Source organism: Diaphorobacter caeni (assembly GCF_015354245.1).
Taxonomy (GTDB): domain Bacteria; phylum Pseudomonadota; class Gammaproteobacteria; order Burkholderiales; family Burkholderiaceae_C; genus Diaphorobacter_A; species Diaphorobacter_A caeni.
The window spans coordinates 1-57671 of record NZ_JADKYZ010000005.1 but is presented as its reverse complement, the minus strand read 5'-3'; the positions used below and the strand labels follow the sequence as shown (position 1 = coordinate 57671).

Genomic DNA, 57671 nt, shown 5'->3' with positions numbered 1-57671 from the left:
GCCATTCGTAGCGCTGATGGCCAACGCTTGCATACAGCGTCGTGCGCCTGGACAGCGCGTAGTCCGCGCCCAGGGCGATGAACTGGTTGGTATCTTCGTTGTAGCGCTGGCGGCCGTAACCGGCCTTGAGCGTGACGGCGTCGATCTGGTAGGTCGCGCCGAGCGTGGCCGAGCGCGATTTGTCGCCATGCTCGGCCACTCGGCTGTCGTCATAAGCGGCCATCACTGCCGCCTTGCCAAAGCGGTATTTGCCTGCCACGAATACCGCGCGATCACCGCTGCCGTTGCGCTCATAAGCGAGCATTGCGGCGAGCGCGTCCTGCGCGTAGTTGAGCGATGCGGAGTATCCACGCCCGTCCTTGCCCGGAGCCTGCGTGCGCTCGGTCGATCCACTCAGATGCAGCGTGAAACCGGCGATGGTGGGCGAGTCGTAGAAGATGCCATCGTTCATCCGGCCGTATTCGGCGAAGCCGTTGTTGCTTGCGCGATCGGTGGGTGTGAGCGGATGCCAGTAGTACCACGCAGGCGAAGCAACGCGGTTGTTGTTGGCCCATGGATCGAACTGCCAATCCTGCGCCCACAACGCCGAAAGTGCGCGTCCCAGACGCAGTTTGCCGAAGCCGCCTTCCAGCCCCACGGTCGATTCATCGTGCCAGAACGGCTTCTTGCCCGCGTCTTCACTGTGGCCATCGCCCATTTCGAAACGCGTGCTCAGGCGGAACGTGGCCTTGAGGCCGCCGCCGAGATCTTCCACACCGGAGAACGCCAAATTGCTGCGCTGAATGGTGCCGAGCTGGTTCACGCCATCAAAGCCGCGGAACACGCCCGCGTCGAGAAAACCGCTGATCCGCACCTGTGAATCCTGAGCGCTGGCGCTCATCGGCGCGGCGGCCATCAGTGCGGCCGCAAACGTCGCACCGCATGCGGCCATGGTGGCGCGGCAACGGTTGCCTGGAAGGCGACGAAGGGATTGTTGTGTCTGCATCCTGAAAGGACTCCTCTTTCCTGATTTCGCCAATCACGCAAGCCGTCGGCAACGCGCTGCCGTGCCGGGCGCGGCGTCACGTTGGAAGCTTGCATTGACGATGTGTCCGCCAAGCCCATGCGATGAACAACAGGCACGCATGCGCGTGCAACGGAACATCGGGCGAAGCGGAAAAGCTGAAAGGCAGTCAGCGCGTGGACTGCCGCACTGTGCGGCACACGCTGACACGAGAGAACCGGCGGGTGGTGACGCAGCAGACGATCTGCGTCACGCGAACATGGCCGGTTGCGTCGATTCTAGAAGACACGCAGGTGCGGGGACATCGGCAATGACCCGCGATTCAAATTCAGAACAGCAGCGGCTTGACGCGCTCCGCCGCGCGCTTGAGCGCGGGCACCACCGCGAGCGCGCCTTCGAACTTCATGCGTGCGGTCGGGGCGTGCAGGGCCATGGTGGCGCGGCATTCGCCCTTGTCGTCGAGGATGGGAACGGCCATGCCGACGAGGCCGAGCATGAACTCGTCGACCTCGAACGAATAGCCATCGGCGCGGATCTTCTCGCAGGCGGCTTCGAGTTCGTCGCGCTGGGTCAGCGTGTGGGCGGTGAACTTCGTGAAGTTGGCATGGTCGAGCACCGTGGCGCGCTTTTGCGGCGACATCATCGCGATGTACATCTTGCCGCTGGCCGTGGCGTGCAGCGGCACGTACGAGCCCGCCTCGAACTGCGTGCGCAGCGGCCAGTGCGTTTCCACGCGGTCGAGATAGCGCACCTTCAGGCCATCGAGCACAGTGAGGTTGCAGGTCTCGTCGATCTCGTTGACCAGCTCGGAGAGGATGCTGTGCCGCAGCTCGCGGCGCGGATCGGTCTTGAGGGTGGCCAGCGCCATTTTCAGCAGTCGCGGGCCTGGTTGGAAAGTGCGATCGTTGAGATCGCGGGTGAGCCAGTTCTGCGCCTCGAGATTGCTGCACATGCGTGACGCCGTGGCCTTCGGAAGTCCCAGTGCACCCGCCACATCCATCAGACCCGCGCGCCCCGACTGGGCCACGAAATCCAGCACCGACAGTGCCCGCTCCGACACCGATATCGGTTCGCTTGATCCATCGCCGCTCCCCGGATCGGAGGTGGTGGAAGACGGCTTCTGAGCAGTGATTGCGGGCTTTCGAATCGACATGTGTGGCTTTGTAAGGAAGATGAAATCTTCGGGTTTTTTCCCATTGTACGTTCCGCAAATTCCTATAAAGTTTCATTAAAAGGAACCAATAGTTCCATTCAATGGAACAAATAAAAGGAGACATATGACGTCCAACAGCTCCCCCACCTATGACTACATCGTCGTCGGTGCAGGCTCGGCGGGCTGCGTGCTCGCCGCCCGGCTGAGCGAGGATCCACGCAACCAGGTGCTGCTGCTGGAAGCAGGGCCGCCGGATCGCTCGCCATGGATTCACCTGCCCATCGGCTACGGCAAGACGATGTGGAGCCCGGTCTACAACTGGAAGTTCGAGACCGATCCCGACCCCAACATGAACGGCCGCCGCATCTACTGGCCGCGCGGCAAGACGCTGGGCGGCTCGAGCTCGATCAATGGCCTGATCTACATCCGCGGCCAGGCCGAGGACTACGACCACTGGGCCGAGCTGGGCAACGAGGGCTGGTCGTTCAAGGACGTGCTGCCCTACTTCATCAAGTCCGAAGGCAACGAGCGCGGCGACAGCCAGTTCCATGGCGGCAAGGGGCCGCTGCAGGTCTCCGACATCGGCGCCAAGCACGAGCTGATCGAGGCCTTCATCGCCGGTGCGGTGGAGAACGGTGTGCCGCGCACCAATGACTTCAACGGCGCGTCGCAGGAAGGTGCGGGCTACTACCAGCTCACCACCCGCAACGGCCTGCGCTGCAGCACGGCCAAGGGCTATCTCACCGAAGCGAAGAAGCGCCCGAATCTGCGCATCGAAACCAATGCGCAGGCCACGAGCCTCGTTCTGCGCGGCAAGCGCGTGGTCGGCGTGAACTATCTGCACCATGGCCAGGAACGCACGGCCACGGCGGGCGGCGAGGTGATTCTGTCGGCCGGCGCCATCCAGTCGCCACAGCTCCTGCAGCTCTCGGGCATCGGGCCGCGCGACCTGCTCGAGAGCCTGGGCATTCCCGTCGCGCACGATCTGCCCGGCGTCGGCGAGAACCTGCAGGACCACCTGCAGATCCGTCTGAGCTACGAATGCACCAAGCCGATCACCACCAATGACCAGCTCAACACGCTGTTCGGCCAGGCCAAGCTGGGACTGGAGTGGCTGATCCACCGCTCGGGCCCGCTCGCCGTGGGCATCAACCAGGGCGGCTGCTTCATGCATGCGCTGCGCGACGCGAACGGCCAGCCGGTGACGAAGACGCCGGACATTCAGTTCCACGTCTCCACGCTGTCCGCCGACATGGCCGGCGGCAAGGTGCATCCGTATTCGGGCTTCACGATGTCGGTCTGCCAGCTGCGCCCCGAATCGCGCGGGCAAGTGCGCATCCGCTCGCGCGACGCGCTGCAGCCACCGTCCATGCAGCCCAATTATCTGGACACCCAGCTCGACCGCGACACCAATGTCGCGGCCGTGCGCGCGGCGCGCGCGATCGCCGAATCAAGCGCCATGTCGCCCTACGTCAAGCGCGAGGTCAAGCCCGGACGCGACGCACAGAGCTATGACGAGCTGCTCGAGTTCTGCCGCAACAACGGCGCCACCATTTTCCATCCCAGCGGTACCTGCAGCATGGGACACGACGCCATGGCCGTGGTCGATTCGCGACTGCGCGTTCATGGCGTGAAGGGCATCCGCGTCGTGGATTGCTCTGTCATGCCCACACTCGTGTCGGGCAATACGAATGCGCCTGTCGTGATGATGGCCGAAAAGGCGGCCGACATGATTCGCGAAGACGCAAGGCAACTCGCTGCGGCCTGAGAGGGCGCAGCACCCGGATTCCTGCAAAGAGAAATGACAACGGCGGCAGAGGGTCCTGCCGTGGTTCCGAGCAACCCGTCCGGGTCGCCGCGGACCGCCACGCGCAAGGCCGTTCATGCCGCTCCAACCGGAGACAAACTATGGCCAATTCATCGCAGACCACCGACCCGAAAGTCATTCGCAAGGTCGTCACTTCCGCCATCGTCGGCGCCACCATCGAGTGGTACGACTTCTTCCTCTACGGCGTGGTGGCGGGCATCGTTTTCAACAAGCTCTACTTTCCCAGCTCCGACCCGCTGATCTCCACGCTGCTCGCCTACACCACGTTCGCGGTGGGCTTCGTGACACGCCCACTCGGCGGCGTGATCTTCGGGCACTTCGGCGACAAGATCGGACGCAAGAGCATGCTGGTGCTGACGCTCATGATCATGGGCGTGGCCACGTTCCTCATCGGCCTGGTTCCGACCTATGCGCAGATCGGCATCGGCGCGCCGATCCTGCTTTTGCTGCTGCGCGTGGCGCAGGGCATCGGCCTGGGCGGTGAATGGGGCGGTGCGGTGCTGATGGCCTATGAATACGCGCCCAAGGAAAAGCGCGGCTTCTACGCCTCGCTGCCGCAGATCGGTCTGGCGCTGGGCCTGTTCATGGCTTCAGGCGTGGTCGGCGCGCTGTCGTACTTCCTCACGGACGAGCAGTTCATGTCCTGGGGCTGGCGCGTGGCCTTCCTGCTGTCGGGCCTGATGGTCGCGGTCGGCATGTTCATCCGCCTGCACGTGAAGGAAACTCCCGAGTTCACCGCGGTGAAGGAGCGCAACGCGGAAACCGCGATCCCCTTCATGGACATGATGCGCCGCTACCCCGGCAACGTGCTCAAGGGCATGGGCGCGCGCTACATCGACGGCGTGTTCTTCAACATCTTCGGCGTGTTCTCGATCACCTACCTCACCACCACGATCAAGATAACGCGCTCCGAAGCGCTGATCGGCGTGATGGCCGCCGCCATCGTGATGTGCTTCGCGATCCCGGTCTTCGGCAAGCTGTCCGACAAGGTGGGCCGCGCCCGCATGTACATGTGGGGCTCGCTGATCACCGGCGTGGTGTCCTTCCCCGCGTTCTGGCTGATGAGCACCAGCAACGGCAACATGATGATGATCTGGCTCGCCACCATCATCCCCTTCGGCATCCTCTACGCCATGGTCTACGCCCCCGAAGCTGCGCTGTTTTGCGACCTGTTTGACGCCAAGGTGCGCTACACCGGCATCTCCTTCGTCTACCAGTTCTCGGGCATCTTCGCGTCGGGCATCACCCCCATCATCGCCACCGCGCTGCTCAAGCTCAACGACGGCCAGCCATGGCTGATCTGCGCCTACGTGCTGTTCGCCGGTCTGGTGTCCGCCTGGTGCGCCGCCCTGATCCGCCGTGACCAGCAAGCCGCCGCCCTCAACGCTCCCGAAGCCAAGATGCAGATGCGCCCCGCACGCACCTGATCACGCCCTTCGCAGGCAAAAGAAAAACCCCGCAGAGCCCAGGCTCTGCGGGGTTTTTTATCGCCCATTCACAGGCCGAAGGGCGCCCGTCAAGCCCGTCGAATGAGCCGCGCCAGAAAGATCAGGATCACCGCGCCCACAAACGCCACAAGAATGCTGCCGATCAATCCACCACCCGCACCCAGTCCGAGCACCCCGAAGACCCAGCCACCCAGCACCGCACCGATGATGCCGATGACGATGTTGCCCAGAATGCCGTACCCACCACCTTTCATGACCAGCCCCGCCAACCAGCCCGCGATGCCGCCCACGATGATGAACCAGAGAAAAGCTGACATATCGATGTTCTCCCGCTGAAACCAACACATGACAGTCGACCCGCAGAAACGCCAAGGCCGACGGCTTCGCAACCGAAACCTGCAGTGAGCATACGAGGGCACACCCAGACAAAAAGTAGGAAAGCGCCGCCAATCCAAAACACAGCGAGCGAAGCCGCGAGCCCCGGCACAAGCGCAGCGAAGTGCCGAACACCCCTCTTCAAACCTGATTTCCCGCGGTTGTCCGAGCGGAGCGCGCAGCGCGAAGTCGAGTTCCGCCGGAGGACTTCAAAGCGCGTTTTTGATTACTTTTTGCGCGCAAGCAAAAAGTGATTGCCCCGCCGGGGGCAGTCCCGGCCTCCGCCCTTCAACCACCCAGCAGCCGCAAAAAATGAGGAACCCAGCGGAGCGCTTACTCCGCACTCACCCCCGCCGCGCGAATCACCTTCCCCCACCGCGCCACCTCCGCCTCCAGATGCCGCTGCAGACTCTCGGGAGTCGCCTTCTCCGGCGGCACCAGATCAGAACTCAACTCCGCAATCCGCTTCTTCACGTTGTCATCGACAAGCGCCGCATTCAAAGCCTTGTTGAGCTTGTCGATCACGTCCTTGGGCGTGCCCTTGGCCGCGTACATTCCGTGCCAGACCTTCACGTCAAAGCCCTTCAGCCCCTGCTCGTCAAGCGTGGGAACCTGGGGCAGCGAAGACAGCCGCTTCGGCGTGGTCACGCCAAACACCTTGGCCCGCTTGCCGTCCTGAATGACGGGTACCGTCTGCGTGGTCTGATCGCAGAGCAGATCGACCTGCCCGCCCATCAGATCGTTCATCGCCGGGCCCGCTCCCTTGTAGGGCACGGTGGTGAGCTTCACCCCCGTCTGGTGCATGAACAGCATGCTGCACAACTGCGACACCGCACCCGTGCCCGCATGCGCCATGCTCACGGTGTCCTGATGCTTCTTCACATGATCGAGGAGCTCGGGAAAGGTGTTGGCCGGAAACTCCTTGCGCGAAAGCAGCGTCATCGGCACGTCGAGCACCTGGCCGATGTATTCAAAGTCCTTGAGCGGGTCGTAAGGCAGCTTCTTGTACAGCGATGGAGCCGTCGCCATGCCCATGTGGTGGATCAGAATCGTGTAGCCATCGGGCTTGGACCTTGCCACGCGCGCCGGTGCGATCGTGCCGCCCGCGCCCACCGTGTTTTCCACCAGCACGTTCTGCCCGAGCGACGCCCCCATCGGCACGGCCAACAGCCGCGCGACCACGTCGGTCGGTCCGCCTGCGCTGTAGGGCACGACCATGATGATCGGCTTGTCCGGATAGCCCGAGGCCAGCGCAGGCAGCACCGCAGTGCCCAGCAGGGATGCCGCAGCGATGCCGAGCGCCCTGCGGCGCGCCACCCGAGCGTGCGGGCGAAGAACCTGTCCTGAAGAATGGGAATGCATGCGGTGTCTCCTTGCTTGTCATGGGGGTGATGAAGGCGATGTCGATGTCGATGTCGATGACGCTGCTGCTCCTGCTGCTGAGGCGGCGACGAATTCAGTCCAGCAGACGCCCGAGCCGCGGCGTCTTCGCGATGCTCCACAGACTTTGCACCGCAGCGTGCACCTTGTCCTCAGGAATATCACTGCCATAGGTGGCCAGACGCAGCACCTTGCCCTCGATCTCCGCGCGCGAGAGCGTGTTGCCGGGATCCCCCTTGGGCTCGTCAACGCGGCCGTGCAGCGTGCGGCCATCGGCGGTCTGCACGCTGACCTTGCCGATCCAGCGCTGCGGGTAGGCGGCATCCACTTCCGCATCCAGCACCATGCGGACCTTGTCACGCAGCGCCACGGTGTCGGGCGCGAGGAACTGCTCGTCGAATTCGGTGAGCCCCGCGTGGCCGAAGCGCGCGGCGATGGCCAGCACCGTGCCCATCGAGAACTTGCTCTGGTGCACCGTGGCAGGCGACACCACGGGTCCGAGCACGTCGATCGCGCCCTGATGCACATGGCAGGTGACCTGCGCAATGTCGGAAATCTTGAGCTGATGCTGCTGCATCACCTGCAACAGCGCGTCGGCCGCCGGATGCGTGTGACGGCACGAGGCATGCCATTTGAATGAGGTCTCGGGCGTAGCCCAGCGCGCGCCAAGTCCGTCGACAAGGCGCTCCGGATTCGAGTCGGTCGACATGCCCGCCGCCATGCCCTGCGGGCCGGTGAAGATGTCCTGCGCGCCGGTGAATCCATCCTTGGCGAGATAGGCCGCCGTCAGCCCTGCCGAGGCGGCATGCGCGGTGTGCAGCTGCTTGCTGTCGGCGGCGGTGCGCAGAAACTCCCAGAGACCCGCCGCCTGGGTTCCTGCCGAGCCGAAGGCGTGCTGCATCTGCTGTGGCGTCAATTCCAGCAGGTGACCTACGGCGGCGGCGGCGGCAATCGTGCCCGCCGTTCCGGTCGTGTGAAAGATCCTGTAGTGGCTGCGGCCCAGAAACTCGCCCACGCGAATGCCCACCTCATAACCGGCCACGCAGGCCGCCATGAAGCGCTCGCCGCTCGCCCCGATGCTCTGCGCGACCGCAAGCGCCGGCGGAAACACGACGGCCGCCGGATGGAACACCGAGCCGTTGTGCACATCGTCCTGCTCGGCCACATGCGATGCCGCGGCGTTGGCCATCGCGGCCATCATCGGCGAGGTGCGCGCCGATTGGCCGATGACCTCGCACGCGCCCTGCGCAGGCCCCTGCGACAGCGCGAAGCGCGTGATGCTCCTCACCGGTCGCGCGCTCTGCCCCGCGAGCACCGAGCCGAACCAGTCGACCAGCAGGTCCTCCGCCTTGCGCTGCACTCCGGGCGGGATGTCGGACCAGCGCAGCGTGGCGGCGAATTGCGCAAGCGGGTGGATGGTGGCGGCTGCTGTGTCCTGCTGCATGGTGTGAGTCCCCTTTGTCTTTGAATATGGTTTTCCGGCCCGCGCGATGCGTCGTCAGTCCGCGACGTTGTTCGGTGCGTTCAGCGCCTCGATCCGCTCGGCGGACCAGCCCAGCCCCGCGAGAATGCGTGCCGTGTGTTCGCCCACGGCGGGCACCGCGTCCATGCGGTAGTCGAATGCACTGTTCAACCCCGGCGGCAGCAGCGCGGGCACGTCGCCCTTGGGCGTGGGAACGCTGCGCCAACGATGGCGCGCCTCAAGCTGCGGATGCGCCCACAGGCCCGCCATGTCGTTCACATGCGCATTGGCGATGCCGGCGGCGTCCAGCCGTTCGACGATCTGCTGCGCCGTGAGTGCACCGAAGAGCCGCAGAATTTCCGCCTTCAGCGCATCGCGGTTCTCGTTGCGGTGCGCGTTGCTGTCAAAGCGCGCATCCTTGGCGAGCTGCGGCTGCTCCAGAACCTTGTCGCAGAACGCCTGCCATTCGCGTTCGTTCTGCAGGCCAAGCATCACCGTGCCGCCATCACCCGCCACGAACGGACCATAGGGATAGATGCTGGCGTGCGACGCGCCGGTGCGCGGCGGCGGTGGTGCGCCGTCATACGCGTAGTACATCGGATAGCCCATCCACTCGCCCAGCGCCTCCAGCATCGACACGTCGATGTGGCTGCCTTCGCCGGTCTTGGCGCGCAGCAGCAGGGCCGACATGATGTTGGTGTAGGCGTACATGCCCGCAGCAATATCGGCCACCGAAATGCCTGCCTTACTTGGCACTTCTGGCGATCCAGTGATCGAAAGAAAACCGGCCTCGCTTTGAATCAGAAGGTCATAAGCCTTCTTGTCGCGATACGGTCCGTCGGCACCGTATCCGCTGATGTCGCAGACAATGAGCTTGGGAAATTTGGAACGCAGCGCCTCACAAGAAAGTCCCATGCGCGCAGCTGCACCGGGTGCGAGATTCTGTACCAGCACATCCGTATCGCTCAGCAGCTGCATCAGCGCCTCCTGGGCGAGTGGCTGTTTCAGGTCAAGCGCGAGGCTTTCCTTGCTGCGGTTGATCCAGGTGAAATGCGAGGACTGCCCAAGCACGCGCTGGTCATAGCCACGCGCAAAGTCGCCCACACCGGTGCGCTCCACCTTGATCACGCGCGCGCCCAGATCGGCAAGCTGGCGCGTGCAGAATGGCGCGGCCACGGCATGTTCGAGAGAGATGACAGTGATGCCATCGAGCGGACGCGGGCGTTGGGTTGATGCGTTCATTGCGTGCTTTCTCAAAATGAACGGGGTAGACCCAGAATGTGCTCGGCCACGTAGGAGTAAATCAGGTTGGTCGAGATCGGCGCGACCTGATACAGACGCGTTTCACGGAACTTGCGCTCCACGTCGTATTCACACGCAAAGCCAAAGCCACCGTGGAATTGCAGGCAGGCATTCGCCGCTTCCCAGCTCGCCTTGGCCGCCAGATACTTCGCCATGTTGGCCTGCGCACCCATCGGCTCGTGCTTGTCGAACAGCTCGCACGCCTTCCAGCGCATGAGGTTCGCCGCTTCGATCTCGATGAACGCATCGGCGATCGGGAACTGCACGCCCTGGTTCTGGCCGATCGGACGACCGAACACGGTGCGGTCCTTCACGTAGCTGGTGATGCGGTCGATGAACCAGTAGCCATCGCCAATGCATTCGGCGGCGATCAGCGTGCGCTCTGCGTTCAGGCCATCGAGGATGTACTTGAAGCCCTTGCCTTCTTCGCCGATCAGGCTTTCTTCGGGGATTTCAAGGTTCTCGAAGAACAACTCATTGGTCTCGTGGTTCACCATGTTGAGAATCGGGCGCACGCTCATGCCGCTCTTTTCGGCCTCGCGCAGATCGACCATGAAGATCGACATGCCTTCGCTCTTTTTCTTCACTTCGGCCAGCGGCGTGGTGCGCGCCAGCAGAATCATCCAGTCGCTGTGCTGAATGCGGCTGATCCACACCTTCTGGCCGTTGATGACGTAGCGGCCGTCTCTCTTCACTGCGGTGGTCTTGATCTTCGTGGTGTCGGTGCCGGTGGTCGGCTCGGTCACGCCCATGGATTGCAGACGCCATTCGCCCGAGGCGATCTTGGGCAGGTACTTTTGCTTTTGCGCTTCAGAGCCATGGCGCAGCAGCGTGCCCATGTTGTACATCTGGCCGTGGCATGCGCCAGAGTTGCCGCCGCAGCGGTTGATCTCTTCCATGATGACCGACGCTTCGGTCAGGCCGAGGCCCGAGCCGCCGTATTCGGTGGGGATCAGAGCGGCGAGCCAGCCCGCCTTGGTGAGCGCGTCCACAAACTGTTCGGGGTAGGCGCGTGCCTCGTCCACCTTGCGGAAATATTCGTCGGGAAACTCAGCGCACAGTGCGCGGATGGCGTCGCGGATTTCGGGGAAATTGCTGGAAAGCGTCTGTTCGATCATCGTTGTATTCCCCTGTGGTCAGGCCAGTTCCGCGGTGCCCTGCATGGTCAGCCAGCCATCGTGGTCCTCGGCCCACAGCTCCACGGTCTTGCCGTCCGCGGACGGCTTGCCAGATACGCTGAACGGGTTCAGATCAAACGTCGGGCGCACCGCCTTGAACGAGAACCGGCGCACCTTCGCGTCCGGCAGGTTCCTGCGCAGCAGATCCAGCAGCAGCGTCGCGATCAGCGGACCGTGCACGATGAGGCCCGGGTAGCCTTCCACCTCGGTCACGTACTTGCGGTCGTAGTGGATGCGGTGGCCGTTGAAGGTGAGCGCCGAATAGCGGAACAGCAGCACGTCGTCCGGCACGATGGTGCGCGACCATACCGCCTCGCCAGCAAGCGGCGGCTTCTGCGGCGCGGGCTCGGGCGCACCGGGCGCGGAGGCTGCGCGGTAGACGATGTCATGTTCTTCGGTCAGCGCCAGACCCTGGGCATTCAGGAAGCGGTGCTCGACCAGCACGAACAGCAGTTCGCCCGAGCGACCCGCCTTGTGGCTTACGGACTGGATGGTGGAGACGCGCTGCACCTCCTGCCCCACCGCAATCGGATTGCCGGTCTCCCAGGTCAGACGCCCACCCGCCCACATGCGGCGCGGCAGCGGTGCGGGCGGCAGAAACCCGCCGCGCGCTGGATGGCCATCCGCGCCGATCTCGCTCTGGCGCGCATGCGGCAGAAAGTACAGCCAATGCCACAGCGGCGCGAGCGGCGTGCCAGGCACGGGGGCGACGTCGTCGCGATCCAGCGTCGCGCTCATGCTGCGCAGCGGCGCGGCGGTGATCAGATCGAGCTTGGTCTCACTCTTGCCTGTCCAGGTGCGCAGATGCGCGAGCTGGGCTTCGTCAATGATCAGGGCTTGTTTTTCACTCATGTTTGCTGTCAAGGGCTTGCGCGGTAGTCAAAAGGGGAAACGGTGTTCCAAATGTCTGGCATCTTCCCTTGGGACGCAACTCAACACAATCGCAGTGTTTGCAAGCGCCCCTTTGGCATAAGTGAAGTCACGGCGGCAGTTCGGCATCCGGCAATTCCCTCCCGGCTTTTGAATCACATCAAAAGATGCTGCGCCAATACATTCAAATCGCGCACTTCTTCGCCAAAGCGAATTGCAAGCGGCAAAGCCCACGGCGTTAATACAAGGCCGTCCTCTCATCGGTGAACGGTTTTTTGGGACACCCTCATGCTGCATCGCCCATTCGTGCGTGGAATCACCCTGATCGAATCACTGATCGCCATTCTGGTGATGGCCCTCGGCGTATTCAGCGTGCTCGGCATTCAGTTGCGTACCCTGTCCGATGCACAGGCGGGCATTCGCCGCTCGCAGGCCATTCGACTGATTGCGGATTTGAGCGAACGGATCAAATCCAATCCGGCGGCAATCGAATATCTGGACATTTACACGGAGGACTCCCCTCCCCAACCCACGGACGACTGCTCGGCGTCATGCACCGCAGCGTCGCTAGCGAGGCTCGACAGTTATCAATGGCATCAGCAGGTGCATTTCACTCTCGGGAGTGGCCGAGCTGCCATCTTCAGAAGCAATGCTGATGGTGATTCGCAAAACCCCCTGCAACTGGGCGTGATGATCGCGTGGAAAGAAACCGAGCGCCTGGGCCAAGATTCCCAAACGACCGAGGCTCTCAATGCCTTTCTTCAAATATCCGCTGCCGATGCCTCTGGGCAAATATGCCCTGAGCAATATGTCTGCCACCTGCAATACATCAGCATTCCGGGAGGATGCCGGTCATCGGATAAGGCAGGTGAATCATGCGAGTGAAAATGCAGAGCGGAATGTCGCTGGTGGAGCTCTTGATTGGTCTTTCCATTGGATTAGTGATCATCGGCATTGCGCTGACGTCATTGCAGGTTTCGCAATTCGTTTCCACCACGGTGAGTGAATCCACCACTCTGCTGCAGGATGCCAATACGGCCCTGCGAATCATCGGCGCGCAGATTCGTCAGACCGAAAGTGTGGCGTTGAATCTTCAGCCCAGTTTGGGCAGCGATATCGATACGGCGGCGCTGCGTCCTGTCATGTTCGAGCAGGTTCTGAATGTCGACGAGGCTGCTGCTGTGGTCGACAAAACCATTTCCGCCGTGTCTTCCCCTAATATCTCCAAATCGGTGGGGGCCGCCCTGCAAATCCAGTACGAGAATTTCGTGGAGTACCTGCTCTCGGATGCCACAGCTCCCACCTGGGATTCAGCACTTCGGGATTGCCTCGGACAAAACAAAAGCAATCGCTCACTCTCAACCATCATCACCAGCACCTTCTTTCTGCGCGACGGCAATTTGATGTGTACCGGAGTCGCTGGAACCGCACAGCCGCTCATCGCCAACGTGAAGGATTTCACCATCCGGCTGCTGCGCGAGATTCCTGCAGAAATATCCGGCAATGAACCACAGTTCCAATATGCGACACCCGCCAGCCTGAATGCCCATGCCGCGCAATGGCAAAACGTGAGCGCCGTGGAAATTTGCCTAGAACTCGAGGCCCCCGCAATCAAAGCCCCAGACGTCGGTGCTGAATATCAACCATGCAGCGGTCAGCAACGGTTCAAAGGCAGCAAATTGATCGTATTGGCAAGGCAGCTTTTTCATATCCGGGCACATGGGAAATGAAAATGCCTGGAAACGCATCCTTCAAGATCATTGCCAGAGAAAGCGGCGTCGCGCTGTATGTGGTCATCATCATCGTTCTGATGGTCAGCCTGCTTTCCATCTGGGCAGCCCGCAGCGCCTTCTTTCAAGAAATTCTCACGGGCAACGAAGCCGATCATCAGACGACATTCGAGGCCGCCCAGATTCTCATGAACGATGCGGAACTGGATATCCGCCAAATGCAGGCTTCCGGCGATGCATGCCCCGCGGTGAACAGCGATGGGAATATCTGCCGCGCTTCCACGTCGGTTCATTTTCCCGCAGATCGCGGAGAAATGGTGGATCTGATCGCCTTTCTCGACAATATGCCCACCGGCTGCGCCCTCGGCATTTGCAGAAAACGCTCAGGCATTCAGGATTTCTGGTCCGATGCTGCCTTGCTTCGCAATATGACTGCGGCCGACGTCGGCGCGCGCTATGGCCAATTCACTGGTGCTGTTTCCAGTCCCGGCGGCAATCCACTGCTTGCCATTCAAGCGTCTTCAAGCAACACAAAGGACCTGAAAGGCGCTTGGTATTGGATAGAAGTACTGCCATTTATCGATGCACAGACCGGTCTGCTGTCCATTTACGAAAACAACCCGCATTTCAAAACCTATGCACCGGACAGTCGCCGACCGTGGATTTACAGGATCACGGTATTCGCCAAAGGTCGGAAACAAGGCACCGAGGTGGTTCTGCAATCTCTGCTGTCACTGCAGTCCAGTGAATGACGGTGCGATGAAACGATAATCACGAGGAGATATTCACCATGCGGCGATTTGATCTGATGTTCGCGATGATCTGGATGTCGGCGTTGCCCCCCGCCATGGCCGCCGCGAACTTCGCGCAGTTCCCGGCCGAGTCCGCCTTCCGCACGCCCGCGCCCAATGTCATCGTCTCCGTGGACAACGCGCGCAGCATGGACACGAACGACGTGCCCTCCGCAGGGGCCACGCACATCACCCGACTGCAGGCGCTCAGGCAACTGCTGCAGACGCTTTTCGCACCCGACGCCCTGCCCGATGACGCGATCCGCCTCGCCTATCAGTCCACGCATGGGTGCAACCAGTTGCCTGCCGAGGGCAGGACGATCCCCGCCGCCTGCGCGCGCAACCGGCAGACCAACCGCATGGCACCGCTGCACGGGGCGGCCGACACCGCCGAGGCATCGACGCGCGGCGCGTTCTGGCGCTGGCTCGATGACCTCAAGACCGGCGACGGCCTGCCCGCCACCGACCTGCTGGACGGCGCGGGTGCCTACCTGATGCAGACCGACGCCGAAAATCCGTGGAACGACAGCCCCGGCACGTCACAGAACGCCAGCGCCCTGAAAACCTGTCGCCGCGCCTATCACCTGTTTCTGACCGATGGCGCGTTCGCCAGTCAGAACCCCTCGCGTCTGCCTTCACCGGTGGTCATCCCCCGACTGCCGGACGGTACGGCCTTCGACCCCACAACCAACCTGCAATTGCGGATCTTCCAAGGAAAATCTGCCACGGCGTCGCCCTCCGCGCTGGCACTGCGCTACTGGGCGCAGGACCTGCAACCCGCGATCGCCGACCGCATCAGCCCGATCTACGCCCAGCCAGCCAACGAGGTGCACACGGCAGACTCGCGCAGTCTGGTCCTCAGCCCCTACTGGAACCCACAGAACGATCCCGCAACGTGGCAGCACATGGTGAACTTCACGGTGGATCTGGGCAGCGAAACTACCAACGCCAACGCCAACGCCAAGGCAAGCGCTCCGCCGATGTTTTCCACGCTGGACGGCAGTTTCGGCGGCGCGGACTACGACCGGCTGCTGCTCGGCACGCTCGCATGGTCCGATCCGTCATCGAGCGCCGAGGCGATGCGTCAGGACCTGTGGCACGCGGCACTGAACTCGCGCGGTCGGCATTTTCAGATTGGCGGCTCGCTTGCCGCGCTGCAGCAGACGATGACCGGCATCCTCGCGCGCATTGCCCCCAGCGGTGGACAGACCATCAGCGGCTATGCGAGCAACGGCGGCAGCGCGACGTTCATCTCCTCGTATGAGGCGAGCGGTTGGTCCGGCCAGATCGTCTCGAACCTCCAGGCACCGGGATCGGGTGAGGCCACGCCCAACCCCGACTGGGGGCCGCAGCCCACGCGCGGTGCGGCCGACAAGCTGGATGCGATCACCCACACCGACCAGCGCGTCATCCTCACACATGACGGCGAGCGCGGCATGCCGTTTCGCTGGGACTCGCTCGCCAAGGCACAGCAGACACAACTGCAGTCGCATGGCGCGTCAACAAGCTACGGAGCCGACCTCGTGCGCTATCTGCGCGGCGACCGCAGCCAGGAGTCCACCAGTACCAATGCCAGTATTGACACCGGCACTGCCACCCGCTTTCGCGCCCGCGCATCGCGTCTGGGCGACATCGTGCATTCGCGCATGTGGCATGTCGGCAAACCCGCTTCGGGACACGCGGACAGGAGCTACCGCAGCTTCGCTGCGCAACGGGCGACTCGCGAGCCGATGCTCTACGTCGGCGCCAACGACGGCATGCTCCACGGCTTTGGCGCCAGAACCGGCGACGAGCGCATCGCCTACGTGCCGCGCGGCGCGCATGCGAATCTGCACCTGCTCGCCGCACAGGGCTACCGTCATCACTACTATGTCGACGGCTCGCCGTTCACCGCCGATGCGTTGATCGGCAGCGCGTGGAAGACGCTGCTGGTCGGTAGCATGGGCGCGGGCGGGCCGGGCTTTTTTTTGCTCGATGTGACGGCCCCAGACCAGTTCACGGAGTCTGCCGCGGACGCCCTCGTGGTGATGGACCGCACCGACGGCGGTGATCCCGACATCGGCCATGTCTTCGCGGTGCCCACCGTGGACGAGGCCAATCCGCAGCGCAGCCTGCAGGTCACGCGACTGAACAATGGACGCTGGGCGCTGGTTCTGGGCAATGGCTACGGAAGCGCCAAGGGACAACCTGTGCTGCTGATCCAGTATCTCGACGGGGCGCGGGAGCTGGTGAAGATCGCTGCGACCCCATCTGCCAACGGAACCGCGCCCATCTCCAACGGCCTCTCGGCCCCGCAGTTTCTCGACGTGAACAGCGACGGCATTCCCGATGCGGTCTATGCCGGCGATCTGCAGGGCCGTCTCTGGAAGTTCGACATCGCCGCTGCCTCCGATCAGCGCTGGAAGGTGGCCTTCGATGGATCGCCCCTGTTTGCCACAGTCCACAACGGGAAGACGCAGCCCATCACCGTCGCGCCACTGCTGCGCGTCAACACCGACTCCGGCGGGCTGCTCGTCGCCTTCGGCACCGGGCAGGAACTCGGCGAGGCCGACAGCGGCGACGGCTCCGTGCAGACTGTCTACTCGGTGATGGACTACACGCGCTACCGACTGGAGGACAGCGGCGTGGACAAGGGCAAGGTGGCGGTCGACGCCTCGCGCACCGGCCTGCCCAGCCCCGCCGCTTCCCGCGCCGAGCTGATGGCTCAGAGCGTACAGGGCAGCCTGCTGACGGGCGCCAGCGCTGGCGGGCGCTCCTACTGGGCGCTGCAGGGCGCGCCTTTCACCTACTGTCTGCGCACACCTTGCTCAACCGATGAAAAGAAGGGCTGGTATCTCGACCTTCCCGCAGACCGCGAGCGCGTGCTCGATCCGCTGAGCTTTTATGGCGGTGGCCAAGTGCTCGAGATCATCAGTCGCGTGCCCGCGACCACCATCACCACCGGGGCCGGGGCCGCAAGCGGCGCGCCCGTCGAGGCCTGCGAGCAGGATCCGCGCCCCGGGCTGACCTACCGCACGCTGCTCCACATCGCCACCGGCGCTGCACCAAAAACCCGCATTCTCGACACCAACGGCGATGGCCGGGTGACCGGCGAGGACGCGCCAGCCTCGCGCGCCACCGCCGCACGGCATGAGCTGCGCTTGATCGCCAAGGGCGGCGCCCAGATGCGTCAGGGCTCGGACGACAGGACGGATCGGCTCGAAGCCCTGCCCACGCGCGTGCTGCGCCCAAGCTGGCGTCAGCTCAAGTAGGAGGTGTCCATGAAACACCACCACCCGCGCGGCTTCACGCTGATCGAGATGCTGATCGTGCTCCTCGTGATCGCCATCCTCGCCGCCGTGGCCCTTCCGAGCTACCGCCAATTCATCGCGCGCGGCCACCGCGCCGAAGCCAAGGCCGCGCTGCTGAATGTCGTTCAATGGATGGAGAGGGCCCACACCGCCAACGGCGAATACCCCATCGGCCCACCCACGGCGCTCATGCTGCAGGCCCTCAAGCCACCGCACTACACGCTGAGCCTGCAACCCAGCACCGCGAGCGACTTCACCGTGATCGCCACCCGCGCCGACGCGATGCTCGGCGACGCCTGCGGTGACCTCACGCTCACCCATACCGGCACGCGCAGCGCCACCGGTCACAGCGTGAACAACGTGGCCAGACAATGCTGGGGACGATGAAGGCTCAAGTAACATCGCCCTGCCATGACGACCGAACCTTCCGCCCCCGCCACCTTGGCCTCCGCAGCCCCCGATGAACAAGGCCCCATGCAGCGCGCGCTCGCGCTCGCACGCAACGCGCTGTTCCTCTCCAATCCCAATCCGCGCGTAGGCTGCGTGATCATGAGCGCCGACGGCCGCACCGAACTCGGCGCCGGCTTCACCCAACAGGCCGGCGGTCCGCACGCGGAAGTCATGGCCCTGCGCGACGCGGCCGCGCGCGGCTCGGACGTGCGCGGCGCCACCGCCTATGTGACGCTCGAGCCCTGCTCCCACCAGGGCCGCACCGGCCCCTGCTGCGACGCGCTGATCAACGCGGGCATAGGCAAGGTGGTAGGCGCCATCACCGACCCCAATCCCCGCGTCGCAGGCCAGGGCTTCGGCCGTCTGCGCGCGGCAGGCATCGCAGTGTCGATGGACGACGCCGCAGGCCTGCAGTCACGCGACCTCAACATCGGCTTCTTCAGCCGCATGGTCCGCCGCCAGCCCTGGGTGCGCCTGAAAGCGGGCATGTCCCTCGACGGCTCCACGGCGCTCGCCAACGGCCAGAGCCAATGGATCACCAGCGCAGCCGCCCGCACCGACGGCCACCGCTGGCGCGCGCAGGCCTGCGCCATCCTCACCGGCATCGGCACCGTCCTCGGCGACGACCCACTGCTCAACGTGCGCAACATCGACGACACCCCACGCCAACCCAAACTCGTGATCGTCGACAGCCACCTGCGCACCCCACCCACCGCCCGACTCTTCGACGTGCCGCGCGACGTGCTGATCTACTGCACCGCACCCGACGCCGCGCGCCAGGCGGCTCTGGAAGCGCGCGGCGCGGCGGTGATCCCCCTGCCCGCGCCCAACGGCCAGATCGACCTGCAGGCCATGCTCAAAGACCTCGGACAACGCGAAATCAACGAACTCCACGTCGAAGCCGGAGGCATTTTGAACGGCGCATTGATGCAGGCGAATCTGGTGGACGAATGCCTGCTCTACATCGCGCCAAGCATTCTGGGCAAGGCACAAGGCGTATTCGACGGAATGGCGCTGACCGAGCTGAAAGACGCGCCACAACTGGAGTTCAAGCAAGTTGAACCGCTGGGACAGGACCTGCGGATCAGGGCGACGGTGGTGGGGCACTACGCGTTTTGAGCATTCGGTTGCGCGCGAGAAAACACGTCGCCAAACAATGACGTGCGTGTCACCCTCACCCCAGCCCTCCCCCTCAAGCCGGCGAGGCAGCAAGACCGAAGCGCCGCAGGCGCACCAGCATCTCACGAACAGCGAGATGCAGCACGAGCGAAGTGAAGTGCCGAACACACCTCTTCCCATCTGACTTCCGGCGGTTGTCCGAGCGGAGTGACGAAGGAACGCAGCGAGTTCCGCCGGAGGACTCCAAAGCGCGTTTGGGGTTACCTTTTGCGCGCAAGCAAAAGGTAACTCCGCCGCCGGGCGGAACTCCCGGCCTCTGCCCTCAACGCCACGACAAAAGCAAAAAAACGAAGATCAACATTCGACAATGTTGACCGCCAACCCCCCACGCGAAGTCTCCTTGTACTTCGTCATCATGTCCGCCCCCGTCTCCCGCATCGTCTTGATCACCTGATCCAGACTCACATGGTGCGTCCCGTCCCCACGCAACGCCATCCGCGCCGCATTGATCGCCTTCACCGCAGCCAGCGCATTGCGCTCGATGCACGGAATCTGCACCAGCCCACCGACGGGATCACAGGTCAGCCCCAGGTGATGCTCCATGCCGATCTCGGCAGCGTTTTCCACCTGCTCGGGCGTGCCGCCCAGCACCGCGCACAATCCGGCAGCGGCCATCGAACAGGCCACGCCCACCTCCCCCTGACAACCCACCTCCGCGCCCGAGATCGACGCGTTTTCCTTGTAGAGAATGCCGATGGCCCCGGCGGTCAACAGGAAGTCGACCACCCCGCGCTCGTTCGCGCCCTTGATGAAGCGGGTGTAGTAATGCAGCACGGCCGGAACGATGCCCGCCGCGCCATTGGTCGGCGCGGTCACGACGCGGCCGCCCGCCGCGTTTTCCTCGTTCACCGCGAGCGCGAACAGATTGACCCAGTCGATCACCTGCAGCGGATCGTCGCTCACGTCGGGCGCGTTCACCAGCGCCTTTTGCAGCGCGGGCGCACGGCGGCGCACGCGAAAGCCGCCGGGCAGCTCGCCCGCCGTGCCGCAACCGCGCTCCACGCAGGCCTGCATGGCCTGCCAGATGACGAGCAAGCCTGAATCAATCTCCGCATCGCTGCGCCAATGGCGCTCGTTCACGCGCATCACGCTCGCGATGGAGCCCCCACCAGCAAGACCATGCGCACGCGCCTGCAAAAGCAGCTGTTCTCCGCTGTGAAACGGCAGCGGCAGCACGTCGGTATCGGGCGCGATCTCGGCCTGGCGCTGCGTATCCAGCGCGGCTTCCTCGCTCACGATGAAGCCACCGCCGACCGAGTAATACACCTGCGCGTCGAGCACCAGCCCCGCAGCATCCCAAGCCTCGAAACGCATGCCGTTGGCGTGAAAGGGAAGCGTGACCATGGGATCGAGCACCAGATCCTCGCCCTCCTTGAACGGAATCAGCGGGCCGCCTTCGGCAAGCGGCAACCGGTGGTCGCACCGCACCTGCGCAATGAAGCCATCGATCGCGTCGACGTCGACCGTGTCGGGCGCGAAGCCCGCAAGTCCCAGCATCACGGCGCGGTCGCTTGCATGCCCGCGCCCGGTCGCGCCCAGCGATCCATACAGCACGCAGCGCAGGCGCGCGGTCCGCGTCAGCTGATCATGGCGCGCGAGCCGCTGCACGAACTGCCGCGCGGCGCGCATCGGCCCGACAGTGTGCGAGCTCGAGGGACCGATGCCGATTTTGAAGAGATCGAAAACGCTGACCGCCATGCTGCATCCTCGTGTGAGTCCATCGCTGGCATTGTGGCCCGATGGCGCGTCATTGGCACCGGGACTTCCCTCCTTGCGGCGCAAGAGCGGGCAGGTGTGCCCGGCTGCGGCTAGTCGTTCGCGTTCTGTTCAGCGCCCGAGATCAGCGAGCGATCCACCGGTTGCAACGAGATGTCCTCGGCCACCTGCCGCATGCGCTGAAGACGCTCGGGCTCGATGGCGGGCGCGGACTTGAGATACAGGCCGGTGAAATCACCCGCCGTGTTCGTCACGCGCTTGACGTGCAGATTGTCCGAATTGCTGCCGGACCCATTGGGGCCGTAGGCGTAGCCCTCGCCGTCCTTGACGCTCAGCTCGAAGAAGTTGGCGCGCTTGAACGATCCGTCCGGATAGTATTTCAGGCACATCACCAATCCGCCGTTCACGCCGCGCACAATGTGCTCGCACGAGTACTGATAGTCGGATGAATACATCGCACCCGAGCCGTTCGATGTGGCATTGCCGGCCACCTCCATCGAAAAGTAATCCACCGTGTCGTGGTCCGCTCCCGCACGACTGATGCCCGCGAGCAGCCAGATGCCGCGCAGGCTAGCCTGTGTGGTGTGCTCCCCGAACCGGAATCGCGAAATCTCCTTTTCAGGCTCGCCCGGGAACTGGATGAAGCCGTCACGCCCGAAGTGAAGCGCATCCTGACATCGCCGGCATTTCCGTTGTCCAGGCCACTCAGATCGCCGCTGCCGAAGAAGCGACCACCACGGTACTTGTTGAGCTTGCCCGTGTACCGGTTGTCGACCAACTTGCCCGACGTGAGATAGAAAGTGGGAGTGCCGTCGCGCTCGTACGCGTACACCTGCATGACGAGCGTGTCGTCCTGGATGTCGATGTTGAAGCCACGTCCGGGCTTGCCACTGTTTTCGGCAGTGACGCTCCAGATGCCCGTCTGCGGTCCCCAGGCCTGCGCCGTACCCACAAAACCCGCGCCCATTCCCAGCATGGCCACGGCCATCGTCCATTTCTTCAGCATGTTCTTCATTGCTCCGATGCACTCCGAATCCGGAGTCGGTCACCGCCCTGGGCAACCATGTTGTGTATATGTGTGCAATTGTGAGTGATTTACAGACGCTTGCCACCCATTTTCGTCAGCATTCGCTCATCTCTCGGGGGCTTTGCACCAAACGGTCAATCAAGCCGCACGGACCACCACGCGGGCAGCAGCCTGCGCACTTCGGCCCTTGCAAAACGGTCGTCGATCAGATGCACCACGCCCTCGTCCTGCGGCGTGCGGATCACCCGCCCCGCTGCCTGCACCACCTTCTGCAGTCCCGGATAGAGATACGCATAGTCGTACCCCCGCCCTGCGAACAGCCGCTCCATGCGTGCGCTGATCTGCTCGTTCACCGGGTTGAACTGCGGCAGGCCGAGCGTGGCGAGAAACGCGCCGATCAGGCGCTTGCCGGGCAGGTCGATGCCCTCAGCGAACGCGCCGCCCAGCACCGCGAAGCCGATGCCCTGACTGCGCTCGGTGAACTGCTGCAGAAACTCGCGCTGCTGCGCCTCGCCCATGCGGCGCGACTGGCGCCAGAGCGTGATCTCGGGATGCTGGCGCGCGAGCGCTTCGGCCGCCTGTTCGAGATACTCATAGCTACTGAAGAACGCCAGATAGTTGCCAGGCCGTGCGGCGAACTGCGCGGCCATGAGCTGCACCATCGGCGCGATGGACGCGCCGCGGTGCGCATAGCGCGTGGAGATGTGCCGCGCCACCTGCACCGATAGCTGCTCCGCGCGAAACGGCGAGCCCACGTCGAGCGTCGCGTGCGGCTCGGGCAGCCCCAGCAGATCGGCATGGAACTCCATGGGCGTGAGCGTCGCGGAGAACAGCGTGGCCGCGTGCACCCTGGACCAGCGCTCGGCCAAATGGGGCGCGGGCACGATGTTGCGAACGCTGATGTCGGTCTCGCCCGGCTTGGCCTGCCGGGCGCTTGGGCCTCGCGGGCGCTGCGTGTCGATGATCGAATGCTCGCCGAAGGTCTCGAGCAGGCGCAGCACCTGCAGCACCTCCCACTGAAATGCCTGCACATCGGCGTCCAGCGTGTCGGGGTGGTCCGCGAAATGTTCGCCGATGGCCTGCATGCACTGCGTGAGCGCGCCGAGCAGCTTGGCGGGAAAGACTTCGTGCACCGCGTAATCCGCCGACTGCTCCTTGTTCATCGCGCTCCATTGGCGCTTGACGGCCGCGAGCGCCTTCTTCACGCGCGGCGCAGATTCGGCGGTGCCGGACTGCGAGGCAAGCTTGAGCGCCTGCGGCGACAGCGTGGCGCTGTACATGCTGCGCGCGCGGTCGGTCAGGTTGTGCGCCTCGTCGACCAGCAGCGCCACGCGCCAGTCGTTGGCCAGGGTGAGCGCGTGCAGCAGCCCGCCAAAATCGAAGAAATAGTTGTAGTCGCCGACCACCACGTCGACCCAGCGCGCCAGCTCCTGCGACAGGTAGTACGGGCAGATGCCATGCACCAGCGCGACCGAGCGCACGCTCTCCTGATCGAGCAGCTGCGCGGGCTCGGCAAGCGCATCGGCGCGCGCTTCAGGCAGGCGGTCGTAAAAACCGCGCGCGAGCGGGCAGGCATCGCCATGGCAGGCGCTGCCGGGGTTCTCGCAGGCCTTCTCGCGCGCCACCATCTCGAGCACGCGAATGCATGCACCGCCGTGGCCGCGCAACTCGCTCAGCGCATTGAGCGCCAACTGCCGCCCGGACGTCTTGGCCGACAGATAGAACAGCCGGTCGATGGACTGCCCCGGCATCGCCTTCAAGGCTGGAAAAATCGTGCCCGCCGTCTTGCCGATCCCGGTCGGCGCCTGCGCGAGCAGCACGCGTCCCTTGGTCGTCGCGCGGTACACGCCCTCGGCCAGTTCGCGCTGGCCCGCGCGGAATTCCGGGTGCGCGAACGCCAGTGCGCGCAGCGCCGCGTCGCGCCGCACGCGGTGCTCGGCCTCGAGCTGCGCCCAAGCGACGAATTTCCGGCATTGCGCCTCGAAAAAAGCCCGCAGCGCATCACGGCTCCAGCTTTCGGTGAACGCCGTTTCGCGCTCGCTGTCGATGTCGAAATACACCAGCGCGATGTCGAGCGACGCAAAGCCACGCGCCTCGCACATCAGCCAGCCGTAGACGCGTGCCTGCGCCCAGTGCAGCTCGCGCTGCGCGGACGACTGGCGATCGAGACGCCCCTTGAAGGTCTTGATTTCCTCGAGCTGACACGCCTTGGCATCAAAGCCGTCGGCGCGGCCACGCACCAGCAGATTCTCAAACCGGCTGGCGAGCGAGATCTCCGATTCATAGTTCACCGCATCGCGCCTGGCCGTCACCTTGCCATGCCCCGCGATGCCCTCCTGCGCGCTCGGCGCGGGCGTGAAGCGCAGATCCAGATCGCCCGTCTTGGCCGTGAACGCGCACAGCTCGCGCACCGCGACGCTGTAGACGAGCCCCTCGGGCTCAGCCAAGCGCGGCATCGGCGTCATCGCAGGGGGATCCAAGCTGCTCCTGCGCATGGCGCAGTTCCTCGTCGCGCGCCAGCGGCGTGGCCTTGCACAATGCCATCCACACCGTGAACGGCAGACTGCAACGCACATGCCGGGCGGCGCGCAGCTGCTCGAAGCGCGGCGCATCGTCCACGTCGCCGTGCATCACCCAGACGCCGAATTCCTCGGGCAGCTCCTCGGGCTCGGCGATGCCTGCGGGAAAGACGTAGTGGCACTCCTCGCTGAGCCACTGGTACGCAAGCCGTTTGGCCCGATGGCGCAGATCCGAGAGCAGATCGGCACGGCTCGCCTTGACCTCATGCACCTGCGGATGCAGATAGCGCGGCACCGAGGTATTGCGCACCGAAAACAGATCGGGCCGCGCCACCCGCCAGACCCTTCTGGCCGCACGCCTGAGCGGCACCGGCAGCTGCGACTCGTCGGCCCAGAGCATGTCGCTCGCGGGAGCATCGGCCGGCAGCAGCGAAGCGTCCTCGGGTTCGATCGCCGACCCGGCCTCCTCCTCCAGCGCCGCACGCAGCATCAGCTCGCGCCACACGATGCGCCCCTGCGGCAGCAGATGCCGCTGCGCAAACCGGTGCTCGATCCGGTCGTGCAACGTGGCCGAGCGCAGCCCCTTCTGCCGCGCATCGGCCAGCAACGCAATGGCCGCATCGGTCAAACGCAACTGATCATGCCCCTCATGCGAGACCTGCAGCCGCACGAGCCCGGCGGCCAGCAGTTCAATCTCCACCGCGTCCTGACACGGCCAGCCCGCCGAGCGCCAGATCTGCATCAGGCGGGTGCGGTGGTGGCGGGAGAGGGCCCGCTGAGGCGGCAAAGCAGACATCGAATACTGATTTTATATACAGTCATTGATTCTGCCAAGCAGGATGCGCGGACGAAAAAAAGCCCGCCGGACTCATGGAGCGGCGGGCCGGTTCTGTGAACTGAAGGAAGAAATTACTTCGCTTCGTTCGCCAGTTGGGTCTTGGTGATGTTTTCCACCGTAGGCGCCACGTCGTTCTTCATCGTGATGCCGGTGCCGACCGAGCCAGCCGTGGTCAGACGACGCACGTACAGCAGATCCGTGCCTGGCTTGGACAGCGTTCCGGCAACGCCTTCACCTTCGTTCACGCTGTAGGCGAATCGGTAGATGCGCATGATCTGCGTGTTCGCATCACGTTTGGTGCACTGCACGGAGCCTGCGTGGTCACCGTAAATGATGTTCTCGCAGCCGAAGCGCTTGTCGCTGGTGGACATCATGCCCGTGCCGGTGCCGGAGCCCGTCGTGGGGGTATCGAGCTTGTAGAACTCGGTCGTGATGCCCAGATCGCCCACCGAAGTCATCAGCCACTGGCCCTTGAGGCTCTCGGGATCGGTGTTGTAGTTGAACTGGAAACGGGAAATGGCCTTTTCTTCCTCGTTCGGGAACTTCACGTACCCTTTCACGCCCGAGTCGAAGCGCAGCGTGACTTGGCCCGCCTCGGCGGTTTCCTCGCCCACCAGAGCGCCGCTGCCGAAATAGCGGCCGCCACGGTATTGGTGGAGCTTGCCGGTGAACGCGTTGTCCGCGAGCGTGCCGGAAGTCAGATAGAAGGTGGGATTGCCTGCCGAGTCGTATGCATACATCTGCATCACGAGCTTATCGCCCTGAACGTCCAATGCCATGCCGCGACCTGGCTGGCCGTTGTTTTCAGCGGTAATCACCCACACACCTGCCTGCGGGGCAAAAGCCTGGGCCATGCTCGCGCCCAAAAGACCGCCAATCAGGACGAATTTCTTCAACATAGGTTTCTCCAAAGTTCCAAAATATCTGTCTGTGCAAACCGTCGATGATAACAATTCGGACTTAAATCCCCTCTATCCAGCCTAAATCAAGCCTCAAATTCGCCCAAATTGACCAGACAGAAAAGCGTCAGCAGCCGCGATCGATTGGACGGCTCTGAGGCACCCGGAATGCTCATTCCTGAATCAGACTCTGTTGCATGAACTGCCGCATCGCACCTTGCAACTGCTGCACCTGCACATCGTCATTACCGGACTCCACCACCTCGTTTTTCGAAAGAATGCCCGTGCCGCCCGAGACCACACTCAATGGAGACACAGCACATCTCTCCATGGAATGAACGCGTGAACTCACGGCATGCTAGCAATTATTCCCATTTGTTTACAATAAATTACACCAAGAGCTGACCACATCTCGTTAGTCAAATTGAAGTGGGGCTTGATTCGGTTGCCGGAGCCCAACGGGCCGTCAGCAAGACGAGGGCCCGTGGTCGCTTCATGGGAGGCCCGCCGACGATTTGGCGGATGTCGAACTCAGCCCGGGCTCACGCAGACCCGCAGCACTTCCGCACCGTAAGCCTCGAGTTTCTTGGTGCCGATGCCCGTGATGCCCTGCAGGTCCTCGAGTGAGGCGGGGTTGCGTTCGGCGATGGCCGCAAGCGTAGCGTCGTGGAAGATGACGTAGGCGGGCAGGTTGTGCTCGCGGGCGACCTCGGCGCGCCAGGCCTTGAGGTTGATGAAGCGCACCTGGCCGTCCTGGTTGAGGCTCTCGGCCGCGACCGACAGCTTGACGCCGCTTTTCTTCTTGGTGCGCTTGCCCGCGCCGGCCATGGCCTCGCGCAGCAGCACGGGCTGCTCGCCGCGCAGCACGGGACGCGAGCCGTGGGTGAGGCTCAGCGTGTCGAAGCTGTAGCCGCTCTCCAGTTGCACCTTCTGCAGCCCGACCGCGCCGGTCGCGAGCAGCTGGCGCAGCACGCCGCGCAGCTGGGGTTCGGAATACTCGGGGCCGAGGCCGAAGGTGGAGAGCTTTTCGTGGCCGAACTGCTTGACCTTGTCGGTGTCCTTGCCTCGCACGATGTCCATGATGTGGCCGGTGCCGAAGGCGATGCCGCTGGCCTCCTGCACGCGGTAGATGGTCGAGAGCAGCTTGCGCGCCGCGTCGGTGCCGTCCCAGACCTCGGGCGGATGCAGGCAGTTGTCGCAGTTGCCGCAGGGCTCGGAGTGCTCGCCGAAGTACGAGAGCAGTCGCACGCGGCGACAGTCGGTGGCTTCGGCGAGGCCGAGCAGCGCGTCGAGCTTGCCGCGCATGACCTGCTTGAATTCCTCGGTGGCCGGGCTGTCGTCGATCATGCGGCGCTGGTTCACCACGTCGTTGAGGCCGTAGACCATCCACGCGTCGGCAGGCAGTCCGTCGCGGCCCGCGCGGCCGGTTTCCTGATAGTAGCCCTCGATGTTCTTGGGCATGTCCACGTGGGCGACAAAGCGCACGTCGGGCTTGTCGATGCCCATGCCGAAGGCGATGGTCGCGGTCATCACGATGCCGTCTTCGCGCAGAAAGCGGTCCTGGTTCTGCTGACGCACTTCCTGCGGCAGACCGGCGTGATAAGGCAGCGCGGTGATGCCCGCTTCCACCAGCCCCGCCGCGAGTTCTTCCACGCGCTTGCGTGACTGGCAATAGACCACGCCCGCATCGCCCAGGTGTTCGCGCTCGATGAACTTGAGCAGCTGCGCGAGCGGCTCTTTCTTCTCGACGATGGTGTAGCGGATGTTGGGCCGGTCGAAGCTGCTGACGAACTGGCGCGCTTCCTGCAGCCGGAGACCTTCGACGATGTCCGCGCGCGTGAGATCGTCGGCGGTGGCGGTGAGCGCGATGCGCGGCACGCCGGGATAGCGCTCGTGCAGCACCGAGAGCGCACGGTACTCGGGCCGGAAATCATGGCCCCACTGGCTCACGCAGTGCGCTTCGTCGATGGCGAACAGCCCCAGTTGGCCACGTTCATAGAGACCATCGAGCAGGCTCAGAAAACGGTCGGTGTTGAGCCGCTCGGGCGCGGCGTAGAGCAAGGTGATCTCGCCGCGCGAGACGCGGTTTTCCACGTCGAGCGTCGTCGGCCAGTCGAGCGTCGAATTGAGAAACGCGGCCTCCACACCCGCCTCGTGCAGCGCACCGACCTGGTCGTGCATCAGCGCGATCAGCGGCGAGACCACGATGGCCACGCCCTTGCCCGCGTCGCGGCGCACGATGGCCGGGACCTGATAGCACAGCGACTTGCCGCCGCCGGTGGGCATGAGCACGAGAGCGTCGCCGCCCGCGATCACATGCTCGATGATCGCCTCCTGGGAGCCACGGAACTGCTCGTAGCCGAAGACATCATTGAGAACAAACTGCGCGGGAGACAAACCGGAACTCTCTCTTTTCGATAGCATGCTGCCCTTGCAATGAAGGGATTGCGGGACCATTGGCCAGTGTGAAGGCGGAGCGGAAAGCAACCGCCCCCAGCCCTCTATTGTGCTACCGCGTGCCCGGCGAGGGGTTTTCGCTCAGATCAAGCCCCAGCAAATTGCGCAGCGCGGGGTTGCGGTTGCTCTTGAGCCAGGCCATGCCGTGTTCAAGGCGCGGTGCGTCGTCGCCCAGCGACTTGAACACCACGCCGCCCAAGTGCTCCAGCGCCTGCAGCTCGGCGGGAATGACCGAGACGCCCGTGCCCGCCGCGATGTGGCAGATCAGCACCTGCGAGGTCTCGCTCTCGTGCACCACATGCGGAGTGAAACCCGCGTCGCGGCAGGCGGCGTCCATGACGTCGCGCAGATGAAAGCCCTGGTTGGACGGGTAGCCGACAAACGGCGCGTCGGCCAGCGCCTCGAGCGGCACATGCGCCGCCCCAGCCAGCGGATGACTGGCGGGCAGCGCGAGCACGAATTCGCTGCTGATGAAGCTGCGTGCGTCGATCTGCGTATCGCGCAGCGGCAGAAAGCACAGCGCCACATCCAGCTGCCCATCCAGCAGCCGCGAGCGCAGCAGCCCCGTGGGATGCGGTCCCTGAATGTCGAGCTGCACATCGGGATAGCGCTGGCGGAAATGCAGCACCACGCGCGGCAGCAGTTGCTGGCTGGCGCGGCCGGTGTAGCCCACGCGCAGCATGCCGGTGTCGCCGCGCTCCACCAGCCGACAGGCCTCCACCGCCTTGTCGAGCTGCAGAAACAGCGACTGCACGCCCTCCAGAAAGGTCTCGCCCGCCTGCGTGAGGTGCACGCGGCGGGTGCAACGCTCGAAGAGCTTCACACCGAGCGCCTCCTCCAGCTCGCGAATGCGCTGGCTCAGCGGCGGCTGCGCCATGTGCAGCTTTTCGGCCGCACGGGTGAAGCTCTGCTCCTGCGCCACCGCCAAAAAACCTCTCAAATGCCGCAATTCCATGATCTGCGCCCACTGATTAAGACGCAGTGAATATAAATCAGGGCGAAATTGAGTATTGGACATATGAACCCACGATTTCTACGATGCCCGCAGTTGAAAAAATTCTGGAGCAGCAAAAAGTGGCAGATCTGAAGAACCGTGTGGCCCTGGTGACGGGTGGCAATTCCGGCATTGGCCATGCCATCGCCAAACGTCTGGCGCGCGACGGCGCCGACGTGTTGATCAACGGCATCGTGAGCGACGAGGAAGGCGGCGCGGTGGCGCTGGAGATCGCCTCCGCCCATGGCGTGAACGCCCGCTACCTGCGCGCCGACCTGCGCAATCCCGCCGAGATCGAGACCATGATCCGCGCCGTGGAGCAGGACCATGGCGCGATCCAGATCCTGGTCAACAACGCCGGCATGCAGCACGTGAGCAACATCGAGGACTTCCCCGTCGACAAGTGGAACGACATGCTGGCGCTCAACCTCTCGGCGAGCTTCCACACCATCCGCCTTGCGCTGCCCGCCATGCGCAAGCATGGCTGGGGCCGCATCATCAACATGGCGTCGATCAGCGGTCTGCGCGGACGCGCGGGCAAGGTGGCCTACAACGCCACCAAGCACGGACTGATCGGCCTGACCAAGTCGGTGGCCCTCGAGACCGCCACCACCGACATCACCTGCAATGCGATCTGCCCCGGCTGGGCGCTCACCGCGCTGGTGCAAAAGCAGGTGGACGCGCTCGCCGCACGCGAATCGCTCGACAATGAGGCCGCCACGCGCATGCTGCTGGGCGCACGCCAGCCCTCGGGCCGCTTCGTCACCGTGGATCAACTGGCCTCGCTGGCTTCGTATCTGTGCTCCGACGACGCACAGGAAGTGCGCGGCGCCGCCTGGACCATGGACGGCGCGACCACCGCCGCCTGATCCGTCCAGCATTCCTTTTCAAGTACTCCAAGAGACATGACGACGACCACGCAGCCGCTCTCCGCCCTGCCCGCCATTGACGAGACGCACGACACCGCACTCCAGAGCTGGGTGATGTCCGCCAATGGCCATCCGCAGTTTCCGATCCAGAACCTGCCCATGGGCGTGTTCGACGCAGGCGAGGGCGCGCGCATCGGCGTGGCCATCGGCAACGAGGTGCTGGACCTCGCCGCCACGCTCGAAAGCGGTCTGCTGGCATCGCTCGACGCCACCACGGAAGCAGCGCTGCACGGCGACACGCTGAACGCCTGGATGGCCCTGTCCGCCACACAGCGTGGACTGCTGCGCGCCGCGCTCTCCGATCTGCTGCAGGCCGACACCCAGTCCGGCAGACAGGCCAGCGCCGTCAGCCGCCAGCTGCTGCGCCCGCAGGACGCCTGCCGCATGCTGCTGCCCGCCACCGTGGGCGACTATTCCGACTTCTACGCAGGCATCCATCACGCGACCAACGCGGGCAAGTTCTTTCGCCCCGACAACCCGCTGCTGCCCAACTACAAGCACGTGCCCATCGCCTACCACGGCCGCAGCTCCAGCATCCGGCCCTCAGGCACGGTGCTCAAGCGCCCGAGCGGCCAGATCCGCCGCGACACGCCGGACGGCCCCGTGCCCGAATACGGCCCGAGCGAGCGCCTCGACTACGAGCTCGAACTCGCCATCTGGGTGGGCGCCGGCAACGCGCTCGGTGAACAGATTCCGGTGGCCGAGGCCAGCGCACACATCGCGGGCTTTGGCCTGTTCAACGACTGGTCCGCGCGCGACCTGCAGGCCTGGGAATACCAGCCGCTCGGCCCCTTCACCGGCAAGAACTTCATGTCCACCGTCTCGCCCTGGGTCATCACGCAGGAGGCGCTCGCGCCCTTCCGCGGCCCGGTGATGGCGCGCGCCGAGGGCGACCCCGCCCCGCTGGCCTACCTGAGCAACGCGCACGATCAACAATGCGGCGGCCTCGTCATCCAGCTGGAAGTGCTGCTGTCCACCGCGAAGATGCGCGAGCAGGGCCTCGCCCCGCATCGCCTGTCCATCGGCGACTCCAGCCATCTCTGGTGGACGCCCGCACAGATGCTGACCCAGCAAACCGTGGGCGGCTGCAACGCGCGCCCCGGCGACCTGCTCGGCTCGGGCACCATCTCGACCCCCATGCAGGGCGGCTTTGGCGCACTGCTCGAAATCACCGAAGGCGGCAAGCGCGCGGTGGAACTCGCCAGCGGCGAGAGCCGCACCTTCCTGCTTGACGGTGACGAGATCATCCTGCGCGGCTGGTGCGAACGCGAAGGCCATGCCCGCATCGGCCTCGGCGAATGCCGTGGCCGCGTGCAAGACTGATCCAACCAGCCCCCCAACCATCCGAATCCAGAAACCGAGGAGACCCACCATCATGAAGAAGCAACTGTTCGCCACCGCGCTCACCGCCATCGGCCTCATCACGGCAGCCGTCCCCGCCGCAGCCCAAGGCGGCAACGCGGCCCACTTCCCCAACGCGCCAGTCAAGCTCATCGTGCCCTACACCGCAGGCGGCGTCACCGACATCATGGGCCGCATGTTCGCTGAACAGGCCGGCAAGCGCCTCGGCCAACCGGTCATCATCGAGAACAAGACCGGCGCCAACGGCACCCTGGGCGGCGTGCAGATGCTCTCTGCCGACCCGGCCGGCTACTCGCTCACCATGCTGCCCATCGGCACGTTCCGCATGCCGCACATCACCGGCGCGCAGTTCAACCCGCTCAAGGACTTCACCTACATCTCGGTGATCTCCGGCTTCAACTACTACATCGCCGTCAACTCCAATTCACCGTGGACGAACGTGAGCGACCTCGTCGCCCACGCCAAGAAGAGCAACGGAGCCGTCTCCTACGGCACGCCCGGCGCCAACAGCAGCCAGCACATCGGCATGGCCCAGCTCGGCGTGAAGGCCAAGGCCGACTGGACGCACGTGCCCTTCAAGGGCGACGCGGACGCCATCTCGGCCCTGCTCGGCAACCACATCCAGGCCGTGGTCAGCTCGAGTTCCATCCTCCCCTACGTGAACACCGGCAAGATCCGCGTGCTCGCCTCGCTGGGCGACGTGCGCTCCCCCGACCTGCCCAACGTCCCCACGCTCAAGGAACAGGGCTACAACATCGTCCACACCTCCCCCATGGGCATCGCAGGACCCAAGGGCATGGACCCGGCCGTCGTGAAAAAGCTCGAAACCGCCTTCCGCGACGCCTACAACGACCCTGAGTATCAGGCCGGCCTGAAGAAACTCGGCATGTCCGCGCTCTACATGAACGCCGCCGACTACACCAAATACGCCACCGAAACCTTCAACGGCGAACGCGAGGCGCTCAAGTCGATGGGCGTGGAAGTCAAATAAACAAGCGACAAAGCGCATCGCCCGCCAGGGCGATGCCGAGCACGCCCCGTCACAACCGATCGAAGCACAGCGCCGCCTGTGCTGGACCACTCCTCTGACTGACAGAGCCTCCGGGGTGCCCAACATGGGCAACCGCCCTGGACTCTCGATTTCTCCACCTAACACATCGACCTGCAGCCTGCCGGCAATCCATTCGCCACGGCAGACTGGAGGCGCTCCTCGCTCTTTTTATAGATTTTATAAATTGAAACAGTAATTTCAATTACCTTATGAAATGATTCTCCGGAAGTAAATCAACAAGGAGGCATTGTCATGACCGGGCTCCCAGCAGCACGACAAACGGACGCAACGTTGTATGGTGGGCCGATCGTTCAAGGCTCCCTCACTGTCTTGATCGGAAGCTCCGGCGGCGTCGCCTGCTCGGTCTGCCCCGGTGGCGTCACGGAAGGCAACCCGATCAATCCGATTCTGGGTGCCAAGGTACAGAGCGCAGAAGTGGACCTTCAGTTGCCGGGACCCCTGTCGTTCTTGGTGTCCCGCAACTATTCCAGCTATCAGACGGCCGCGCCCGCGCCCGTAGGTTTGCTGGGGCCTGGCTGGTGGCTTCCGCATGAGATGTCACTGCTCCAGACACCGGAGCAACTCTCGCTTGCGGACGGCAAGGGGCGATCCATCGCTTTCGATGCTCTGGCTCCGGGAGAGACGGCATTCAGTCCCAGCGAAGGCATATGGCTTGTGCGCGGTGGTCACGAACAACTCCCGACGTGGAGCGATCCGGCCCAGCGGCTGGAGGCTGCATGGCTGGCGCTGGACGCGGGACTTCGAAGGTGCGCTGATCACGTCTTTCTCGCCAACGACCCCTTGGGACCCTGGTGGATTTTCGCCCCCGCTGCAGCGCTTGGGGGCGGCGTTGCAGCCACTCGCCTGATGCTGTCGGGAATGGCTGATCGGTTTGGGCGCACACAAACCATTGAGCGGAACCCACAGACCGGACACATAGAGCGCGTCAAGGACGGATCACAACGCGAGTTCCGCCTCGAGTACGTGGACATGCGCCACCTCGCCGACGATGGACGACAGGGGTGGGGTCCAGACCCAGGTCTGCGGCTTGCGGCGATTCACCTGGTCAGCCACCATCGCTCAGGCGAATCCGGCGCGGTTTCAGCGCCTTCCGTACCGCTGGTCCGATACGAATATTCCGCACGGGGCGAACTCGCGGCCGTGTATGGACGAGACGCCCGCTTGCGACGCAGCTTTCGCTATCACCCCCAACAGCGGGGCCGAATGGTGGCTCAAACCCATGCCGGGCGACCAGAGACATCGTATGTTTACGACGCTGCGGGGCGTGTCGTCGAACAGCACCGTGCCGGGACGTTGGAGCAGGCGCTTTCGTACGATGAGCGATCGACCACCGTCGTCGATCAGCTCGGCAGAAAGCGCGTCTACCATTTCGAGGGGCAGGGAGGACTGCGCCGGGTGGTGAGGCTCGAGCAACGCGATGGCACGTCCTTGCACAGCAGGTTCGATGCCAATGGCCGTCTGGTGGCCAGCATCGATGCAGCCGGGCGCGAGACGCGGTATGACATCGATGTCGTGACGGGCGACGTGCTCTCGATGACGCTGTCAGACGGGGAGTTGATTCGCACCGACTACGATGCGCGAGGACTGGAAATCCGGCGTCACAGTTCACGCGGCACGGTGACGAGCATGGAATACGATGCGCTGGGCCGCCTCGGCGCCTCGACAGATGTCCTGGGTCACACCACGCGCTACCACTACAAGGACGCCAGCAGCGAGAACCCAACGAGCGTCGAAGACCCCAAAGGGGGGCGCGTGCACTATGAATGGAACTCCAGCCAGCAGCTCATCCGGCGGACCGACTGCAGCGGCAGCCAGACCCGTTATTTCTATGATGCCTTCGGACAGCTGATACGCACCGAGGGGGAAGAAGGCACCTTCGATGCCTACGAGCTGGATGGTCAGGGCCGCGTATGCGTCCACACGAATGCCGCGCATCAGATCACGCGATACCGCTTCAGCGAGGCCGGTGATCTTCTGGAGATCGGCTCACCCGACGGTTCATTCGCTCGGTTTGACTACGACGAGCACGGACGGCTGTTGGCTCAGCACGAAGGCGGAAGCACTCAGGCATTCCAATATGACGCCGTTGGACGAATCAGCCATCTGATCAACGAAAACGGGGCGCGGGCCTCGCTCGAATACGACGTGATGGACAGGCGCATCAGCCAGACGGGCTTTGATGGGCGCACACAGCGCTTCTCATACGACGCATCAGGTCATCTCGTTGAGTCTGACGATGCCGGCCTTCGTACACGCTACGAATACGACTCCGATGGACGCTTGGTGACCAGACACGTTCTCGACCCACGCAAAGGGACGGAATTCGTCCTCATGGAGACATTGCGCTACAGCGAGTCGGGGCACCTCGGCGAAGTGCGCCAGGCCACCGAGTTCCACGGCATCACGACTGCAATGCAGTTGGATCGTGATCCACTCGGGCGGGTGCTCAAGGAGCGCCAGATCATCGCCTCTGCAACGGGAGAAACGCTCTGGCAGTATCAGGTCGAGCATGATTACGATGCCCTCGGCTCGGAGACACAAACCCGATACGAGGGACTACCCCCCGTGCTCTGGCAAACGTACGGTGCCGGGCATCTGCATGGCGTGATGCTCGACGGCGCGACGCTGGTGGACTTTGAACGCGACAAGCTGCACCGCGAAACGGAGCGTCGTTTTGCCGGAACCACCATCGCGAGCAGCTACGACGCGCTGTCGCAGCTCCAGCATGTCCAGGTCCGTGGCGCATGGGCCAACGAAGACGTGAGCGTGGACTATCCGTCGTTGCGTCGCGCGCTGGCACAGGCCATTGATCGCCAGCATGAATATGACGCGATGGGGCAGCTCACCGCGATACACACGGCTCAGGGAAGCAGGCGATACGCCTACGACAAGGCAGGCCGCATCGCACGCATGTCTCACCCTCACTTCGGGAACATCGACTACCGGTTCGACGCCGCGGGCAATCAACTGCGCGCCGGCCTTCAGGCATCTGCGGAAACGACGCCATGGGAAGAAGTCGCGCTGCAGCGATTTCAGGATCGGAACTTCAATTTGCTCGGAGATGCGAAAAGCCCGACACACGCTTCGAACCACCGGCAATGGACAAGCAACCGGATTCTCGTTGATGACGACTATCGCTACGGTTACGACACATGGGGCAACGTCGTTCACAAGCAGCGGATATCAGGCAACGAACAGCATCACTATGTCTATGACTGCTTCCACCGCCTGATCCGTTATGAGTTCGAGTCGGACGCATGCACGCGCGGTGCCAACTATTTCTACGATCCGGCGGGTCGTCGCGTTGCCAAACAGACCCTGCAGGCTGACGCACAGGGGAATCTGACCGGAGAAGGCGTCATCACCACCTATTTCGGTTGGGACGGAGACCGCCTGGTACGCACTCAAACGGACGACCAATGCATTCATACGCTTTATGAGCCCGCGCGACATGTTCCGTTGATCCGCATCGAGTCGAGCCCCACGGCCCCCCTTCAAACCCTGGCGCACTTCATAGAGGAACAATCCGGCGCCCAACTCGATGCAACGCAACATGCCAAATTGGCGCAGGTTGAGAAGAATCTCCGCTCCGGGAAGGCCACCAGAGAAAGCGATGTCTGGCTCCAACACGCCCGCATCGATCCAGGTGCGCTGAGTCGCTGGTTGCTTGCCGGCGACGGCAAGAACGCCGACCGCTCAACGGAACGCACGCTGCACCTGTATCACTGTGATCATCTGGGTACGCCCGAAGCGCTCATCAACGAGTCAGCCCAAGTCAGTTGGTCTATCGAACTCGATCCCTTTGGCGCCACGCTTGGCGAACACAACCCGGAGAATCTGCACCAGTCCATCCGTTTTCAAGGCCAGCAATGGGACGAGGAATCGGGATTGCACTACAACCGCCATCGCTTCTATGACACCCACCTCGCTCGCTACATCACTCAGGACCCATTGGGCTTCATGGGCGGCATCCACATGTACGCCTACGCGGGCAACAATCCCCTACGCAACATCGATCCACTGGGCCTGAGGGAAGCTTTCGCCAAATACGGCCCTCCAGCGCCTGAAGTCAACACCGTCGTGTGCGACGGCAATGGCGGCATGAAGGTGCAAGTAAGTGCCAGACAGGCCGCTGTCAAGGATGCTGCCACATGTGGAGTTATCAACTGCATTGAAGTACACGAGAAGCAACACGTGCAGGACCTGAACACGCTCTACAAAAATACCGGCGAGTTGTGCAAAGGTATACCTGCAAATGCGCAGATCGGTTTCGCGAACGCCTGCTTGCGATACATCAGTGAAATCAAAGCCTACGATGCAGGGCTCGCCTGCCTTAAGAAACTGAAAAACAAAGCTTGTCAGGATCTCGTCCAGGAAGCGATCAGGATCTCAGAAATCAGCCTGAGTAACTCCAAACATCTGGCCAAGGACTTCTGCAAGCCTTTTTGAAACACTCATGCCCCCCCAACGGCTTGTCCGAACCACTCCACTTCCACGCATCAGACGTACAAGACCTGAAATGAACAGTGCAATTTCCTCGTCAATGCAAGGGCACCCGGAGTATCCGGCCTGACGAGTGTTTTGTTTTTCTACAATCGAGGCATGACCCTCCCTCTCTACACCCGCGCCCAACAGCTCCCCGAGATCCTCGAAACCCGCATCGCCATTCTTGATGGCGCCATGGGCACCATGATCCAGCGCTTCAAGCTGGGCGAGGCGCAGTACCGGGGCGAGGGCTACAGCGGCCCCGACGGCGCGGGCGAGCGCTTCAAGGACTTTCCGCGTGACGTCAAGGGCAACAACGAACTGCTCTCGCTCACCCGTCCCGACGTGATCCGCGACATCCACGAAAAATACCTCGCGGCCGGTGCCGACCTGATCGAAACCAACACCTTCGGCGCCACCTCCGTCGCCCAGGACGACTACGGCATGGGCGAGCTCGCCCGCGAGATGAACCTGGCCTCCGCCAAGCTCGCACGCGCCGCCTGCGACAAATACTCCACCCCCGACAAGCCGCGTTACGTGGCCGGCGCCCTCGGCCCCACGCCCAAGACCGCGAGCATCAGCCCCGATGTGAACGACCCGGGCGCACGCAACGTCACCTTCGAGCAGCTGCGCGCAGCCTACTTCGAGCAGACCGTCGCGTTGATCGAAGGCGGGGCGGACGTGATCCTCGTCGAGACCATCTTCGACACGCTCAACGCCAAGGCCGCGCTGTTCGCCGTGGAAGAAGCCTTCGACGCGACCGGCGAGGTGCTGCCCATCATGATCAGCGGCACCGTCACCGACGCCTCGGGCCGCATTCTCTCGGGCCAGACCGTGACCGCCTTCTGGCACAGCGTGCGTCACGCCAACCCGCTGACCATCGGCCTGAACTGCGCCCTCGGCGCGACGCTGATGCGCCCCTACATCCAGGAGCTGAACAAGGCCGCGCCGGACACCTTCATCAGTTGCTACCCGAACGCGGGCCTGCCCAATCCGATGAGCGACACCGGCTTTGACGAAACGCCGGACGTGACCTCGCGCCTGGTGCATGAGTTCGCTGCCGAAGGTCTGGTGAACGTCGTCGGCGGCTGCTGCGGCACCACGCCCGACCACATCGCCGCCATCGGCAAGGCGGTGGACGGCACGAAGACGCGCCGCATCTTCTATCCCGAAACGGCCTGATCGAGCGCGCCCAGAAGCGCGTCGAACTTCTCGTCGGTGAGCCACTCGCTGTTGCTCACCGAGACCAGACGCTGCGCCCAGTCGCGCGCGATCATCACGCTGTCGAGCACCGCGCTGCCCAGCAGCGGCGCATAGCGCACGTAGTCCGAGACGATATGCGCGAACGGCAGCGACAGCCCCAGCCCCGATGCCCAGTGCGCGCGCATCAGCGCGTCGCGTGACCTGCGATCGGGCATGCGCAGCAGCAGCACGGGCCAGGTGCCGCGAGCATCCGGCGCGACGTCGCGCACCACCTCCACGCCCGGAATCCCGGCGAGCCGCGCGATGCGTTCTTCGGCGCGTGACTCGGCCTGCCGCAAATGATCCGACAGGCGCGCCAGCGCACGCACGCCGACGCGTCTGCGCCATGTGCCCAGCGTGTGCTGCGGAATGAAGGCATCGAAATCATCGCCTGCGGCGGCGATCCAGTCGTCCTGCGCAAGGCTTCTGCGCAGCGGTGCGCCGTAGGCCCAGTCAAGCGTCGCGGGCCGGTAGATCGCCGCGTGGCCCAGCAGTTCGGCGCTGCGCAGCAGCTCCCAGCCAAGGCTGAAACCGATCGTGCGCCGGTGCATGGCGTAAAGGCCCCGGCGCAGGTCCGCATCGCGCGCGACGAGCACGCCACCCTCATAGGTGGTGAGCACGGTGCTGGCCGCAAGGCTGTAGATGCCGATGTCGCCCTGCAGGCCCACCGCACCGCCCTGCACGCGCGCACCCAACGCCTGCGCGGCGTCCTCGATCACGAACGCGCCAACCATGCGCGCATAGTGCAGCGCCACCCGCACGTCGGCCACACGGCCACCGAGGTGCGTGGGCACGATGGCGAGCGTGCGCTCGCTGCAGAGCCCGCGCAGCATCCCGTCGTCCATGTCGAGCGCATCGGCGCTCAGATCGCACAGCCGCGCCTGCAGCCCGCACTGCGAGATCGCCAGCGCCACCAGCGGGCTGGTGTAGGCGGGAATGATGACCTCGTTGCGCGACGGTGCCAATTTGTGCAGCGTGCGCAGCGCCACCATCAGCGCCGATGTGCCCGAGCATTCAAGCTGCACATCGGGCACGCCCAACCATGCAGCCAGCGCCGCCTCCAGATCATCGTCGCCCCAGGGGCGCAGATCACGCCAGCGCAACGGCAGGCCGGCGGTGGGCGGAACGGTGATGCGGGGGATCTGGCTCATGCGTCGATTGTCCGCCAGTTGCGGCGCGCGCACCGACACCTGCACCTGCACTGGCTGAGCGAAATCCAGAATGGCAAGCCTGCGGACTGCGGCCTAGACTGCCACTTTGCCCGAGCAGTGACGAGGCCCGCCATGTCCACGACCAACGCACGCACCGACATCTCCAACCAGTTCCCCGACTGGACCGATTACAACCTGCTCGCCACCGATCCGGCACTCCAAGCATCGCTCGCCCATGCCGGTGTCGACTGGGCGGAGCCCATGCTCAAGGTCTACGCGCAGCAACTGGGCCACGCGCAGACCTTTGAGCTCGCCGGGCTGGCCAACCGCCACACGCCCGAACTGCACAGTTTCGACACGCGCGGGCAGCGCATCAGCAGCGTGGAGTTTCATCCCGCGTGGCACGCACTGCTCGGCATGTACCGCGAGCGCGGGCTGGTCTCGCTGCCGTTTGAAAACCCGGCTCAGAAAGGCCGCTGGACGGCGTGGGCCGCGGGCTTCTATCTGCACGGGCAGATCGAGCAGGGCACGCTCTGCCCCGCGACGATGACGCAGGCCAGCATCCCGCTGATAGCGCGCGAGCCCGCGCTCTGGGCCGCGCTTGGCGGCAAGCTGATGAGCCATGCCTACGACGCGCGCGATGTGCCCATCACCGAGAAGGCCAGCCTCTGGATCGGCATGGGCATGACCGAAAGACAGGGCGGCTCCGACGTGCGCGCCAACACCACGCTGGCCGTGCCGCTGGATGCGGGCGGGCGCTGCGGCGCGTATCGCATCAACGGCCACAAATGGTTTTATTCCGCACCGATGAGCGATGCGCATCTGGTCGTCGCGCGGCTTTCGCAGGAGGACGGGCCGCTTGGCTGCTTCTTCGTGCCGCGCTGGCGGGACGACGGCAAGCTCAACGCAGTTCACGTGCAGCGCCTCAAGGACAAGGTCGGCAACCGCAGCAATTCGAGCAGCGAGGTGGAGTTCGTCGACGCCATCGGCACGCTGATCGGCGAGGAAGGGCGCGGCATTCCCACCATCATCGAGATGGCGACCTATACGCGGCTCAACTGCGTGCTCGGCAGCGCGGCCATGCTGCGCTCGGCGCTGGTGCAGGCACTCGCGTACACGCGCAGGCGCTCGGCCTTCGGCAAGCATCTGGCGGAGCAGCCGCTGATGCGCTCGGTGCTCGCCGATCTGGCGCTTGAAAGCGAGGCCGCTCTGGCGCTGTCCATGCGCCTGGCCCAGGCGTATGAAGACGAAGATGCGGGGAGCGACCCGCTCGCCCGCGCGTGGAAGCGCGTGATGACGCCGGCTGCCAAGTTCTGGGTCTGCAAGCGCGGCGTGGAACTGAGCGGCGAGGCCATGGAGGTGTTCGGCGGCAACGGCTACGTGAACGAAAGCCTCGTCGCGCGCCTGTTCCGCGAGGCGCCCGTCAACTCGATCTGGGAGGGCTCGGGCAACGTGATGTGCCTCGACGTGCTGCGCGCCCTCTCGCGCGAGCGCGATGCGCTCGAGCAGCTCTATGCCGACTTCAGCAACGCCGCGCTCGACGAGCCGCGCATTGCCAAGGCGCTGCGCGAGCTGCACGCCCTCTTCACCGCGCCGCCTGATCAACTCGAGGGCATTGCACGGCTGCTCGTGCAGCGGCTGGTGCTGATCGCCCAGGCCTGCCTGCTCAAGCGCCATGCCCCGGCCTTCGTGGCCGACGCCTTCATCGCCACGCGCCTGGCCAGCCCCACGGGCATCAACGGCGTGGTGGGCGCCATCGACGTGCGCGGGCTCGACGTGGACGCCATTCTGGAGCGCGCGCTGCCGCAGTGAACGACCGCTTCGCGCGCCCGGACCACCTGCGCCACAATGCACCCCATGCTCCAACTCCACGACATCCAAGCCGCCGCCACCCGCCTACAAGGCCAGGTGCTGGACACTCCCTGCGTCGAATCCAAGACGCTTTCACAGATCGTCGGTGCGCAGGTGTTTCTCAAGTTCGAGAACCTGCAGTTCACCGCCTCGTTCAAGGAGCGCGGCGCGTGCAACAAGCTCGCCCAGCTCTCCGATGAGGAACGCGCGCGCGGCGTGATCGCGATGAGCGCGGGCAACCATGCCCAGGGCGTGGCCTATCACGCCGAGCGCCTTGGCATGAAGGCCGTCATCGTCATGCCGCGCTTCACGCCCGGCGTGAAGGTCGAGCGCACACGCGGCTTCGGCGCCGAGGTGGTGCTGCATGGCGACACGCTCGAAGAAGCGCGCGCCCACGCCTACCAGTTGGCCGACGAGCGCGGGCTGACGTTCGTTCACCCCTACGACGACGAACAGATCGCCGCCGGACAAGGTACGGTGGCGCTCGAAATGCTGGCCGAGCAGCCCGATCTCGACACGCTGGTCATCGCCATCGGCGGTGGCGGCCTGCTCGCGGGCATCGCCACGGCGGCCAAGGCATTGAAGCCCGGCATCGAGCTGATCGGCGTGCAGACCGCGCGCTTCCCCGCCATGGTGAACGCGATCAAGGGCACGCAGCACGAACAGGGCACCTCGACGATTGCCGAGGGCATCGCCGTGGCCAGCCCCGGCAGGATCACGCAGGAGATCATCGCGCGCCTCGTCGACGACCTCGTGCTGGTGCAGGAAGGCGACATCGAACAGGCCGTGCTGATGCTGCTGGAGATCGAGAAAACTCTCGTCGAAGGCGCGGGCGCGGCGGGCCTGGCGGCGCTGGTGCGCTATCCCGAGCGCTTTCGGGGCAAGAAGGTCGGCCTGGTGCTGAGCGGGGGCAACATCGACCCGCTGCTGCTGGCCGCCATCATCGAGCGCGGCATGGTGCGCTCAGGGCGGCTCGCCCGCGTCAAGGTCAGCGCCCGCGACGTGCCCGGCGTGCTTGCGCAGATCACCGCCACCGTGGCGGCGGCGGGCGCGAACATCGACGAGGTCCACCACCAGCGCGCCTTCACGCTGCTGGCCGCGCAGAACGTCGAAATCGAGCTGGTGCTGCAGACGCGCGGCAAGGAACATGTGCAGCAGGTGATCGCGCAGCTGCGCGCGGCGGGCATGGAGGCCGATCTCATGTGAGCACGGGATAAACCCCGCCGCCCGGATTTCCGGCATTCGCTTAAACTCGGGCGACAGATGACAAGGCGGGCATGCAGCCCGCCTTGCATTCATTCACCCATCCATCACCGTCATTTCGCGGAACTGAACGCACGAGGAGACCACCGCATGGCCCACGATCACTCCCATCTGGCCCCCAACGCCGCCGACGTCGAGGCCGCGCACGCCACCGACGTCACCGAAACCGTGGTGCCGATCATCCCGGTCGTGTTGCCTGTGGTGGGCGCGCTGATGATGTTTCTGCTGGCGTTCATTGCGGTGAGCATGGCCTGACCGCTTCGCAAGCTCCTTCGCCAAGACCTGCCATGCAGGTCTTTTTGTTTGTGCGGGCGCTCAATTCGCCAATGAAAACACCAAGGGTTTTTACCTATCAAAATACCGCATTTAGGTGAACGACTATTTTTTGCAATTTCACGATAGTCATTGTGATGTTGCGCTTTTCCTTGTTTCGGTTCGTTGCGCAGCGGATGCGCCAACAAGTTGGCCATATGTCGAACCCAACAGGAAAAAAATATGTTCTTCACACGCGATAACGGGGCAAGAGGGCAAGAGGGAGGGCGCCTGCTGGGCAAGATCTGCAGTGGCGCTCTTGTATTGGCCGTCGCGCTTATTTCAACGGCGCACGCACAGACCACAACGTCGGCGGACTTCCGGGTACATGCCACTCAACCCGACCGCATCGAATACATAGGTGCCCGATCCGCAGTCGTTGGCGACAGTGCCGTGTTTCAACGCTGCACCTTCGGCATGAGTTGGGATGCTGGCAACGCCAAGTGCACAGGATCACCCACCGTCTTCAGCAACATAGCCGACGCGCAATCGGCGGTCGATCAGTTCAACGCCAGTTTCTCCCCTCCACTCACGGGCACCGCTTCTTGGCGCATCGCCAACGTGGACGAACTGCGCTTGCTGTTGTCCACGTCCGCCAGCTCCGCGCCCAAAACCTACGACACGCTGTTTCCCCAAACACCTGCCGACAAATTCTGGAGCAATACCAAGTTCTCCATCTCCAAAACCGTGGACACGGGCAGTTTCATCATCGACTTCGCCACGGGAGAAACCACCGTTTCGCCCACCAATGGCAAGTACATCCGGCTCATCACCGGATACGAGCCCGGCGACACCTTCGTTTTCCAAGTCGTGCCATCCGATCACAGTCTGGTGATTGACGTAGGCAGAAACGGCGATGCCAGCAATACCGGCCGGATTTTCAGCCGCTGCACGTTCGGCATGACGTGGGATGAAAGCACGCAATCCTGCACGGGCACGGCCACAGTGTTCAACACATTTAAAGACGCCGACATGGCGGTGGCGAATTTCAATGCCAGTGGTGGACAGGGTGGTTTCACAGATTGGCGCATCGCGGATCAAAACGAACTCGGCTCGCTCACACCTGGCCCAAACTATCCGCCCGCCACGGCTCCGTTCATTCACGCAATTTTCCCGCAAACCCCCGCGGCCAAATTCTGGAGCAGCAAGAGCTTCTCTATCTTCGGACAGTGGCTGATTGATTTCAACGTCCGTGGTGCGCCGGCGGCTCTCGGTACAGATGGAAAATACATGCGCTTGCTGCGCGGTGGCAACGATGTCATCGTGCTGACCGTCACGCCGCAGACCAACGGGGGCGTTGATCGCACGATTTGGCACAGTACGGTGCCGGGGGAAATGTATTTCATCGCACAGCCCGATCTTGGCTATCGCGTCAAGGGTACCCCTCAAGGCAACAACACGTGCAGGGCCAGTCGAGACCTGACCGCATGGAATCCCGACGGATCATCGAATTCCAACGCGTTCAAGATTTCCGGTGCATCCAAATCATGCAACGTCACGCTTGAATTCGAGCGCATTCCCGACATGTGGTTTGTCACCTCCGCCACCGCGCCAGTAGACGGCTCTGGAGGCACACTCGACTGCTCGCCCGGCATTGGCAAGAAGGATGAAACACTCACCTGCAACGCCGCCCCCGCGCAAGGCTGGCGCACCCAATCCATTCAAGGCTGCCAAGGCCCAGCGACCACAGAAGGCGTGAACAGCTTCACCACCGGCGCGCTTGCTGCCGATTGCGCGGTGACTGCGGCGTTTGCGCCGATCTACGGTCTGAGCCTCACCCAACCCGCCAACGCCACCATCGCCTGCACCCGCACCGACACGGGCGCTGCAGTGGTGGACGGGGACGCATTGATCTCAGGCACGCCGCTGCAATGCACGACAACGCCTGCTTCGGGCTATGTGCTCACAGGCTGGAGCGGCGACTGCGCAGCCAGCGGCAACGCGGGCACCTGCTCCTTCACGACGAGCAGCGCGGCGGCAACCATCTCGGCCACGGTCGTGAAGGCCGACAAGACCTTCTCCGGCACCACCGTTCCCGCAACCGGAGCGGGCGGCACGGCCGTTGCCAGCTTCACGGGCGGCGGCGCGGCTTGCCGCTTTGATGCCAGCGCGACGGGCTTTGTCGCAGCCCCTGCCGAGCCGCCCGAAGGCCAGACCACGCCCCAGGGCATGTTCCAGTTCAAGCTGATCGACTGCGACACCACGCCGGTCACCGTGAACATCGTCTGGCCCGGCCCCGTCAACGGCGTGCAGAAATACGGCAAGGCCAACGCCACAGCCAGCGCCAGCAGCTACTTCGCGCCCACGGCCGCGTCGGCCAGCGGCAATACGACGAGCTTCACCGTGACCGACGGGCAACTGGGCGACGACGACTGGACGCTGAACGGCGTGATCATTGACCCGGTGCTACCCACCGTGGCCGTGCCGCCCCCGCCGACGCCCGTGCCTGCGCTGAGCACCTGGGCGCTGATGCTGCTGAGCCTGTTGGCGGCCAGCTTGGGATGGCGGCAGATGCGCCGCGCACGCCCCTGAGGCGTGGGCACGCAGGCGCAGGTCCTGGCATGCCCGCATGCCGGCCTGCACCATTGCATAACCTCATGCATCGTTTGCATAGTTTTCCATCCGAAAATCAACACAAATCGGAGGCGGGTTCATAAAATTGACACCCCAGCCGACTTGCGCATGGAAGCTTTGAGCGTTGGACCGTCCTCCAACGCCCACCTCCTTCCTCTCTGATGCGCCTGCCGACGGAGCGACGAGCCGTTTTTTCAAAGGCAGTGCGCGCAACAGACTTTTCGGATCCGCGCCTCGCATGACGCTCCGCCCGGTGATGCAGATGTCTGTGCAGCCTTGCGCTTCCTTTGAAAAAACGTTTTTTCATCATTAGGAAGCCCTTCATGAACGCACCCACGATGCAAGGCCTGACCATTCAGGCACCCGCATATGTCAAGAACGCCAAGCTGATCGCCTGGGTCGCCGAAATGGCCGCTCTGTGCAAGCCTGCCAAGATCCACTGGTGCGACGGTTCCCAGGACGAGTATGAGGCCCTGTGCCAGCAGCTCGTCGACGCGGGCACCTTCAAGAAGCTCAACCCCGCCAAGCGCCCCGGCAGCTACCTCGCATGGTCCGATCCATCCGACGTGGCGCGCGTGGAAGACCGCACCTACATCTGCTCGTCCAAGAAGGAAGACGCGGGCCCGACCAACAACTGGATGGCTCCCGCCGAAATGCGCGCGACGCTGAACCCGCTGTTCGACGGCTGCATGGAAGGCCGCACGATGTACGTGGTGCCGTTCTCGATGGGCCCGCTCGGCTCGCCGATCGCGCACGTCGGCGTGGAACTCTCCGACAGCGCCTACGTGGCAGTGAACATGAAGATCATGACGCGCATGGGCAAGGCCGTGTACGACGTGATCGGCACCGACGGTGACTTCGTTCCCTGCGTGCACACCATCGGCGCACCGCTGAAGGCAGGCGAGAAGGACACGACTTCGTGGCCTTGCAACAAGACCAAGTACATCGTTCACTACCCTGAAACCCGCGAAATCTGGTCCTACGGTTCGGGCTATGGCGGCAACGCGCTGCTGGGCAAGAAGTGCCTGGCGCTGCGCATGGCGTCCGTCATGGGTCTGGAGCAAGGCTGGCTGGCCGAGCACATGCTCATCCTCGGCGTGACCAGCCCCGAAGGCAAGAAGTCGCACGTGGCTGCGGCTTTCCCGAGCGCCTGCGGCAAGACCAACTTCTCGATGCTGGTTCCACCGGCAGCGTTCGACGGCTGGAAGGTCACGACCATCGGCGACGACATCGCCTGGATCAAGCCCCAGGCCGACGGCAGCCTGCGCGCCATCAACCCCGAAGCCGGCTACTTCGGCGTGGCTCCGGGCACGAACTACCACACCAACCCGAACTGCATGGCCAGCCTCGACAAGAACGTGATCTTCACGAACGTCGCGCTGACCGATGACGGCGACGTGTGGTGGGAAGGCATGGAAAAGGACCACGAAGGCAAGCTGCCCGGTCACCTGATCGACTGGCAAGGCAAGGACTGGACTCCACAGATCGCCAAGGAAACCGGCGCCAAGGCCGCCCACCCGAACGCCCGCTTCACCGTGGCCGCGACCAACAACCCCGCGCTCGACGAAGCCTGGGACGACCCGAAGGGCGTGAAGATCGACGCCATCATCTTCGGTGGCCGCCGCTCCACCACCGTGCCGCTCGTCACTGAAGCGCGCGACTGGAAGGAAGGCGTCTACATGGCCGCGACCATGGGCTCGGAAACCACCGCCGCCGCCTTCGGCGCGCAAGGCGTGGTGCGCCGCGATCCGTTCGCGATGCTGCCGTTCATGGGCTACAACATGAGCGAGTACTTCCAGCACTGGCTGAACATGGGCGAGAAGATCGAGAAGATCGGTCAGGTCGCGCTGCCCAAGATCTACACGACCAACTGGTTCCGCAAGAACGCCGATGGCAAGTTCGTCTGGCCAGGCTACGGCGAGAACATGCGCGTTCTGAAGTGGATGATCGACCGCCTCGAAGGCAAGGCCGAAGGCCAGCAGACCGCCTTCGGCGTGGCGCCTCAGTACGCTGAAATCAACTGGACCGGCGTGGAGTTCTCTCCGGAGCAGTTCGAGAGCGTGACCAGCATCGACAAGGCCGCATGGGCCGAAGAGATGAAACTGCACACCGAGCACTTCGACAAGCTGGCCTACAAGCTGCCCAAGGAAATGCTGGAAATCAAGGCCGCGCTGGAAAAGCGTCTGGCAGCCTGATCGGCATATTCGCCTGAATCCATCCGGAGTCGTGCTGGCGAGCACCTCCGGATGCCGCATTCCAAGTCAAAAGGAGTCCTGCACCAGCCGGACTCCTTTTCTTTTTGTTACGTCTAACTGACTATCGAAACCCGCACCCTGATAACCTCCTCGATGACATTGGCGATCGCGCCTCTGTCGTTTCATCGTGTGTCGAAACCGAGGGGGAGAATTTCGAATGCCGCGTTTTCCGATTGCTCTGATCGCTGCTGTCTCAGCCTTTTCCATCCATGGTCTCGCATCCGCTCAGGGTGCGCCGGCCCTCGCACCGTATGCCGCGAGCTTCAAGGGCGACAAGGGTCTGACGATCGTCGTTGCGCCCACGGCGGACGACAAGTCGGCGCTGGTGCGCTTGAAGGGGCTCAACAATCCAGTCGATGGAGTCGTGTTTCTGGCCGACAAGGTAACCGAAGGCAAGCGCGTGAGCCTGCGCACCACGTTCGACGGCCGTCCATGGAACATGGTGATCAGCGAGGATTTCGACTCCTGGGGCGGCAGCTACCAGCGCACCGTGGCCTATCTGCCCGCCGTGCGCGACGGTGTGCCGATCTTCTATGAGGAAAAGGCCTCCAAGGGGCTGGACCTCAAGGGACTGGTCAAGACGTACGAGAAGCAGAAGAGCGACGGCGTGCAGGAAAAGCTCGCACGCTTTGACCGCGCCAGGTTCGTGAGCTCCACCGAGTCACGCCTGAAAGCGGTCGACGACAAGGCGAGCAAGGCCTGCGGCGTGCCGGTATCGACCAAAGTGAATTGGGACAGCCTCAAGGAAGACCAGCTCAAGAACCTGAGCATCGCCGGCTATTGCTCGACCATGGCCGAGGCCGTGGGCCAGACCTGCCAGCAGGAGGCCTCATTCAAGGGCAAGGCGGCCAAGTATGCGGCGATCACCTGCCAGTTCGGTGACAAGCTCAATCTGAACCAGCAGGGCGAGCGTACCGTGTTCACCACGGTCGAGGGCGCGCCGAATCAGGACGATTTCGCGCGCCAGTATCTGCGCAACCAGTAAGCGCCATCGGCGCCTGCGCGAACAAAAAAGCACTTCAACATGGAAGTGCTTTTCGCTGGACAGGCGGCGTGATCACCGCTTCGTCAGGGCTCCGAAGAGGAGCGCTCAGTCGTAACGACGAACGTTTTCCACTGCCAGGCCGTTCATCGCACGGCTCAGGTCGGCGATGCGGCGCGCTTCACGCAGCGCGCTGTTGTAATGACGCTCTTCTTCCTTGGCGCGGCGACGGGCTTCGAGCCAGTTGGTGCGGGCGAGGTTGAACGCATTCACCACGCGGTAGGTGGAGCTTCCCAGCAGCAGGAACAGGTCCAGCAGGGGAGAGTGCGCAACGGAAGAACCATTGTTGCGTGCGCGGAAAGTGCTCAGGTTTTCAGCCGCGCGCTGCACGCGCTCCAAACCCGCATGGGTGGCGTGAGCGTCTGTACGTACATAGCTTGTCATGATGTGAACCTTTGGTGTCTGCCGGGCTGTTTCGAGATGAATTCCCCGACAGAACCGTTATCATAGGGTTAACCCTAGTTCATTTCCACTTTATATTTTGAATCTCAGTCATTCACATGAGTGATGATTGCAGCTGTGACTCCTCCGTTCAATTTCCGCTCTCTTGACCTGAATCTACTGCGCGTGTTTGACGAGGTGATGGCAGAGCGCAATCTCACGCGCGCGGCCAGCAACCTCTCGATCACCCAGCCGGCCGTCAGCAATGCGCTGCGCCGTCTGCGCGACCTGCTTGCCGATGAGCTGCTGGTGCGCAAGGGCCACGGCGTCGAGCCCACACCGCGCGCGCTGGCGATCTGGCCGGTGGTGCGCCAGTCGCTCGAGATGCTGCAGCAGTCGCTGGTCCCCGACAGCTTCGACCCCGCCACGGCCACCTCGCCACTCGTACTGGCCATGGCCGACTCGACCGCCGCCACGCTGATCCCGCCGCTGGTCGAGATCGTAGAGCGCGAGGCGCCTGGCCTGGCGCTGCGGGTGGTGCCGCTGATCAACCGCGACCCACGGCATCTGCTCAACGAGGCTTCCGCGGATCTGGCTGTGGGCTATTTTCCGGCCGTGCTCGCCGATCTCACCGCCGAGGCGCAGTCGGGTGGTCTGCCCGAGTACGAAACCCGCCGCCTCTATGACGGTCAGTATGTGGCGGTGATGCGAAAAGGCCACACTCTCGCGAACGGGCCGCTGTCACTGGACGACTATTGCAACGCCCGGCATCTGCTGGTGAGCTTTTCAGGGCAGGCGTGGGGCTTCATCGACGAGGCGCTCGCGCTGTTGGGCAAACAACGGCGCATCGCCTTGACCGTCAACCAATACGCCACCGCTGCAAGAGTGGTTGCTCACTCCGACATGGTGACCGTACTGCCCAAGCACTTCGTCCCACTGACCGGCATTGCCGATCAGCTGCAGCAGCAGCCGCTGCCGCTGGATGTGACGGCCGTGCATGTGGATGCGCTGTGGCTGCGCCGCAGTCGGCATCTGGCGGCCACCGCCTGGCTGCTGGGTGCCTTCCAGCGCGCAACACATGCGCTGGCCTGACGGGGCCAGAGGTCAGTACAGACGTCGGGCCCAGCCGTCCATGTGGCGGATCACCTGCCACTGCGCCAGCCAGAGCGCGAGATATCCCCAAGACTCGAACAGCTCCTCGGCCACGATCAGCGCCGAATGCTGGATGAAAGGCAGGTGGACCAGACCGTGCCCTTCCGCCACCGTGGACAGCACGATGCAGACGACCAGCACCGCAAGACGGAACCACGGCCAGGCGTGCTCGCGCTGCAGCACCAGCAGCACGCGGCTGAATGCCTTGTTGCGCCACATGCCGATCACGCCGGTCAGCAGCAGCGCCAGGCAGACCCAAGGCACCGCCGGGCGATACCAGAGCACGCGGGAGCTGATCACCGGCCCGTGGTCATCGAACCCCATGGGAGGCAGAAAGGCCGCGCCCCACGCGAGCTCACGCCCCGCAAGGATCAGCCAGATCATGGCCGCCATCCACCAGAGCGAACGGGCGGCACGGCCGGTCTGGCGCAGCGCAGCCCAGAGCGCCGTCAGACATCCCGCCAGCAGCAGCACGACCTGCGCATTCTCGAGCGGCCCGTTTTCCCAGCCCCAGTGGCTCGGCAATGCGGCGGACAATGGCAGCGCGGACGCGACGCCCATCAGGAGAATCCCGTTCCAGAGACTGTCCGATCCATCGTGTCCTCGATTCCGTCCACCGCGCGGCGCAGCCTCAGTCAATGAAATATGTTTTATGTTTGACAAAGCAATCGGCACACAATGATTGAAAAACGCGCAAAGACTCATGATCGACGCGCTATTGTCATTTTCCCTCATTAGTAATACCTGTTTCACATGCGGCTTCAGTTCCTGTCCGACCTGCACCTCGAGACCCATCCTCGATTCCAGCCCAGCCCGGCACCGGGCGCCGACGTTCTGGTGCTCGCGGGCGATGTGGGCTCTTACCAGCAGGGCTCGCGCCTCACGGACGAATATTTCGGGCTTGAGCGTTTTTCGCCACTGCCCCAGTTCGCGCACTGGCCGACGCCGGTGATCTTCGTGCCCGGCAATCACGAGTACGACGGCCTCGATTTCGACGAGGCCCACGAACGCCTTCGCCGCAGCTGTGACAAGCTGGGGCTGATCTGGCTCGAGCGCGAGACGCTGGAGATGACGGGCGTGCGCTTCATCGGCACCACGCTCTGGAGCGACTTCGACGCACTCGCGCAGGAAGACGAGAAGTCCCACCCAGCGCGCTATCTGCAAAAGCGCGACAAGGCGTTTCGCGCCGCCAACTTCTATCTGCGCAAGACCGGCGGCACCCGGAGCGGCGAGCCGTTTCTGGCGGAGCAGATGCGCGAGCAGGCACTGGTCTGTCAGGAATGGCTCAGCCACGCGCTCAAGACGCCCAGCGACGCAGACTCGACCGTCGTCATCACCCACTTCGCGCCCAGCCTGATGAGCGCCGACCCGCGCTACGGCCTGGTGCCCGGCACCGCAGGCTTCTGCAACGCGCTCGACCACCTGCTGCCTTATGCCGATCTGTGGATCCACGGCCATCTCCATGCGCCAAGTGACTACACCGTCACCGGACCTCGCACCGACGGACACACCGGCAAATGCCGCGTGGTCGCCAATCCGCTGGGGTACGTGGTCAAGGGAGAACAGGAGACATTTCTGCCGCACCGCTGCATCGACCTCTGACCTGTCCCAATGATGTGCTCCCCACGCATTGCGATCCATCAACCGATCACCAAGTTGACTCAAGTCAAGCCCCTGATTTTCATCGGCACGTAACCTGAGGTCACTCACTCACATGGAGATAGTTGATGAAGATCCTGCTCGCAGTTGACGGAAGCCCCTACACCAAGAAGATGCTCGCCTATCTGGTGACCCACGAGGCCACGATGAGCGAATCGGTGGAATACACCGCGCTCACCGTCTGCCCCGAAGTGCCCCCCCGCGCCCGCAAGGCGCTCGGCAAGGCCACGGTGGACCAGTACTACACCGAGGAATGCGACAAGATCCTCAGCCCGGTCCTGAAGTTTCTGAAGAAGCACGCGATGAACGTGGATTCGCTGTCCAAGGTCGGCTCGGCCGGTGACACCATCGCCAAGATCGCCGAAGCCGGCAAGTACGACCTGATCATCATGGGCACGCACGGCGTGGGCGCCCTGAACAAGCTGGTCATGGGCTCGGTCAGCACCAAGGTGCTGGCCCAGTGCAGCGTGCCGGTGATGCTGATCCGCTGATCACACCGATCCGTAAACGCCAAAAGGGCCGCCACTAGCGGCCCTTTTTTCGTTCCTGCACCGCCCTTTTTCGCAACGAAGGCAAGGGCGAACATGACACGAAAGTGCAGAATGGCCGCTCTGCTCTCTTCGCTGTCGAGAATCTCCATGAAGCGACTGCTGCCCGTTCTGCTATGTCTGACCCTGCCTGGCGGCGCCGCCCTGGCCAACGCGTTCCAGCCCGTCACCCGCATCTCCTGCCCCGACGGCGACTTCATCGTCGATGCCCGCCCCTTCGAATGGAACGAAGGCGGTAGCTCGCGAGTCGCCATGCGCTACCGGTTTCGCGGCATCACGCTCGACGCCCTTCAGTACGAGCTGTACTACAAGAATCTCGATGCCTACCTGCATCAGGGCCAGCCCGCCATCTACAACCTCGGGCTCGAATTGGATCTCAGCGGCAACAGCAAGACCTACGGCCCCGACCGGGGAGACACGCTGTATCTGCCGCCCTCCCGTTTTCCAACCGCACAGGTACAGCGTCTGGCCACCTGCCTTGCGGGTCGCCAGACACAGATCCGGCGTGACATGAAACGCGCTGAAATCCACGGATCTGCCCTGCTGGGTCTGATGAAGACCCGCGCACATCCGCCAGTCACCGGCATCGCGCGCATCGTCGCGGCCGATGCGCCGCTGCTCGGCGTCTACCAAAGCAATGGCAACATGATTGTGGTCGAGCGTGACGGCCGCGTCCTACTGCACTCCAACTCCACCGTCAACAACCCCATGCATGTGGTTCAATGGGGCGAGGTGGCAACCGGCCACGCGCCCCGGACCACGCTACGTCTGCGCCGCAGCATCCAACTCAATGGAATTGACTACGACGGCCAGCATTTGCTGAAGGAAAAAGACCAGCGCGGCCACCGGCTGAAGGAAGATTTCGAGGTGCAGTGGCAATGAGCACGGACACGGCCCGACCTCCCACAATGCCGCCAGCCGTGCGGCAATTCATCACGGATGCCGTCGTCTGCGGCGACATGGCGCTGCCGTTTCACTACGGTGCGCCTGACGACTGGCAACGCCTTCAGGTCGGCTTTCGCGTTCACGGCATCACGGGGCAGGACCTGACCGGCAATGTGCCCGGCGCATGGCAGCCTGGCTGGCACGTGATCGCACTCAATGGTTTTGATGACCCGTTTTTCATCGATCTCGGCGAAGCCAGCGCGGGCTTTCCGGTGTATTTCGCGCCGATAGGGGTGGGCCGCTGGAATGCCGTCCCAGCGGCTCCCGATCTCGAACGATTCAGTGCCATGCTTCAAACGCTCGCCGCCTTGGGCGACGACGATGCGGCCGCACTCGCCTTCATCGAACCCTTTGCAACCGCAGACAACACCCTGTGGAGCGAGGTCCGCTGCAATCGCCTCGAAGCCAGATCGACACGAGAAGAAGTTGAGTCCATCCCCGCGTCTATGCCACCCACGGATCCGGATCTTTGGCAACGCGGCACGCTGCTGCTCACCCATGTGGGGCCCAACCGGCTCAAGGTCATGCATGTCCTCAAGCAGGCACTCCATCTCACGCCGACCGAAGCGCTGGCCTTGATCGGCAGGCTGCCGGTGACTCTCGGGTGCGACTACAGAATCCGCCTGCGCGGGCTGTGCGAATCGCTCACAGCGCTTGGTGCCACGCTCGAGTTCGCGCGCGATGGTGACAGCGACACGCCACCAGAGTGACGTTCACTGCTGCTCAATCACCCGCTTCTTCGGCATCTCCCTGCTGCGCCACCGCGTGCACGATGACCACATAGCCCGCCATCTAAGCCACCAACGATTGACTGGCCGCCTGCGTCAGCGCGTCCGCCAAGGCGTCCAGCACCTCGGATTCGAGATTCCAGGAATGCCAATAGAGTTGGATCGGCAGCTTGAACCCCGGTGCCAGATCCACGAGCAGACCCTTGGCGATCATCGGGGCGACCATCAACTCGGGCACCACCGTCACACCCCAGCCTGCAGCCACCGCACGCACCTGCCCCTCAGAGCTTGGCACGAAGATGCTCGCCAGCGACACCCGTTTGAGTCCGAAGCGTCGCGCGACAAACTCGGCCTGCATGTCGTCCTTGCGATTGAAGCAGATGAACGTCACGTCGCGAAAATTGTGGGCGCTCAGGCCACTTGGCAACTGGCTTCTCACGAATTCCGGCGACGCCACCGCCACATATTCCATCGCCCCGAGCGGCAACACCCGGCACCCGCGCAGCGGCTGCTTGAGCGTGGTGACGCAGCCCAGAACCTGCCCCGAGCGCAGCCATTCCTGCGTGAAATCCTGATCGTCGGTGATGATTTCGATGGGCAGGTTGCGCCGCGCGAGCGGGGTGAGCGCATCCAGCGCCCAGGTGGCGATGCTGTCCGCGTTGATAGCAATGGAGATGCGCTCCTCGTCGCGGGTGCCTCCGGGCGAACGCGGCGCCAGATCCTGCAGATCGCGCTCGAGATCCGCCCGCAGCAGGCGCATCTGCTTGGTGTGCTTGAGCAGCAACTGCCCCGCGTTGGTCGGTCGCAGCGGTCTGCTGCGTACGATCAGCACCGAGCCCACCTGCGCCTCCAGCGCCCGCAGTCGCTGCGACACTGCCGACTGGGTGACGTTCAGTCGCTGCGCGGCGCGCTCGAAGCCGCCCTCCTCGACAATCGCGGCAAGACATTCCAGCGCGGCAGTATCGTAAGTGTTCATTCGCTTCGGTGAATTGAAGTATTAGGAAAACTGATGTTTTTTGAATAACTTTAATTTCACTTTTATTTGTGCGCAATAGCCAGCACACTCGCGGTCATGAAAACCATCGTCCTCGGCGCCGGCATCATCGGCATCTCCACCGCGTGGCACCTGCTTGAGCGTGGCCATGAAGTCGTTGTCGTCGATCGCCAGCCCGATGCGGCGCTGGAGACCAGCTTCGCCAACGGTGCCCAGATTTCGGTGAGCTATTGCGAGCCCTGGGCCAATCGGGAGGCGCCGCTCAAGGCCATCAAGTGGCTGTTCGACAAGGAAGCGCCACTGCTGCTGCGCCCGCAGATGGACCCACATCAGTGGAGCTGGCTGCTCAAGTTCCTCGGCCAATGCAACGACACGGCCTTCGAGCGCAACGTCCAGCAGATCGTCGCGCTGGGCGCCTACAGCCATGCGGCGCTCAAGGAAATGATCGGCAAGACGAATTTCGAGTTTGAACGCCTCGAGCGCGGCATCGCCCACTTCTACACCGACCAGAAATCCTTCGACGCCGCCGGCGATGCCGTGGAAGTCATGCGCCGCTACGGCGTGCAGCGCCGCTTGGTCAGCAAGGAAGAGCTGTTCAAGATCGAGCCTGCGTTCAAGGCATACGGTGAGCACATCACCGGCGGCACCTTCACCAGCACCGACGAAAGCGGCGACGCTCGGGTGTTCACCCAGAAGCTCGCTCAACTCTGCGCAGAGCGCGGCGCGCAGTTCCTATACAACCACGACATCGTTCGCCTGAACAAGGTCGGCGATGCGGTCAAGTCGGTCCATGTCCGTGCCCGCACATCGGCGGACGGCGGTCCAAGCACCCTCGAACTCAAGGGTGACGCCATCGTCGTGGCCTGCGGCAGCTACACCGCCCCGATGCTGCGCACCGTCGGCATCAACGTGCCGATCTATCCCGGCAAGGGCTACAGCGCAACCTTCAGCATCCTCAAACCCGATGAGGCACCGTTCGTCTCCACCATCGACGACGGCAAGAAAGTCGCCATCAGCCGACTGGGCAACCAACTGCGCGTTGCGGGCACCATCGAGCTCGGCGGCTTCGACCACGACCTCGACTCCCCCGTCGCCCGTGCCCGCTGCCACATGCTCTCGCGCCGCATCGAAACCATCCTGCCAGGCGTCTGCGACACCCGCACACCCGAAGAGGGTGGTAATCCTCAATACTGGACCGGCCTGCGCCCCGCCACGCCAACCAACATCCCGCTGATCGGCCGCACGAAACTCAAGGGCCTCTGGATCAACTCCGGCCACGGAACCCTGGGCTGGACCCACGGCGCAGGCTCCGGCAAGGCCATGGCCGAGCTGATCTGCGGCGAACGTCCTGCAATGGCATTCAACTTCGCAGGATACGAAACCTCGCCGTCGGCCATCCACGCCACTCCGAGAACCGCTTGATCTTCTCAGAAGCAAGCAGAAATCAAAAGAAAAGCGCGAAGTAGAAATACTTCGCGCTTTTTTTGTCGCACCGGCACAGGTGCAGCGAAATGACGAACACATCTCTTCAGGCCTGTCTTGCAGCAAGTGGCCTACACCAGCGACTGATTCCTATCTCAGCACAAGACGATTGAACAAAGCGTTGTGGATGTTCGGGGATTGATATCGCCCTCTTCTGCTTGGAATTTGCTTCCCCGCAAAGCAAAACGCCCCTAACTCAAATGAGCTAGGGGCGGTTTGGGCTGTAAGAGCCTGACGATGACCTACTTTCACACGGGAGTCCGCACTATCATCGGCGCGAAGTCGTTTCACTGTCCTGTTCGGGATGGGAAGGAGTGGTACCAACTTGCTATGGTCATCAGGCATAACTTGGAGC

Annotated in this window: 46 protein-coding genes and 1 rRNA gene (1 of these 47 running past the window's edge); 25 read left to right on the top strand and 22 right to left on the bottom strand. The window is 63.6% G+C overall.

Annotated features, from left to right (window positions below):
- Both ISG32_RS13560 and ISG32_RS13555 read right to left on the bottom strand, forming a co-directional pair.
- Nucleotides 1-985, bottom strand: the 5' portion of a protein-coding gene (locus tag ISG32_RS13560; RefSeq protein WP_407645056.1) for a porin. It extends 47 nt beyond the left edge of the window; the window shows 985 of its 1032 coding nt (coding positions 1-985); the start codon lies at nucleotides 983-985; its stop codon lies beyond the left edge, outside the window.
- 346 nt (nucleotides 986-1331) lie between these two features.
- A complete protein-coding gene (locus tag ISG32_RS13555; RefSeq protein ID WP_194771566.1) occupies nucleotides 1332-2156 on the bottom strand; it encodes an IclR family transcriptional regulator in 825 nt (274 codons plus the stop codon).
- Between the two features lie 124 nt (nucleotides 2157-2280).
- On the opposite strand from ISG32_RS13555, the gene ISG32_RS13550 reads away from it, so the two are divergent.
- Together ISG32_RS13550 and ISG32_RS13545 are read left to right on the top strand one after the other, a co-directional pair.
- A complete protein-coding gene (locus tag ISG32_RS13550; RefSeq protein ID WP_194771565.1) occupies nucleotides 2281-3924 on the top strand; it encodes a GMC family oxidoreductase in 1644 nt (547 codons plus the stop codon).
- Nucleotides 3925-4064: 140 nt separating this feature from the next.
- A complete protein-coding gene (locus tag ISG32_RS13545; RefSeq protein WP_194771564.1) occupies nucleotides 4065-5411 on the top strand; it encodes an MFS transporter in 1347 nt (448 codons plus the stop codon).
- 89 nt (nucleotides 5412-5500) lie between these two features.
- On the opposite strand, the gene ISG32_RS13540 is transcribed toward ISG32_RS13545, so the two are convergent.
- The 6 genes from ISG32_RS13540 to ISG32_RS13515 form a co-directional block, all read right to left on the bottom strand.
- Nucleotides 5501-5749: a GlsB/YeaQ/YmgE family stress response membrane protein gene (locus ISG32_RS13540; RefSeq protein WP_194771563.1), complete on the bottom strand. Its 249-nt coding sequence runs from the start codon at nucleotides 5747-5749 to the stop codon at nucleotides 5501-5503.
- 391 nt (nucleotides 5750-6140) lie between these two features.
- Nucleotides 6141-7169: a tripartite tricarboxylate transporter substrate-binding protein gene (locus ISG32_RS13535; protein WP_194771562.1), complete on the bottom strand. Its 1029-nt coding sequence runs from the start codon at nucleotides 7167-7169 to the stop codon at nucleotides 6141-6143.
- A 94-nt stretch (nucleotides 7170-7263) separates the two neighbouring features.
- Complete coding sequence (locus tag ISG32_RS13530) at nucleotides 7264-8631, bottom strand: MmgE/PrpD family protein (RefSeq protein WP_194771561.1); 1368 nt, start codon at nucleotides 8629-8631, stop codon at nucleotides 7264-7266.
- Between the two features lie 54 nt (nucleotides 8632-8685).
- Nucleotides 8686-9891: a CaiB/BaiF CoA transferase family protein gene (locus ISG32_RS13525; RefSeq protein WP_194771560.1), complete on the bottom strand. Its 1206-nt coding sequence runs from the start codon at nucleotides 9889-9891 to the stop codon at nucleotides 8686-8688.
- 11 nt (nucleotides 9892-9902) lie between these two features.
- A complete protein-coding gene (locus ISG32_RS13520; RefSeq protein WP_194771559.1) occupies nucleotides 9903-11069 on the bottom strand; it encodes an acyl-CoA dehydrogenase family protein in 1167 nt (388 codons plus the stop codon).
- Between the two features lie 18 nt (nucleotides 11070-11087).
- Nucleotides 11088-11981, bottom strand: coding sequence for an FAS1-like dehydratase domain-containing protein (locus ISG32_RS13515; RefSeq protein ID WP_194771558.1), 894 nt, complete (start codon nucleotides 11979-11981; stop codon nucleotides 11088-11090).
- A 306-nt stretch (nucleotides 11982-12287) separates the two neighbouring features.
- On the opposite strand from ISG32_RS13515, the gene pilV reads away from it, so the two are divergent.
- The 6 genes from pilV to ribD are packed head-to-tail and all read left to right on the top strand — an operon-like array spanning nucleotide 12288 to nucleotide 19379.
- Nucleotides 12288-12884: a type IV pilus modification protein PilV gene (gene pilV, locus ISG32_RS13510; protein ID WP_194771557.1), complete on the top strand. Its 597-nt coding sequence runs from the start codon at nucleotides 12288-12290 to the stop codon at nucleotides 12882-12884.
- Between the two features lie 14 nt (nucleotides 12885-12898).
- Entirely contained in the window at nucleotides 12899-13729 is an 831-nt protein-coding gene (locus tag ISG32_RS13505) for a PilW family protein (protein ID WP_194771556.1), read from the top strand.
- Nucleotides 13726-14481, top strand: a complete 756-nt coding sequence (locus ISG32_RS13500) for a pilus assembly PilX family protein (RefSeq protein WP_228529810.1) — start codon at nucleotides 13726-13728, stop codon at nucleotides 14479-14481. The genes ISG32_RS13505 and ISG32_RS13500 overlap by 4 nt, the downstream gene beginning before the upstream one ends.
- A 38-nt stretch (nucleotides 14482-14519) precedes the next feature.
- The gene (locus tag ISG32_RS13495) at nucleotides 14520-17771 is read left to right on the top strand and encodes a pilus assembly protein (protein WP_194771555.1); all 3252 of its coding nucleotides are present in this window, start codon (nucleotides 14520-14522) and stop codon (nucleotides 17769-17771) included.
- Nucleotides 17772-17780: 9 nt separating this feature from the next.
- Nucleotides 17781-18197, top strand: coding sequence for a type IV pilin protein (locus ISG32_RS13490; protein WP_194771554.1), 417 nt, complete (start codon nucleotides 17781-17783; stop codon nucleotides 18195-18197).
- 24 nt (nucleotides 18198-18221) lie between these two features.
- A complete protein-coding gene (ribD, locus tag ISG32_RS13485; protein WP_407645055.1) occupies nucleotides 18222-19379 on the top strand; it encodes a bifunctional diaminohydroxyphosphoribosylaminopyrimidine deaminase/5-amino-6-(5-phosphoribosylamino)uracil reductase RibD in 1158 nt (385 codons plus the stop codon).
- 354 nt (nucleotides 19380-19733) lie between these two features.
- Here the strand turns inward: ribD and ISG32_RS13480 are convergent, their stop codons facing one another.
- From ISG32_RS13480 to ISG32_RS13440, 9 genes are all read right to left on the bottom strand, one after another.
- Nucleotides 19734-21137, bottom strand: coding sequence for an L-serine ammonia-lyase (locus tag ISG32_RS13480; protein WP_194771553.1), 1404 nt, complete (start codon nucleotides 21135-21137; stop codon nucleotides 19734-19736).
- Nucleotides 21138-21247: 110 nt separating this feature from the next.
- Complete coding sequence (locus ISG32_RS13475; RefSeq protein WP_194771552.1) at nucleotides 21248-21544, bottom strand: hypothetical protein; 297 nt, start codon at nucleotides 21542-21544, stop codon at nucleotides 21248-21250.
- A 14-nt stretch (nucleotides 21545-21558) separates the two neighbouring features.
- Nucleotides 21559-22170, bottom strand: a complete 612-nt coding sequence (locus ISG32_RS13470; protein WP_194771551.1) for a hypothetical protein — start codon at nucleotides 22168-22170, stop codon at nucleotides 21559-21561.
- A 146-nt stretch (nucleotides 22171-22316) separates the two neighbouring features.
- Nucleotides 22317-24647, bottom strand: coding sequence for an ATP-dependent DNA helicase (locus tag ISG32_RS13465; RefSeq protein WP_407645062.1), 2331 nt, complete (start codon nucleotides 24645-24647; stop codon nucleotides 22317-22319).
- Nucleotides 24622-25497 (bottom strand): hypothetical protein, encoded by an 876-nt coding sequence (locus tag ISG32_RS13460; protein WP_194771550.1) that lies wholly within the window; start codon nucleotides 25495-25497, stop codon nucleotides 24622-24624. The genes ISG32_RS13465 and ISG32_RS13460 overlap by 26 nt, the downstream gene beginning before the upstream one ends.
- A gap of 113 nt (nucleotides 25498-25610) precedes the next feature.
- A complete protein-coding gene (locus ISG32_RS13455) occupies nucleotides 25611-26438 on the bottom strand; it encodes a hypothetical protein (protein ID WP_194771549.1) in 828 nt (275 codons plus the stop codon).
- A 172-nt stretch (nucleotides 26439-26610) separates the two neighbouring features.
- The gene (locus ISG32_RS13450) at nucleotides 26611-26754 is read right to left on the bottom strand and encodes a hypothetical protein (RefSeq protein WP_194771548.1); all 144 of its coding nucleotides are present in this window, start codon (nucleotides 26752-26754) and stop codon (nucleotides 26611-26613) included.
- Nucleotides 26755-26969: 215 nt separating this feature from the next.
- Nucleotides 26970-28835, bottom strand: a complete 1866-nt coding sequence (gene recQ / locus ISG32_RS13445; RefSeq protein ID WP_194771868.1) for a DNA helicase RecQ — start codon at nucleotides 28833-28835, stop codon at nucleotides 26970-26972.
- A 112-nt stretch (nucleotides 28836-28947) separates the two neighbouring features.
- On the bottom strand, nucleotides 28948-29835 hold the full coding sequence (locus ISG32_RS13440; protein WP_194771547.1) for a LysR family transcriptional regulator: 888 nt from the start codon (nucleotides 29833-29835) through the stop codon (nucleotides 28948-28950).
- A gap of 134 nt (nucleotides 29836-29969) precedes the next feature.
- Between ISG32_RS13440 and ISG32_RS13435 the strand changes: the two genes are divergently transcribed.
- The 5 genes from ISG32_RS13435 to ISG32_RS13415 all read left to right on the top strand — a co-directional run bounded on the left by ISG32_RS13435 (nucleotide 29970) and on the right by ISG32_RS13415 (nucleotide 38919).
- Nucleotides 29970-30758: a 3-hydroxybutyrate dehydrogenase gene (locus ISG32_RS13435; RefSeq protein ID WP_323745935.1), complete on the top strand. Its 789-nt coding sequence runs from the start codon at nucleotides 29970-29972 to the stop codon at nucleotides 30756-30758.
- Nucleotides 30759-30794: 36 nt separating this feature from the next.
- On the top strand, nucleotides 30795-32141 hold the full coding sequence (gene fahA / locus ISG32_RS13430) for a fumarylacetoacetase (RefSeq protein WP_194771545.1): 1347 nt from the start codon (nucleotides 30795-30797) through the stop codon (nucleotides 32139-32141).
- Between the two features lie 52 nt (nucleotides 32142-32193).
- Nucleotides 32194-33171: a Bug family tripartite tricarboxylate transporter substrate binding protein gene (locus ISG32_RS13425; RefSeq protein WP_194771544.1), complete on the top strand. Its 978-nt coding sequence runs from the start codon at nucleotides 32194-32196 to the stop codon at nucleotides 33169-33171.
- A 312-nt stretch (nucleotides 33172-33483) separates the two neighbouring features.
- Complete coding sequence (locus tag ISG32_RS13420) at nucleotides 33484-37701, top strand: RHS repeat-associated core domain-containing protein (RefSeq protein ID WP_194771543.1); 4218 nt, start codon at nucleotides 33484-33486, stop codon at nucleotides 37699-37701.
- 153 nt (nucleotides 37702-37854) lie between these two features.
- On the top strand, nucleotides 37855-38919 hold the full coding sequence (locus tag ISG32_RS13415; RefSeq protein ID WP_194771542.1) for a homocysteine S-methyltransferase family protein: 1065 nt from the start codon (nucleotides 37855-37857) through the stop codon (nucleotides 38917-38919).
- Here the strand turns inward: ISG32_RS13415 and ISG32_RS13410 are convergent.
- Nucleotides 38901-40121 carry a DegT/DnrJ/EryC1/StrS family aminotransferase gene (locus ISG32_RS13410; RefSeq protein ID WP_456074532.1) on the bottom strand — a complete coding sequence of 407 codons (1221 nt, stop codon included), beginning with the start codon at nucleotides 40119-40121 and terminating at the stop codon, nucleotides 38901-38903. The genes ISG32_RS13415 and ISG32_RS13410 overlap by 19 nt on opposite strands.
- Nucleotides 40122-40262: 141 nt before the next feature.
- Here ISG32_RS13410 and ISG32_RS13405 point away from each other — a divergent pair, with 141 nt between their 5' ends.
- From ISG32_RS13405 to ISG32_RS13380, 6 genes are all read left to right on the top strand, one after another.
- Nucleotides 40263-41942, top strand: coding sequence for an acyl-CoA dehydrogenase family protein (locus tag ISG32_RS13405; RefSeq protein ID WP_194771540.1), 1680 nt, complete (start codon nucleotides 40263-40265; stop codon nucleotides 41940-41942).
- Nucleotides 41943-41987: 45 nt separating this feature from the next.
- Complete coding sequence (locus ISG32_RS13400) at nucleotides 41988-43187, top strand: threonine ammonia-lyase (protein ID WP_194771539.1); 1200 nt, start codon at nucleotides 41988-41990, stop codon at nucleotides 43185-43187.
- Nucleotides 43188-43334: 147 nt separating this feature from the next.
- The gene (locus ISG32_RS13395; protein WP_166299506.1) at nucleotides 43335-43499 is read left to right on the top strand and encodes a hypothetical protein; all 165 of its coding nucleotides are present in this window, start codon (nucleotides 43335-43337) and stop codon (nucleotides 43497-43499) included.
- A 474-nt stretch (nucleotides 43500-43973) separates the two neighbouring features.
- Nucleotides 43974-46088 (top strand): IPTL-CTERM sorting domain-containing protein, encoded by a 2115-nt coding sequence (locus tag ISG32_RS13390; RefSeq protein ID WP_194771538.1) that lies wholly within the window; start codon nucleotides 43974-43976, stop codon nucleotides 46086-46088.
- Nucleotides 46089-46453: 365 nt separating this feature from the next.
- A complete protein-coding gene (locus ISG32_RS13385) occupies nucleotides 46454-48325 on the top strand; it encodes a phosphoenolpyruvate carboxykinase (GTP) (protein WP_194771537.1) in 1872 nt (623 codons plus the stop codon).
- A 217-nt stretch (nucleotides 48326-48542) separates the two neighbouring features.
- Nucleotides 48543-49370 (top strand): hypothetical protein, encoded by an 828-nt coding sequence (locus tag ISG32_RS13380; RefSeq protein ID WP_194771536.1) that lies wholly within the window; start codon nucleotides 48543-48545, stop codon nucleotides 49368-49370.
- 105 nt (nucleotides 49371-49475) lie between these two features.
- On the opposite strand, the gene ISG32_RS13375 is transcribed toward ISG32_RS13380, so the two are convergent.
- Nucleotides 49476-49811, bottom strand: a complete 336-nt coding sequence (locus ISG32_RS13375; protein ID WP_194771535.1) for a hypothetical protein — start codon at nucleotides 49809-49811, stop codon at nucleotides 49476-49478.
- A gap of 123 nt (nucleotides 49812-49934) precedes the next feature.
- Here ISG32_RS13375 and ISG32_RS13370 point away from each other — a divergent pair, with 123 nt between their 5' ends.
- The gene (locus ISG32_RS13370) at nucleotides 49935-50900 is read left to right on the top strand and encodes a LysR family transcriptional regulator (protein WP_194771534.1); all 966 of its coding nucleotides are present in this window, start codon (nucleotides 49935-49937) and stop codon (nucleotides 50898-50900) included.
- Nucleotides 50901-50912: 12 nt separating this feature from the next.
- Here ISG32_RS13370 and ISG32_RS13365 read toward each other — a convergent pair whose 3' ends face one another.
- On the bottom strand, nucleotides 50913-51521 hold the full coding sequence (locus ISG32_RS13365; protein WP_228529807.1) for a hypothetical protein: 609 nt from the start codon (nucleotides 51519-51521) through the stop codon (nucleotides 50913-50915).
- 192 nt (nucleotides 51522-51713) lie between these two features.
- Here ISG32_RS13365 and ISG32_RS13360 point away from each other — a divergent pair, with 192 nt between their 5' ends.
- The 4 genes from ISG32_RS13360 (at nucleotide 51714) to ISG32_RS13345 (ending at nucleotide 54822) form a co-directional block, all read left to right on the top strand.
- Entirely contained in the window at nucleotides 51714-52562 is an 849-nt protein-coding gene (locus ISG32_RS13360) for a metallophosphoesterase (protein ID WP_194771533.1), read from the top strand.
- 125 nt (nucleotides 52563-52687) lie between these two features.
- Nucleotides 52688-53110 carry a universal stress protein gene (locus ISG32_RS13355; protein WP_194771532.1) on the top strand — a complete coding sequence of 141 codons (423 nt, stop codon included), beginning with the start codon at nucleotides 52688-52690 and terminating at the stop codon, nucleotides 53108-53110.
- A gap of 147 nt (nucleotides 53111-53257) precedes the next feature.
- Nucleotides 53258-54049 carry a hypothetical protein gene (locus ISG32_RS13350; protein ID WP_194771531.1) on the top strand — a complete coding sequence of 264 codons (792 nt, stop codon included), beginning with the start codon at nucleotides 53258-53260 and terminating at the stop codon, nucleotides 54047-54049.
- Entirely contained in the window at nucleotides 54046-54822 is a 777-nt protein-coding gene (locus tag ISG32_RS13345) for a hypothetical protein (RefSeq protein ID WP_194771530.1), read from the top strand. Before ISG32_RS13350 ends, ISG32_RS13345 begins: the two co-directional genes overlap by 4 nt.
- Nucleotides 54823-54904: 82 nt before the next feature.
- Here the strand turns inward: ISG32_RS13345 and ISG32_RS13340 are convergent, their stop codons facing one another.
- The gene (locus tag ISG32_RS13340; RefSeq protein WP_194771529.1) at nucleotides 54905-55816 is read right to left on the bottom strand and encodes a LysR family transcriptional regulator ArgP; all 912 of its coding nucleotides are present in this window, start codon (nucleotides 55814-55816) and stop codon (nucleotides 54905-54907) included.
- Nucleotides 55817-55912: 96 nt separating this feature from the next.
- Between ISG32_RS13340 and ISG32_RS13335 the strand changes: the two genes are divergently transcribed.
- Nucleotides 55913-57256 (top strand): D-amino acid dehydrogenase, encoded by a 1344-nt coding sequence (locus ISG32_RS13335; protein ID WP_194771528.1) that lies wholly within the window; start codon nucleotides 55913-55915, stop codon nucleotides 57254-57256.
- A gap of 289 nt (nucleotides 57257-57545) precedes the next feature.
- Here the strand turns inward: ISG32_RS13335 and rrf are convergent.
- Nucleotides 57546-57658: ribosomal RNA gene (rrf, locus tag ISG32_RS13330) — 5S ribosomal RNA — on the bottom strand.
- Between the last annotated feature and the right edge of the window lie 13 nt (nucleotides 57659-57671).

Excerpts from the sequence above, each read along its gene's own strand:
- ISG32_RS13345 (WP_194771530.1), top strand. The coding sequence starts at position 54,046 with ATGAGCACGGACACGGCCCGACCTCCCACAATGCCGCCAGCCGTGCGG.
- ISG32_RS13340 (WP_194771529.1), bottom strand. The coding sequence starts at position 55,816 with ATGAACACTTACGATACTGCCGCGCTGGAATGTCTTGCCGCGATTGTC.
- ISG32_RS13355 (WP_194771532.1), top strand. The coding sequence starts at position 52,688 with ATGAAGATCCTGCTCGCAGTTGACGGAAGCCCCTACACCAAGAAGATG.
- ISG32_RS13475 (WP_194771552.1), bottom strand. The coding sequence starts at position 21,544 with ATGTGCCTGAAATACTATCCGGACGGATCGTTCAAGCGCGCCAACTTC.
- ISG32_RS13350 (WP_194771531.1), top strand. The coding sequence starts at position 53,258 with ATGAAGCGACTGCTGCCCGTTCTGCTATGTCTGACCCTGCCTGGCGGC.
- ISG32_RS13335 (WP_194771528.1), top strand. The coding sequence starts at position 55,913 with ATGAAAACCATCGTCCTCGGCGCCGGCATCATCGGCATCTCCACCGCG.
- ISG32_RS13455 (WP_194771549.1), bottom strand. The coding sequence starts at position 26,438 with ATGTTGAAGAAATTCGTCCTGATTGGCGGTCTTTTGGGCGCGAGCATG.
- ISG32_RS13500 (WP_228529810.1), top strand. The coding sequence starts at position 13,726 with ATGAAAATGCCTGGAAACGCATCCTTCAAGATCATTGCCAGAGAAAGC.
- ISG32_RS13555 (WP_194771566.1), bottom strand. The coding sequence starts at position 2,156 with ATGTCGATTCGAAAGCCCGCAATCACTGCTCAGAAGCCGTCTTCCACC.
- ISG32_RS13470 (WP_194771551.1), bottom strand. The coding sequence starts at position 22,170 with ATGAAGAACATGCTGAAGAAATGGACGATGGCCGTGGCCATGCTGGGA.
- ISG32_RS13520 (WP_194771559.1), bottom strand. The coding sequence starts at position 11,069 with ATGATCGAACAGACGCTTTCCAGCAATTTCCCCGAAATCCGCGACGCC.
- fahA (WP_194771545.1), top strand. The coding sequence starts at position 30,795 with ATGACGACGACCACGCAGCCGCTCTCCGCCCTGCCCGCCATTGACGAG.
- ISG32_RS13460 (WP_194771550.1), bottom strand. The coding sequence starts at position 25,497 with ATGTCTGCTTTGCCGCCTCAGCGGGCCCTCTCCCGCCACCACCGCACC.
- ISG32_RS13490 (WP_194771554.1), top strand. The coding sequence starts at position 17,781 with ATGAAACACCACCACCCGCGCGGCTTCACGCTGATCGAGATGCTGATC.
- ISG32_RS13420 (WP_194771543.1), top strand. The coding sequence starts at position 33,484 with ATGACCGGGCTCCCAGCAGCACGACAAACGGACGCAACGTTGTATGGT.
- ISG32_RS13515 (WP_194771558.1), bottom strand. The coding sequence starts at position 11,981 with ATGAGTGAAAAACAAGCCCTGATCATTGACGAAGCCCAGCTCGCGCAT.
- ISG32_RS13425 (WP_194771544.1), top strand. The coding sequence starts at position 32,194 with ATGAAGAAGCAACTGTTCGCCACCGCGCTCACCGCCATCGGCCTCATC.
- ISG32_RS13380 (WP_194771536.1), top strand. The coding sequence starts at position 48,543 with ATGCCGCGTTTTCCGATTGCTCTGATCGCTGCTGTCTCAGCCTTTTCC.
- ISG32_RS13385 (WP_194771537.1), top strand. The coding sequence starts at position 46,454 with ATGAACGCACCCACGATGCAAGGCCTGACCATTCAGGCACCCGCATAT.
- ISG32_RS13465 (WP_407645062.1), bottom strand. The coding sequence starts at position 24,647 with ATGACGCCGATGCCGCGCTTGGCTGAGCCCGAGGGGCTCGTCTACAGC.
- ISG32_RS13530 (WP_194771561.1), bottom strand. The coding sequence starts at position 8,631 with ATGCAGCAGGACACAGCAGCCGCCACCATCCACCCGCTTGCGCAATTC.
- pilV (WP_194771557.1), top strand. The coding sequence starts at position 12,288 with ATGCTGCATCGCCCATTCGTGCGTGGAATCACCCTGATCGAATCACTG.
- ISG32_RS13535 (WP_194771562.1), bottom strand. The coding sequence starts at position 7,169 with ATGCATTCCCATTCTTCAGGACAGGTTCTTCGCCCGCACGCTCGGGTG.
- ISG32_RS13405 (WP_194771540.1), top strand. The coding sequence starts at position 40,263 with ATGTCCACGACCAACGCACGCACCGACATCTCCAACCAGTTCCCCGAC.
- ISG32_RS13390 (WP_194771538.1), top strand. The coding sequence starts at position 43,974 with ATGAGTTGGGATGCTGGCAACGCCAAGTGCACAGGATCACCCACCGTC.
- ISG32_RS13480 (WP_194771553.1), bottom strand. The coding sequence starts at position 21,137 with ATGGCGGTCAGCGTTTTCGATCTCTTCAAAATCGGCATCGGTCCCTCG.
- ISG32_RS13400 (WP_194771539.1), top strand. The coding sequence starts at position 41,988 with ATGCTCCAACTCCACGACATCCAAGCCGCCGCCACCCGCCTACAAGGC.
- ISG32_RS13365 (WP_228529807.1), bottom strand. The coding sequence starts at position 51,521 with ATGGGCGTCGCGTCCGCGCTGCCATTGTCCGCCGCATTGCCGAGCCAC.
- ISG32_RS13375 (WP_194771535.1), bottom strand. The coding sequence starts at position 49,811 with ATGACAAGCTATGTACGTACAGACGCTCACGCCACCCATGCGGGTTTG.
- ISG32_RS13395 (WP_166299506.1), top strand. The coding sequence starts at position 43,335 with ATGGCCCACGATCACTCCCATCTGGCCCCCAACGCCGCCGACGTCGAG.
- ISG32_RS13525 (WP_194771560.1), bottom strand. The coding sequence starts at position 9,891 with ATGAACGCATCAACCCAACGCCCGCGTCCGCTCGATGGCATCACTGTC.
- ISG32_RS13540 (WP_194771563.1), bottom strand. The coding sequence starts at position 5,749 with ATGTCAGCTTTTCTCTGGTTCATCATCGTGGGCGGCATCGCGGGCTGG.
- ISG32_RS13415 (WP_194771542.1), top strand. The coding sequence starts at position 37,855 with ATGACCCTCCCTCTCTACACCCGCGCCCAACAGCTCCCCGAGATCCTC.
- ISG32_RS13545 (WP_194771564.1), top strand. The coding sequence starts at position 4,065 with ATGGCCAATTCATCGCAGACCACCGACCCGAAAGTCATTCGCAAGGTC.
- ISG32_RS13370 (WP_194771534.1), top strand. The coding sequence starts at position 49,935 with ATGATTGCAGCTGTGACTCCTCCGTTCAATTTCCGCTCTCTTGACCTG.
- ISG32_RS13550 (WP_194771565.1), top strand. The coding sequence starts at position 2,281 with ATGACGTCCAACAGCTCCCCCACCTATGACTACATCGTCGTCGGTGCA.
- ISG32_RS13505 (WP_194771556.1), top strand. The coding sequence starts at position 12,899 with ATGTCGCTGGTGGAGCTCTTGATTGGTCTTTCCATTGGATTAGTGATC.
- ISG32_RS13495 (WP_194771555.1), top strand. The coding sequence starts at position 14,520 with ATGCGGCGATTTGATCTGATGTTCGCGATGATCTGGATGTCGGCGTTG.
- ribD (WP_407645055.1), top strand. The coding sequence starts at position 18,222 with ATGACGACCGAACCTTCCGCCCCCGCCACCTTGGCCTCCGCAGCCCCC.
- ISG32_RS13360 (WP_194771533.1), top strand. The coding sequence starts at position 51,714 with ATGCGGCTTCAGTTCCTGTCCGACCTGCACCTCGAGACCCATCCTCGA.